At 67.9% G+C, this 55,521-nt stretch carries 53 protein-coding genes and 1 tRNA gene (2 of these 54 running past the window's edge); 36 read left to right on the top strand and 18 right to left on the bottom strand.

From position 1 onward, the window contains the following. The 6 genes from ACP7CK_RS08160 to ACP7CK_RS08135 form a co-directional block, all read left to right on the top strand. On the top strand, positions 1-241 hold the 3' portion of the coding sequence (locus tag ACP7CK_RS08160; RefSeq protein ID WP_008259598.1) for a VOC family protein. It extends 200 nt beyond the left edge of the window; the window shows 241 of its 441 coding nt (coding positions 201-441); its start codon lies off the left edge, out of view; the stop codon is at positions 239-241. After that, positions 241-852, top strand: a complete 612-nt coding sequence (locus ACP7CK_RS08155; RefSeq protein WP_230307713.1) for a DUF6655 family protein — start codon at positions 241-243, stop codon at positions 850-852. Before ACP7CK_RS08160 ends, ACP7CK_RS08155 begins: the two co-directional genes overlap by 1 nt. Positions 853-890: 38 nt before the next feature. After that, positions 891-3,806, top strand: a complete 2,916-nt coding sequence (gene polA / locus ACP7CK_RS08150; RefSeq protein WP_426025683.1) for a DNA polymerase I — start codon at positions 891-893, stop codon at positions 3,804-3,806. A 170-nt stretch (positions 3,807-3,976) separates the two neighbouring features. After that, entirely contained in the window at positions 3,977-5,359 is a 1,383-nt protein-coding gene (locus ACP7CK_RS08145; protein WP_426025682.1) for a hypothetical protein, read from the top strand. A gap of 1 nt (position 5,360) precedes the next feature. Further along, positions 5,361-6,275: a DNA adenine methylase gene (locus tag ACP7CK_RS08140; RefSeq protein ID WP_426025681.1), complete on the top strand. Its 915-nt coding sequence runs from the start codon at positions 5,361-5,363 to the stop codon at positions 6,273-6,275. Positions 6,276-6,481: 206 nt separating this feature from the next. Continuing rightward, a complete protein-coding gene (locus tag ACP7CK_RS08135; protein ID WP_426025680.1) occupies positions 6,482-8,590 on the top strand; it encodes a terminase large subunit domain-containing protein in 2,109 nt (702 codons plus the stop codon). A 26-nt stretch (positions 8,591-8,616) separates the two neighbouring features. Here ACP7CK_RS08135 and ACP7CK_RS08130 read toward each other — a convergent pair whose 3' ends face one another. Continuing rightward, the gene (locus tag ACP7CK_RS08130) at positions 8,617-9,771 is read right to left on the bottom strand and encodes a hypothetical protein (protein WP_008264326.1); all 1,155 of its coding nucleotides are present in this window, start codon (positions 9,769-9,771) and stop codon (positions 8,617-8,619) included. A 147-nt stretch (positions 9,772-9,918) separates the two neighbouring features. On the opposite strand from ACP7CK_RS08130, the gene ACP7CK_RS08125 reads away from it, so the two are divergent. Further along, positions 9,919-10,122: a twin transmembrane helix small protein gene (locus tag ACP7CK_RS08125; RefSeq protein ID WP_426025679.1), complete on the top strand. Its 204-nt coding sequence runs from the start codon at positions 9,919-9,921 to the stop codon at positions 10,120-10,122. Positions 10,123-10,125: 3 nt separating this feature from the next. Then, on the top strand, positions 10,126-10,698 hold the full coding sequence (locus ACP7CK_RS08120; RefSeq protein WP_426025678.1) for a cob(I)yrinic acid a,c-diamide adenosyltransferase: 573 nt from the start codon (positions 10,126-10,128) through the stop codon (positions 10,696-10,698). Positions 10,699-10,921: 223 nt separating this feature from the next. Here ACP7CK_RS08120 and ACP7CK_RS08115 read toward each other — a convergent pair whose 3' ends face one another. Further along, the gene (locus ACP7CK_RS08115; protein ID WP_271164898.1) at positions 10,922-11,266 is read right to left on the bottom strand and encodes a hypothetical protein; all 345 of its coding nucleotides are present in this window, start codon (positions 11,264-11,266) and stop codon (positions 10,922-10,924) included. Between the two features lie 115 nt (positions 11,267-11,381). On the opposite strand from ACP7CK_RS08115, the gene ACP7CK_RS08110 reads away from it, so the two are divergent. The 6 genes from ACP7CK_RS08110 (at position 11,382) to ACP7CK_RS08085 (ending at position 15,285) form a co-directional block, all read left to right on the top strand. Then, positions 11,382-12,146: an electron transfer flavoprotein subunit beta/FixA family protein gene (locus tag ACP7CK_RS08110; RefSeq protein ID WP_426025677.1), complete on the top strand. Its 765-nt coding sequence runs from the start codon at positions 11,382-11,384 to the stop codon at positions 12,144-12,146. 1 nt (position 12,147) lies between these two features. After that, on the top strand, positions 12,148-13,077 hold the full coding sequence (locus ACP7CK_RS08105) for an electron transfer flavoprotein subunit alpha/FixB family protein (protein WP_008261292.1): 930 nt from the start codon (positions 12,148-12,150) through the stop codon (positions 13,075-13,077). 7 nt (positions 13,078-13,084) lie between these two features. After that, positions 13,085-13,414, top strand: coding sequence for a DUF6883 domain-containing protein (locus ACP7CK_RS08100; protein ID WP_426025676.1), 330 nt, complete (start codon positions 13,085-13,087; stop codon positions 13,412-13,414). A gap of 5 nt (positions 13,415-13,419) precedes the next feature. Beyond that, entirely contained in the window at positions 13,420-13,650 is a 231-nt protein-coding gene (locus ACP7CK_RS08095) for a DUF4926 domain-containing protein (RefSeq protein WP_426025675.1), read from the top strand. After that, positions 13,589-13,948 (top strand): DUF167 domain-containing protein, encoded by a 360-nt coding sequence (locus tag ACP7CK_RS08090; protein ID WP_372704871.1) that lies wholly within the window; start codon positions 13,589-13,591, stop codon positions 13,946-13,948. The genes ACP7CK_RS08095 and ACP7CK_RS08090 overlap by 62 nt, the downstream gene beginning before the upstream one ends. A 149-nt stretch (positions 13,949-14,097) precedes the next feature. Then, positions 14,098-15,285 (top strand): alkaline phosphatase, encoded by a 1,188-nt coding sequence (locus tag ACP7CK_RS08085; RefSeq protein WP_426025674.1) that lies wholly within the window; start codon positions 14,098-14,100, stop codon positions 15,283-15,285. A gap of 18 nt (positions 15,286-15,303) precedes the next feature. On the opposite strand, the gene ACP7CK_RS08080 is transcribed toward ACP7CK_RS08085, so the two are convergent. The 3 genes from ACP7CK_RS08080 to ACP7CK_RS08070 form a co-directional block, all read right to left on the bottom strand. Then, positions 15,304-15,380, bottom strand: a tRNA-Arg gene (locus tag ACP7CK_RS08080). Positions 15,381-15,547: 167 nt separating this feature from the next. Next, complete coding sequence (locus ACP7CK_RS08075) at positions 15,548-16,351, bottom strand: SDR family oxidoreductase (protein ID WP_426025673.1); 804 nt, start codon at positions 16,349-16,351, stop codon at positions 15,548-15,550. Continuing rightward, positions 16,348-16,653 (bottom strand): 4a-hydroxytetrahydrobiopterin dehydratase, encoded by a 306-nt coding sequence (locus ACP7CK_RS08070; protein ID WP_035310370.1) that lies wholly within the window; start codon positions 16,651-16,653, stop codon positions 16,348-16,350. The genes ACP7CK_RS08075 and ACP7CK_RS08070 overlap by 4 nt, the downstream gene beginning before the upstream one ends. A 150-nt stretch (positions 16,654-16,803) precedes the next feature. Here ACP7CK_RS08070 and ACP7CK_RS08065 point away from each other — a divergent pair, with 150 nt between their 5' ends. The 4 genes from ACP7CK_RS08065 to ACP7CK_RS08050 are packed head-to-tail and all read left to right on the top strand — an operon-like array spanning position 16,804 to position 20,404. Beyond that, on the top strand, positions 16,804-17,538 hold the full coding sequence (locus tag ACP7CK_RS08065; RefSeq protein ID WP_372704867.1) for a Crp/Fnr family transcriptional regulator: 735 nt from the start codon (positions 16,804-16,806) through the stop codon (positions 17,536-17,538). A 31-nt stretch (positions 17,539-17,569) separates the two neighbouring features. Continuing rightward, a complete protein-coding gene (locus tag ACP7CK_RS08060) occupies positions 17,570-18,358 on the top strand; it encodes a class I SAM-dependent methyltransferase (RefSeq protein WP_154726980.1) in 789 nt (262 codons plus the stop codon). Further along, positions 18,346-19,923 (top strand): 2-polyprenylphenol 6-hydroxylase, encoded by a 1,578-nt coding sequence (gene ubiB, locus ACP7CK_RS08055; protein ID WP_426025672.1) that lies wholly within the window; start codon positions 18,346-18,348, stop codon positions 19,921-19,923. Before ACP7CK_RS08060 ends, ubiB begins: the two co-directional genes overlap by 13 nt. A 13-nt stretch (positions 19,924-19,936) precedes the next feature. Beyond that, complete coding sequence (locus ACP7CK_RS08050; RefSeq protein ID WP_292148794.1) at positions 19,937-20,404, top strand: hypothetical protein; 468 nt, start codon at positions 19,937-19,939, stop codon at positions 20,402-20,404. A 3-nt stretch (positions 20,405-20,407) separates the two neighbouring features. Here ACP7CK_RS08050 and arfB read toward each other — a convergent pair whose 3' ends face one another. Beyond that, on the bottom strand, positions 20,408-20,812 hold the full coding sequence (gene arfB / locus ACP7CK_RS08045; protein WP_426025671.1) for an alternative ribosome rescue aminoacyl-tRNA hydrolase ArfB: 405 nt from the start codon (positions 20,810-20,812) through the stop codon (positions 20,408-20,410). After that, on the bottom strand, positions 20,809-21,279 hold the full coding sequence (locus tag ACP7CK_RS08040; protein ID WP_154726976.1) for a YaiI/YqxD family protein: 471 nt from the start codon (positions 21,277-21,279) through the stop codon (positions 20,809-20,811). The genes arfB and ACP7CK_RS08040 overlap by 4 nt, the downstream gene beginning before the upstream one ends. Positions 21,280-21,516: 237 nt before the next feature. Between ACP7CK_RS08040 and ACP7CK_RS08035 the strand changes: the two genes are divergently transcribed. Continuing rightward, positions 21,517-21,864 carry a hypothetical protein gene (locus ACP7CK_RS08035; RefSeq protein ID WP_426025670.1) on the top strand — a complete coding sequence of 116 codons (348 nt, stop codon included), beginning with the start codon at positions 21,517-21,519 and terminating at the stop codon, positions 21,862-21,864. Positions 21,865-22,148: 284 nt separating this feature from the next. Here ACP7CK_RS08035 and ACP7CK_RS08030 read toward each other — a convergent pair whose 3' ends face one another. Continuing rightward, entirely contained in the window at positions 22,149-22,637 is a 489-nt protein-coding gene (locus ACP7CK_RS08030; RefSeq protein ID WP_154727110.1) for a hypothetical protein, read from the bottom strand. 437 nt (positions 22,638-23,074) lie between these two features. On the opposite strand from ACP7CK_RS08030, the gene ACP7CK_RS08025 reads away from it, so the two are divergent. Then, positions 23,075-24,484, top strand: coding sequence for a coniferyl aldehyde dehydrogenase (locus ACP7CK_RS08025; protein ID WP_426025669.1), 1,410 nt, complete (start codon positions 23,075-23,077; stop codon positions 24,482-24,484). A 64-nt stretch (positions 24,485-24,548) separates the two neighbouring features. Here ACP7CK_RS08025 and ACP7CK_RS08020 read toward each other — a convergent pair whose 3' ends face one another. Next, positions 24,549-25,889, bottom strand: a complete 1,341-nt coding sequence (locus ACP7CK_RS08020; RefSeq protein WP_426025668.1) for an amidohydrolase family protein — start codon at positions 25,887-25,889, stop codon at positions 24,549-24,551. After that, positions 25,889-27,361 carry an amidohydrolase gene (locus ACP7CK_RS08015; RefSeq protein WP_426025667.1) on the bottom strand — a complete coding sequence of 491 codons (1,473 nt, stop codon included), beginning with the start codon at positions 27,359-27,361 and terminating at the stop codon, positions 25,889-25,891. The genes ACP7CK_RS08020 and ACP7CK_RS08015 overlap by 1 nt, the downstream gene beginning before the upstream one ends. 365 nt (positions 27,362-27,726) lie before the next feature. On the opposite strand from ACP7CK_RS08015, the gene trmB reads away from it, so the two are divergent. From trmB to ACP7CK_RS07965, 10 genes are all read left to right on the top strand, one after another. After that, positions 27,727-28,428: a tRNA (guanosine(46)-N7)-methyltransferase TrmB gene (gene trmB, locus ACP7CK_RS08010; RefSeq protein ID WP_426025666.1), complete on the top strand. Its 702-nt coding sequence runs from the start codon at positions 27,727-27,729 to the stop codon at positions 28,426-28,428. Between the two features lie 96 nt (positions 28,429-28,524). Continuing rightward, positions 28,525-30,447, top strand: coding sequence for a methyl-accepting chemotaxis protein (locus tag ACP7CK_RS08005; protein WP_426025665.1), 1,923 nt, complete (start codon positions 28,525-28,527; stop codon positions 30,445-30,447). Between the two features lie 232 nt (positions 30,448-30,679). Beyond that, positions 30,680-32,656 (top strand): HAMP domain-containing methyl-accepting chemotaxis protein, encoded by a 1,977-nt coding sequence (locus ACP7CK_RS08000; RefSeq protein ID WP_426025664.1) that lies wholly within the window; start codon positions 30,680-30,682, stop codon positions 32,654-32,656. Between the two features lie 166 nt (positions 32,657-32,822). Next, positions 32,823-33,245: a DUF1993 domain-containing protein gene (locus tag ACP7CK_RS07995; RefSeq protein WP_426025663.1), complete on the top strand. Its 423-nt coding sequence runs from the start codon at positions 32,823-32,825 to the stop codon at positions 33,243-33,245. Between the two features lie 502 nt (positions 33,246-33,747). Beyond that, on the top strand, positions 33,748-34,347 hold the full coding sequence (gene rimP, locus ACP7CK_RS07990) for a ribosome maturation factor RimP (RefSeq protein ID WP_154727033.1): 600 nt from the start codon (positions 33,748-33,750) through the stop codon (positions 34,345-34,347). Further along, positions 34,347-36,110, top strand: coding sequence for a transcription termination factor NusA (gene nusA / locus ACP7CK_RS07985; RefSeq protein ID WP_292148810.1), 1,764 nt, complete (start codon positions 34,347-34,349; stop codon positions 36,108-36,110). The genes rimP and nusA overlap by 1 nt, the downstream gene beginning before the upstream one ends. An 18-nt stretch (positions 36,111-36,128) precedes the next feature. Beyond that, entirely contained in the window at positions 36,129-36,803 is a 675-nt protein-coding gene (locus ACP7CK_RS07980) for an RNA-binding protein (protein ID WP_008264043.1), read from the top strand. A gap of 106 nt (positions 36,804-36,909) precedes the next feature. Continuing rightward, positions 36,910-39,993 (top strand): translation initiation factor IF-2, encoded by a 3,084-nt coding sequence (gene infB / locus ACP7CK_RS07975; protein WP_426025662.1) that lies wholly within the window; start codon positions 36,910-36,912, stop codon positions 39,991-39,993. Between the two features lie 119 nt (positions 39,994-40,112). Next, the gene (locus tag ACP7CK_RS07970; protein ID WP_426025661.1) at positions 40,113-40,922 is read left to right on the top strand and encodes a helix-turn-helix domain-containing protein; all 810 of its coding nucleotides are present in this window, start codon (positions 40,113-40,115) and stop codon (positions 40,920-40,922) included. A gap of 74 nt (positions 40,923-40,996) precedes the next feature. Beyond that, positions 40,997-42,088 (top strand): serine hydrolase domain-containing protein, encoded by a 1,092-nt coding sequence (locus ACP7CK_RS07965; protein WP_426025660.1) that lies wholly within the window; start codon positions 40,997-40,999, stop codon positions 42,086-42,088. Positions 42,089-42,161: 73 nt separating this feature from the next. Here the strand turns inward: ACP7CK_RS07965 and ACP7CK_RS07960 are convergent, their stop codons facing one another. The 4 genes from ACP7CK_RS07960 to ACP7CK_RS07945 form a co-directional block, all read right to left on the bottom strand. Beyond that, positions 42,162-42,740: a CC0125/CC1285 family lipoprotein gene (locus ACP7CK_RS07960; RefSeq protein WP_292148819.1), complete on the bottom strand. Its 579-nt coding sequence runs from the start codon at positions 42,738-42,740 to the stop codon at positions 42,162-42,164. Positions 42,741-42,837: 97 nt separating this feature from the next. Then, positions 42,838-43,488: a LysE family translocator gene (locus ACP7CK_RS07955; protein WP_154725977.1), complete on the bottom strand. Its 651-nt coding sequence runs from the start codon at positions 43,486-43,488 to the stop codon at positions 42,838-42,840. A gap of 78 nt (positions 43,489-43,566) precedes the next feature. Continuing rightward, positions 43,567-44,199, bottom strand: coding sequence for a hypothetical protein (locus ACP7CK_RS07950; RefSeq protein WP_426025659.1), 633 nt, complete (start codon positions 44,197-44,199; stop codon positions 43,567-43,569). Between the two features lie 80 nt (positions 44,200-44,279). Further along, positions 44,280-44,702, bottom strand: coding sequence for a hypothetical protein (locus ACP7CK_RS07945; protein ID WP_426025658.1), 423 nt, complete (start codon positions 44,700-44,702; stop codon positions 44,280-44,282). Between the two features lie 342 nt (positions 44,703-45,044). On the opposite strand from ACP7CK_RS07945, the gene ACP7CK_RS07940 reads away from it, so the two are divergent. After that, positions 45,045-47,096 (top strand): response regulator, encoded by a 2,052-nt coding sequence (locus tag ACP7CK_RS07940; RefSeq protein ID WP_426025657.1) that lies wholly within the window; start codon positions 45,045-45,047, stop codon positions 47,094-47,096. A gap of 6 nt (positions 47,097-47,102) precedes the next feature. On the opposite strand, the gene ACP7CK_RS07935 is transcribed toward ACP7CK_RS07940, so the two are convergent. Then, positions 47,103-49,472, bottom strand: coding sequence for a TonB-dependent receptor plug domain-containing protein (locus tag ACP7CK_RS07935; RefSeq protein WP_426025656.1), 2,370 nt, complete (start codon positions 49,470-49,472; stop codon positions 47,103-47,105). Between the two features lie 824 nt (positions 49,473-50,296). On the opposite strand from ACP7CK_RS07935, the gene ACP7CK_RS07930 reads away from it, so the two are divergent. After that, positions 50,297-51,346, top strand: a complete 1,050-nt coding sequence (locus ACP7CK_RS07930) for a ribonucleotide-diphosphate reductase subunit beta (protein WP_008259844.1) — start codon at positions 50,297-50,299, stop codon at positions 51,344-51,346. Positions 51,347-51,356: 10 nt separating this feature from the next. Here the strand turns inward: ACP7CK_RS07930 and ACP7CK_RS07925 are convergent, their stop codons facing one another. Further along, on the bottom strand, positions 51,357-51,875 hold the full coding sequence (locus ACP7CK_RS07925; RefSeq protein ID WP_426025655.1) for a hypothetical protein: 519 nt from the start codon (positions 51,873-51,875) through the stop codon (positions 51,357-51,359). Between the two features lie 154 nt (positions 51,876-52,029). On the opposite strand from ACP7CK_RS07925, the gene ACP7CK_RS07920 reads away from it, so the two are divergent. After that, entirely contained in the window at positions 52,030-52,293 is a 264-nt protein-coding gene (locus tag ACP7CK_RS07920) for a hypothetical protein (RefSeq protein WP_008261527.1), read from the top strand. Between the two features lie 17 nt (positions 52,294-52,310). On the opposite strand, the gene ACP7CK_RS07915 is transcribed toward ACP7CK_RS07920, so the two are convergent. Together ACP7CK_RS07915 and ACP7CK_RS07910 are read right to left on the bottom strand one after the other, a co-directional pair. After that, entirely contained in the window at positions 52,311-53,795 is a 1,485-nt protein-coding gene (locus ACP7CK_RS07915; protein ID WP_372704849.1) for a sensor histidine kinase, read from the bottom strand. Then, on the bottom strand, positions 53,792-54,541 hold the full coding sequence (locus ACP7CK_RS07910; RefSeq protein WP_426025654.1) for a TVP38/TMEM64 family protein: 750 nt from the start codon (positions 54,539-54,541) through the stop codon (positions 53,792-53,794). Before ACP7CK_RS07910 ends, ACP7CK_RS07915 begins: the two co-directional genes overlap by 4 nt. Positions 54,542-54,667: 126 nt before the next feature. Between ACP7CK_RS07910 and rpmH the strand changes: the two genes are divergently transcribed. The 3 genes in view from rpmH to yidC are tightly spaced (at most 29 nt apart) and all read left to right on the top strand, a layout consistent with a single transcriptional unit that may run on beyond the window. Beyond that, the gene (rpmH, locus tag ACP7CK_RS07905) at positions 54,668-54,802 is read left to right on the top strand and encodes a 50S ribosomal protein L34 (protein WP_003164000.1); all 135 of its coding nucleotides are present in this window, start codon (positions 54,668-54,670) and stop codon (positions 54,800-54,802) included. 29 nt (positions 54,803-54,831) lie between these two features. Continuing rightward, on the top strand, positions 54,832-55,236 hold the full coding sequence (gene rnpA / locus ACP7CK_RS07900) for a ribonuclease P protein component (protein WP_008262129.1): 405 nt from the start codon (positions 54,832-54,834) through the stop codon (positions 55,234-55,236). Further along, positions 55,233-55,521: the 5' portion of a membrane protein insertase YidC gene (yidC, locus tag ACP7CK_RS07895; RefSeq protein ID WP_008264320.1), read on the top strand. Its footprint extends 1,511 nt past the window's final position; the window shows 289 of its 1,800 coding nt (coding positions 1-289); the start codon lies at positions 55,233-55,235; its stop codon lies off the right edge, out of view. Before rnpA ends, yidC begins: the two co-directional genes overlap by 4 nt.

Genomic DNA, 55,521 nt, shown 5'->3' with positions numbered 1-55,521 from the left:
GGATCCGGAAACCTATCAGGGCGGCCGCAACTTCGGCCATCTGGCCTACAAGGTCGATGACATCTACGCCGCCTGCCAAAGGCTGATGGATGGCGGAGTGGTGATCAATCGTCCGCCGCGCGACGGCAATATGGCCTTTGTCCGGTCGCCGGACGGTATCTCGATCGAACTGCTGCAGGAAGGCGAGCCCCTCGCCCCTGCCGAGCCCTGGGCCTCCATGGACAATACCGGAACATGGTGATGCGTCACCTCGCACTGGTATCGACGGCGGCCCTGGCGTTGTCGGCCTGCGCCTCGACCACCGAGACCTATATCGGCCGCACCGCGACCGAACAGCTGCTGATGGCGCGGGCGTCGGACAAGGCGGTGGAGGGTTTGTCCCTGCCCCTGCCGACGGCGGCGTCGATCTTCGTCGATGAGTCCTATTTCCAGGGCGAGGGCTCGCGCTACGCCATCAGCGCCATTCGCGCCGCCCTGTCCGACGCCGGATACCGCCTGGCGCGCAACAAGGACGAGTCCGACGCCGTGTTCGAGATCCGGCCGGGCGCCCTGTCGCTGGAACAGATGCGCCGCGTCTTCGGTCTTCCGGAAATGCGGATTCCCATCAACGAGACCCTGAACGTCGTCTCGCTGCCGGAACTTTCGGTCTACAGCAATCGCGACCGGGTGGGCGTCGCCGAGTTTTCCGGCTTCCTGTACGAGGCCAAGACCGGCGCTCCCCTGGGCGCGGTCCTGCCCATGATCGGCGAGTACAGGATCCGCAGTCACAAGCTGCTGATGATCGTCAGCTGGGGTCAGCAACAGGCCCAGCCGGGACGGCGCGACCCTGGATCCAGCTGGACCGAATTCTGACGGCTGACGCGGCGGCTCCGGCCGCCTATGTTCCGGCCATGACCGACGCCTCCGCTCCCCAGACCGCCCCCGAACAGGATCGCCCCCTCACCCAGGACGGCCCCGCCCTGCGGCTGTGGATGATCGACGCCTCGGCCTATATCTTCCGCGCCTATCACGCCTTGCCGCCGCTGACGCGCAAGTCCGACGGCCTGCCGGTCGGGGCGGTCCAGGGCTACTGCAACATGTTGTGGAAGCTGCTGAAGGACATGAAGGGCGCCGACGGCCCGACCCATCTGGTCGCCATTTTCGACCACTCGGACAAGACGTTCCGCAACACCCTGTATGACCAGTACAAGGCCCACCGCCCGCCGGCCCCCGAGGACCTGGTCCCGCAGTTTCCCCTGGTGCGCGAGGCGACGGCGGCCTTTGGCGTCCATTGCGTCGAACTGCCCGGCTACGAGGCCGACGACCTGATCGCCACCTATGCCTGCAAGGCCCGGGACGCCGGCGGCGAGGCGGTGATCGTGTCCTCCGACAAGGATCTGATGCAATTGATCGGCGGCGGCGTCGTCATGTGGGATCCGATGAAGGACCGGCGGCTGGCCGAGCCCGAGGTGTTCGAAAAGTTCGGCGTCGGCCCGGAGAAGATGATCGATCTTCAGGCCCTGATCGGCGACAGCGTCGACAATGTTCCCGGCGCCCCGGGCATCGGACCCAAGACGGCCGCCCAGCTGCTTGATGAATACGGCGACCTGGACGCCCTGCTGGCCCGCGCGGGCGAAATCAAACAGCCCAAGCGCCGCGAGACCCTGATCAATTTCGCAGATCAGATCCGCCTGTCGCGCGAGCTGGTCCGCCTGACCTGCGACGCCCCGGCGCCGGAGTTGATCGAGGATTTCGCCGTGCGCGATCCGGATCCAGAGGCCCTGTCGGCCTTCCTGGACAAGATGGAGTTCCGGTCGCTGCAACGTCGTGTCGGCGACGGCAAGGCCGGCCCCAGCGAGACTTCCGCCTTCGCCCCCAAGCGCGCGCCGAACCTGAGCGCCCCGGTCGCCACGCCTCGCTACGGGCAGGTGGTGGAAGGTCCCGCCGAGGCCCAGAGCTTCGACCTCGAGGCCTACGAGTGCGTCCAGACCGAAGAGGCGCTGGATCGCTGGATCGCGCGGGCAACCGAGGCGGGCGTGGTGGGTTTCGATACAGAAACCTCGTCGCTGTCGGCGACGCATGCGGGGCTGTGCGGGGTGTCGCTGGCGGTGGGGCCGAACGAGGCCTGCTACATCCCGCTGACGCATGAGCATGAGCCCCAGGCGGGCGAGGGGGGGCTGTTCGGGGAGCCGGGGGAGGCGCGGGAGCCGCTTCAGCAGCTGGACAAGGCGACAGCTCTGGCGAAGCTGAAGGGGTTATTGGAAGATCCTAGTGTATTGAAAATACTACAAAATTCCAAGTACGACCTGGCGGTCATGGCGCGGCGGGGGATCCGGGTCGCGCCCTATGACGACACCATGCTGATCTCCTACGTGCTGGAGGGCGGGCTGCACGGGCATGGGATGGACGAGCTGGCGCGGCTGCATCTGGGGCACGACCCTGTGCCGTTCAAGAGCGTGGCCGGAACGGGCAAGAGCCAGAAGTCGTTCAGGCACGTCGCCCTGAAACCCGCCACCCAGTACGCCGCCGAAGACGCCGACGTGACCTTACGCCTGTGGCGCATCCTCAAGCCCCGGCTGGCGCGCGAGGGCCTGTCCACCGTCTATGAGACCCTGGAACGCCCCCTGCCCGCCGTCCTGGCCGAGATGGAGACCGCCGGCGTCCGCATCGACCCCGACCGCCTCAAACGCCTGTCCAGCGAGTTCGGCCTGCGCATGGCCGAGCTGGAGGCCCAGGCCCACGAGATCGCCGGCCGCCCCTTCAACATCGGCTCCCCCCGCCAGATCGGCGAAATCCTGTTCGGCGAGCTGAACCTGCCCGGCGGCAAGAAGACCGCCTCCGGCCAATGGGGCACCGACGCCAGCGTGCTGGAAGACCTGGCCCACACCCACGCCCTGCCCCGCGTCCTGCTCGACTGGCGCCAGCTGTCCAAGCTGAAGGGCACCTATACCGACGCCCTGACCGCCGCCGCCGACCCCAAGACCGACCGCGTCCACACCAGCTACCAGCTGGCCGCCGCCACCACCGGCCGCCTGGCCTCCAGCGACCCCAACCTTCAGAACATCCCGATCCGCACCGAGACCGGCCGCGAAATCCGCCAGGCCTTCATCGCCGCCCCCGGCCATCTGCTGATCAGCGCCGACTACAGCCAGATCGAACTGCGCCTCTTGGCCCATATCGGCGACATCCCCGAGCTGAAACGCGCCTTCAAGGCCGGGCTCGACATCCACGCCGCCACCGCCAGCGAGATGTTCGGCGTCCCCGTCGAGGGCATGCCGTCCGAGACCCGCCGCCGCGCCAAGGCCATCAATTTCGGCATCGTCTACGGCATCAGCGCCTTTGGCCTGGCCGCCCAGCTGGGCATCGATCAGGGCGAGGCCGGCGCATACATCAAGACCTATTTCGACCGCTTCCCCGGCATCCGAACCTATATGGACAAGACCAGGGCCGAGGTCCGCCAGGCCGGCTTCGTCTCCACCGTCTTCGGCCGCCGCATCCACATCCCCGCCATCCACTCGAAATCCGGCGCCGAACGCCAGTTCGGCGAGCGCGCCGCCATCAACGCCCCGATCCAGGGCGCCGCCGCCGACATCATCCGCCGCGCCATGATCCGCATGCCCGCCGCCCTGGCCGAGGCCGGGCTGAAAACCCGCATGCTGCTGCAGGTCCACGACGAACTGGTCTTCGAAACCCCCGAGGCCGAGGCCGACCGCGCCATCACCCTCATCAAACGCGTCATGGAAACCGCCTCAGACCCGGCGGTGGCCCTGACTGTGCCCCTGGTCGTCGACGCCCGCGCCGCCCCCAACTGGGACGCCGCGCACTAGCGGCGAACCCGCCGCAGGGGTTTGACCCGAGGCTCAGCGGTTAGGGGGTGGTTGCGTAAGACAACCGCACCGAAGCTTGATCGTTGTCGGTGCCGCCTACATGCAGCAACATCGCCACCACTTGCGCGTGTTGTCGGTTGTGCGCATTAGTGCATGAAAGGGGGGAATAAATGACAATCGACAAACTCGAAGTTGAGATCGACGACTTGGTCCTTGATCTCGACAACCCGCGTACCGGCACCGTCTCGGCTCAGGCAGACGCCCTTGAGGCTATCGTGCGGCTCAACGGTACGCATTTCAAAAACATGATGCTCAGTATCAAAGACCACGGACTCGATCCTGGAGATAGTTTTTATGTCGTCGAGGAGGGGGACGATGACGGATACGTCGTCGTTGATGGAAATCGTCGCCTGGCCGCGTTGAAGGTCCTCAACAATCCAAGCCTCCTTCAGGGTACGGATTTGCCCGATGGCACAAAGAAAAGACTCGCCGAGATTGCGCAGGGGTTCACCGATCACGGCACTATAAGCTGCGTGCTTTTTCAGAGCCGGGCGGATGCCCACGACTGGATCGAGCGCCGCCATGGGAAAGGCCTAGATGGCGAGGGGCGCATAGCCTGGGGTACGCTCGAAAGCGACCGCTTCCAACGGGACCGCACAATAATAGACGTCATCACATTCGTAGAGAAAAATTCGACATTCTCAGATGCAGATTGGCAAAGAATAAAGAAGAATGTTGAGAAAACGCCGACTACATTGAAACGTTTTTTGGTGTCGAAGCCTGGTCGTCAGTTGTTGGGGTTTGTTGACCAGAGCGGCGAAAGCGGCCCGCAATTCAAACGCAACCCGAAGTTTGTGCTTCGGGTTTTGAGTCAACTTTTTAGCGATATAGATGCAGGTGATGTGAACTCGCGAACGCAGAATACTGCATCTGAGATCGCTGATTATATTGAAACTTTGCCGGACGGCTTGGGCTCCACTCCTCAACCTACTACGACGCCGCATTCCTTTTCGGAAACGCTGGTCAAAGACGGCGCGACCCGGCCTCGGCAGTCGAGTGAGAAATCTAAAGTTGACAAAACGAAGACGAAAAAGGTCAGCCCGCCCAGATCGACGCTTGCTCCGTCAAAGCAACCTTTCGCTGAGCCAGACGATGAAAAAGGAAAGCAACTTATACGAGAAGCATCGAAATTAAAGCTTAGGGAGACCCCGCTTGGGTGCGCGTTTCTCTTCCGCGCGGTGTTGGAATACGCGATAGATACAGAAATGAGAGCGTCTAACATTTCACGGGAAAATGCTGATGGAAAGCAGCTAGATCTCAGCGGGCGGTTTGATTCGGTTTACAAATACCTGAATGCAACTGCTGGAAGGGTTGCAAATAAGGGCGATTTAACAGCGATAAGGCAGACACTTACTGCTAGAAATGGTCCTGTATCATTTGGCGCGCTTAATGGCTTTGTTCACAATAGGTATCAGAAGCCATCTCCTGATGACTTGAGAACTGCGTGGGACCACGCCGTCCCGTTGCTTGTTGCCATATATGGTGCCCACTAAAATGATCGACACCGTCAAACCCGCCCCGTCGGGTCACTACTCCCCGCTTCGCTATCCAGGAGGAAAAGGCAAGCTCGCACGTTTCGTCGCCGACCTGATACGCGTGAATGGTTTGCAAGATGGCCACTACGTCGAGCCCTATGCCGGTGGTGCGGCAGTCGCGATGGAGCTTCTCCTTACGGGCATAGTCAGACGTGTCACTATAAACGATCTGAATAAGCCAGTTCACGCTTTCTGGGATTGCGTTCTAAACGACCACGAAGCGCTCATTGACCGCATTCAGTCTTTTCCCGTGGACATGGCTACAAGGGACTGGGCCAAGAAGGCGGTCGGGGATGAAACATCCAGTAAACTGGACTTGGGGTTCGCAACATTCTTCCTAAACAGGACGAATAGGTCGGGCATATTGAATGGTGGACCCATCGGCGGACGAGACCAAAGCGGGCCTTGGAAAATTGACGCGCGATACAACAAGAATGATCTAGTTTGTCGAATAACGCGGATAGCGAGAATGCGAAGTCGCATTACGTTGGAAAATAGGGATGCAGTAGAGCTTCTGAAATCTCAAGCTCCAGAGTGGAGCAGTAAGACTCTAGTTTACCTGGACCCGCCGTACTACGATAAAGGGCGTGATCTCTACTATAATTTCTATAAGCATGATGACCATGCGAACGTAGCATTCGCTACCCACAATCTGAGGGGGGTTAAATGGATTGTTTCGTACGATGATGTCGAACCTATCCACGCCCTTTATAAATCGGACGCCTGCCTACAATATACGATTGGATATAGCGCCAGGGAGCGTGGGCGCGGCGCTGAAGCAATGTTCTTCAGCCCGGACCTCATCGTCCCTGCGGTCCGAGGATCGATGATTGAAACTCGGCGCTGGGAAGGCGCCGACCCTGCAGTCGCTTAACTACGCATCGCGTGTCCGCTTGCTTCTATTCGACTGCTGATCGAGACGACCGACGATGAGTCGGCGGAGGGTCAGTAGGCGATTAGGAGCGCACCACCCGCCTTGCGCACTCAATTCCGCGAACGAATCCCTTCCGAAACAACCTACTAACCCCGCCAATCCGCGATTTGCGCGCCTGAGGTGCCGGCGGGGTTAGGCTTTTCCGCATGGGGAAGCATTTCAACAGTCGGATGGATGACGCGGCCTGGCGGGTCTGGTTCGGGCGGTGGCATGGGGGCGAGGCGGCGAAGGCGTTGCGGGCCGAGGCGGGGGTGTCGCACGACACCTGGACGGCGAACGCCAAACGGCTGGGGATGCGGATCGGCGACCTGCCGGCCGATCATCCGGCGCGGCGGTCGATCTCGGTCCTCGAGCGGCCGGACGACTGGCGGCATCCCAAAAGCAACCTGACGGCGGGGCAATGGCGCGAGGTCTGCGCCCTGCTGGAGCGGGGGGCGACCTATGCCGATATCGAGGCGCGGTTTCCGATCCGGGGCTCGACCGTGGCGGAGATGGCGAGGAAACTGGGGTTCCAGAAGGGGCAGAGGGCGCGGGCTGCAGGCGAGCCGCCGCCCGGAAACCGGCGGCCTGAGCCGGAGGCGGCGGCGGCGATCTGGGGCGTGACCATCGATCCGGCCGATCTGGAGGCGACGCGGGCCGAGTTCTGGGAGCGGATGCAGCAGGCGGGTCGCGAGGGTCAGTTCGGTGTGATGGGGCGGATCGCCCTGGCCAAGGAACAGGTCGAGCGCGTGATCGAGCGGGAGCTGAAGCGCACGCGCCCCGCGGGCGCTTCTATTCCTGGGGGCTACCGCCCTTCAGGCTGCTTGAGCCCCCAGACCACCGGTTTGCTTGAGGGCGGTCAGGGCGCTGGGGGCTTGGTCCTTCGTCCGGCGCAGAGGCCGCCGGAGGGGGCGTGGTCGACCTGGTTGTTTCTGGGCGGGCGGGGGGCGGGCAAGACTCTGGCGGGGGCGTCCTGGATCGCGGACATGGCCGAGCGGCTGGGGGCGGGCGGGCGGCTGGCGCTGATCGGGCCGACCTTGCACGGTGTGCGCGAGGTGATGATCGCCGGGCCGTCGGGGGTGATGAGCCTGCCGCGCTGGACGGGGGTTGGATCGGATGGGGCGGTGGAGTGGCGGGGGCCGGAGTATCAGCCGTCGCGGCGGCGGCTGGTGTTTCCGAACGGGGCCGAGGCCTTCGTCTTCTCGGCCGAAGACCCCGACAGCCTGCGCGGCCCCCAGTTCGCCGCCGCCTGGGCCGACGAATTCTGCGCCTGGCGCAACGGCGGGGAGACCCTGGCCCTGCTGCGGATGGGGCTGAGGTTGAGGTTGCCCAACCCGGACTCCCCAGCCGTCGATCCAAGCGCGGCGCAAGACGGGGGAGTGGGGGCTGACGGGGGTTTGGGGGCTGAAGCAGCGAGGCTCCGCGAGCCGAGCGGTAGCCCCCAAGCGAGAATTTCGAGCGGTAGCCCCCGGCTGGTGGTTACGACCACGCCGCGCCCGACACGGGCGCTCAAGGCGCTCCGCGCCGAGGCGTCATGTTTGCTCACCCATGCGACGACGCGGGACAATGGCGATCATCTGGCGCCGGGGTTTCTGGAGGGGCTGGAGCGGCTGTACGGCGGGACGCGGCGGGCGGCGCAGGAGCTGGAGGGCCAGGTGGTCGAGCCCGAGGGCGGGCTGTTCACCGCCGAGATGATGGCGGCGGCGCGGGGGGCGGCTCCGGTCTCGGTTGACGGGCGGCCGGTCTATGAGCGGGTGGTGGTGGGGCTGGACCCGACCTGTTCGCGCGGCGGCGACGCCTGCGGCATCGTGGCGGTGGGGCGGCGCGGGGAGACGGCCTGGGTGCTGGCCGACCGCTCGATGCGGGGGCTGTCGCCGCAGAAATGGGCCGAGCGGGCCATGGAGACGGCGCGGTTGTTCGGCGCCCGATGCATCGTGGGCGAGGTCAACCAGGGCGGGGACATGGTCGAGGCGGTGCTGAAGGCGGCCGGGTGCGGGGCGGACGGGGAGAACATCGGCTTTACGGCGGTGCGGGCCTCGCGCGGCAAGGCGGCGCGGGCCGAGCCGGTGGCGGCCCTGTATGAACAGGGGCGGGTGCGGCATGCGGGCGCGTTCGCGGCGCTGGAGGAGGAGCTGATGGAACTGGGCGCCGAGGAAGAGGGGGAGGCTGCCGGATCGGGGGAGGGCCATTGGGACCGGGCCGACGCCCTGGTCTGGGCCGTCACCGACCTGATGCTGGACGGCCGGGGCGAGGGGCCGCGGGTGCGGGCGCTCTAGGCCGCCCCCCCGCTAGGCCGCCCCCATTAGGCGGCCATGACGCCGATGTCGTCGGGGCTTTCGCCGCGGCCCAGAAGCCCGGTCTCGAAGTCCATGAAGATGTCCATCAGCTCCTCGACATTGGCCGGATGGGCGGCCGGGCCGAAGCGGAAACGCCAGTAGCTGACGATATGCTGGACCGCGCCCAGCTGGTCGCCCAGTTTGGCGAACATCGAGGGGGCGTCCAGCAGGAAGTCGCGGAAGGCGGTCGGCCGGCCCTCCTGGGTCAGGCGGGCGTAGGCGTCGTCATAGATGCTGAGGGTGCGGCTGACCTCGTCGCAGGTGCGGATGATGCGGCCGCGCAGGACCGCGCGGCTGCGGTCCAGATATTCGCGGGCGGGGCGGTCGATCCTGCCGCTCGGCTTGATGGTGCGCACGGCCTCGGCCACGGCGGCGACCTCGCCCAGCAGGGTGGACAGGGTCCATTTGTAATAGAGGAAGCCCTTCCAGCAGAAGACCCCCTCTTGATACTGTTCCGGCGCCAGGCGCAGGGTCAGACGCAGGGCCTCCAGCTGGTCGCCGGGCGTATTGGACAGGATCTTGGCCGCCATCCGCGCCGCCGAGTCCGAGGCCACCGCAAACGTGTCCGCCCCCAGGCTGAGGGTGACCAGGGGCTCGACCTCGCTATGGACGAAGGCCACCATCCGCTGCAGGTCGCCGTCGCTGATGGAGAAATAGCAGGGGGCCGGATCCAGTCCGCCGCGCCGCAGCTGCTCGCGCAGCAGGAAGGGGTCCAGGGACGGCAGCTTGTCGATCAGGCGCAGGGTCTCGATATCCGGGTGGGTAGGGGCCACGCCGAAGGCCTCGATCATCATCCGCTCGAAGCCGATCTGATTGACGAAGACATAGCGCCCCCCGGTCTTCAGATCCTCGTCGTCGATGGGGATGACCACCTTGGTGGCGACCTGGCGGCGGCCGGTGAAGAGATCGGTCTCGTTGCGCCGCAGCCGGTGCTTGATGATCAGGGACCGGTTCAGGGCGTGGGTGCGGAACACCGGCCGCGCGGCCCAGTCGGGATTACGCACGGCGCCGTCCGATCGGCTGTCGCCGTTTTCCTCCCACACCCGCAGAAGGTTCAGCACCCGGGCGGTTGAGGCGGAGCCCCGGAGGTGTTCGAGGTTGCGGACGGCGCGATCAGTCATGCCGCGCAGATTGCAACGCCAATCGTGACTAATGGCTTAGCTGTCGCGCAGAAAAACCGGGGGTCGGCGAATCCGTCCCCGGCTCCGGCGGGATCAGCACGGGCTCGGTCGCTGGCGTCCGACGCGCGCGGGGACTAGAACAGGGGCATGCAGATGTTCGACATCCTGGTCGTCGCCGCCATCCTCGCCGTCACGGTGACGCTGGGTCTGGGCCTCTATTCGCTGTTCCGGGGCGGGGATTACGCCCGGAGCCATTCCAACAGGCTGATGCGCTGGCGGGTCGGGCTTCAGGCCGTGGCCGTGCTGATCCTGGTCGTCGGCATGGTGTGGAAGGCGACGCAAGGGGGCTGATCCATGGTGACGTTGAACAAGATCTACACCCGCACCGGCGACGACGGACAGACCCGGCTGGCCTCGGGCGCGCCGGTGTCCAAGGCTGATCCCCGGGTCGAGGCTTACGGCGCGGTGGACGAGCTGAACGCCGTCCTGGGCGTGGCCCGGCTGAACAGCGGTCAGAACGACCGGATCGACGCCATGCTGGCCCGGATCCAGAACGAACTGTTCGATCTGGGCGCCGACCTGGCCACCCCGCTGGACCCGCCGCCCGCCTGGGAGGCGCTGCGCATCCTGGACAGCCAGGTCGAGCGGCTGGAGCAGGAAATCGACTGGATGAACGAGAGCCTGAAGCCGCTGGACAGTTTCATCCTGCCCGGCGGCTCGCCCCTGTCGGCCCATCTGCACGTGGCCCGGACCGTGTGTCGCCGCGCCGAGCGCGAGGCGGTGCGGCTGGTTGAAGCGGGCGAGGCGGTCAACGGCGCGGCGGTGCGGTATCTGAACCGGCTGTCGGACCATTTGTTCGTCGCGGGGCGGCGGGCGAATGCGAACGGGGCCAACGACGTGAAGTGGAAGCCGGGGGCGACGCGGTAGGGCTCCACCGCCCATACAGGACGAAAGAAGAGAGGGCGGCGTCACCTCTCCGCGCGCGAAGGCGCGGGGGGAGGACAGGCCGCGCTTGCGACCAGGCGGGGGCGCCTCCGGCGGTGGGGTGGCCCCCAAGAGCGTCTGGCGCCGAGTCGCCCCCTCCTGGCGTTCGCTGACGCTCTCGCCTGTCCTCCCCGTCGGCCTTCGCCGACGGGGAGGTGAAGGGTGGTCAGGTCGCCGGTCGGGCCGCCGCCAGGGCCGCTTTCTGGCGGGTGATTTCGGCGGCGCGGGCGCGGTCCTGGGCGGCGAGTTGGTCTTCGATGCGGATCAGTTCGCGGTTCTTTTCGTCCGAGGCCTGGGCGCGGGAGACGCCGTTGGGGCGGCCGGTGATCTGGGCGATGGAGATGGGCTGGGCGCAGATGCGGTTTTCCATGTCGTACCATTTGCCCGCCGCCTCGCAGCGTTCGCCCGGCGCGACCCAATAGGCCTGGACCGCGAAAACCCCCGCCACGGCGACGCCGAACAGGGCGAAGAAGATCATGGCCAGGCGGGGAAAGGTCAGGAAACGCTTCATCTCAGGATCCGTTAGGCGGGTTTTGCACGGGAGCTTGACCCCGCGTTACGTTGACAGGCCTTCGCGACCGCTCCATGTCCTGCCCCTACATTCAGGCGAATTCACGGATAGACCCATGAAGGTTCTCGTCCCCGTCAAACGGGTGATCGACTATAACGTCAAGGCCCGCGTCAAGGCTGACCAGTCCGGCGTCGATCTGGCCAACGTCAAGATGAGCATGAATCCCTTCGACGAAATCGCCGTCGAAGAGGCGGTTCGTCTGAAGGAAGGCAAGGAACATCACGCCGCCGGCACGGCGACCGAGATCGTCGTGGTCTCCATCGGCGTGACCCAGGCCCAGGAAACCATCCGCACCGCCCTGGCCATGGGCGCGGACCGGGGTCTGCTGATCCAGTCGGATGCGGACCTGGAGCCGCTGGCGGTCGCCAAGCTGCTGAAGGCGGTGGTCGAGGAAGAAAAGCCCGATCTGGTTCTGATGGGCAAACAGTCGATCGACGGCGACAACAACGCGGTGGGCCAGATGCTGGCCGCCCTGCTGGACTGGCCCCAGGCGACCTTCGCCGGGAAACTGGTGATCGAAGGCGGCAAGGCGACGGTGACGCGCGAGGTCGACGGCGGCCTGCAGACGCTCTCGGCGGACCTGCCGGCCGTGGTGACGGTGGACCTGCGGCTGAACACGCCGCGCTATGCGTCGCTGCCGAACATCATGAAGGCCAAGAAGAAGGAGATCGCCATGAAGGCGGTCGCCGACTATGGCGTCGATGTCGCCGACCGTCTGAAGGTCCTGAAGGTCACAGAGCCGCCGAAACGCTCGGCCGGCGTCAAGGTGGCCGATGCGGCCGAACTGGTTTCCAAGCTCAAGTCCGTGGGAGCGCTGTAATATGGCTGTCCTCGTCATCGCCGATCACGACGGTTCGACCGTTCGCGACACCACAAACAAGACCGTGACCGCCGCCCTCGCCCTGTCGTCCGATGTGGATGTTCTGGTCGTCGGGCAGGGCGTGCAGGCGGCCGCCGACGCCGCTTCGAAGATCGCCGGCGTCCGCAAGGTGCTGCTGGCCGAGAGCGCCGGCCTGGGCCACGGCCTGGCCGAGGCGGTGACGGACACCGTCCTGCCCCTGGCCGCCGGCTACGACGCCATCCTGACGCCCGCGACCACGGACGGGAAGAATTTCGCCCCCCGGATCGCCGCCAAGCTGGACGTCGCCCCGATCTCGGACATCATCGAGGTGGTGTCGGCCGACACCTTCGTTCGGCCGATCTACGCCGGCAACGCCCTGGAGACGGTCCAGTCGGCCGACGCCAAGAAGGTGATCACCGTGCGCCCGACGGCCTTCGCCGCCGCCGCCGAAGGCGGTTCGGCCGCCATCGAGAGCGTCACGGGCGCCGATGCCGCCAAGACCGCCTTCGTCTCCGAGGAAATGGTCAAGTCGGACCGCCCGGACCTGGGCGCCGCCAAGATCGTTGTCTCGGGCGGTCGCGCCCTGGGCTCGGCGGACGAGTTCCACGCGGTTCTGGAACCCCTGGCCGACAAACTGGGCGCCGCCATCGGCGCCTCGCGCGCGGCGGTGGATGCGGGCTATGCGCCGAACGACTATCAGGTCGGCCAGACCGGCAAGGTGGTCGCCCCGGCCCTGTACATCGCCATCGGCATCTCGGGCGCCATCCAGCACCTGGCCGGGATGAAGGACTCCAAGACCATCGTCGCCATCAACAAGGACCCGGACGCCCCGATCTTCCAGGTCGCGGACTACGGCCTGGTCGGCGACTACAAGACCGTCGTGCCGGAACTGATGGCCGCCCTGGGCTGAGGCTCGAATGAGGCTGCCAGGCGGTGGGCAGGCGGTCGTTCCGGAGGGAAAGATCGAAGCCTACTGCCTGTCGGCGGACCACCCGGAAGGCCGACACAAGGCCCGGGTCTTCGCGTCCGCCCTGGGTCTGACCCGGGCGGACGCCCCCTATCTGAAACGCCGGCTTCTGGAAGCGGCCAGGGAGGCCGAGGCCGAGCCGGTCGGGACGACGCCGTTCGGGACTCTGTACCGGGTCCGCTTCATGCTAGAGTTCCGCGGTCGCACGGCGCTGATCCGCAGCGGCTGGATCGTAGGATCGGACGGGGTTCCCCGTCTGACGACCGCGATGGTGGAGTGACGACCATGATTAAGGAACTCGACGTCGTGGCCCTTCTGGCCGATCTTCCGGATCTGGGCCTGAAGAAGGGCGAGCGCGGCACGGTCGTGATGATGTTCGACCCGGCCTGCTTCCTGGCGGAGTTCGCCGACGAGAGAGGCGTGGAACGGGCGACCCCGACCCTGAGCGCCGAAGATGTCGAAGTGGTCTGGCGCGCCGCCGATCATCGCGCCCCGGATCGACGCGCCGCCGGTTGATCCCCTGTCCCGACTTCCGATCAAGCTACAGCCCGGCGCCTCCGGCGACCGGATCGACGGCTGGGACGCAGATCCCGAAGGCCGGCCCGTGCTGAAGGTGCGGGTGCGCGCCCGGCCCGTGGACGGCGAGGCCAACGCCGCCCTGGTGAAATTCCTGGCCAAGGCCCTGGGGGTGTCGCGGTCCTCGGTCGTGCTGGAGCGGGGCGGGCAGTCGCGGCTGAAAATGGTCTCCGTCGAGGGGCTGGACGAGGCGGGGCTGAAGGCGCGGATCGACGCGGCCACAGGCGAGGCGGGCTGAACCGCCCGGAGCCGCCCGGAGCAGCCCAACCGCCCCGAACCGCATCGCCGCCGGGTCGGGGGACGGCGACTGTCACAGGTTCGCGGTAGACAGGCCGGGGCGGTTCGGGGGACGCGGGCGGCCTTGTCTGATTTGCTGGACCGACGCCCATGACCCCTGTCTCCCTCCGCCTGGTTTCCGCCCTCGCGCTTGCGATCGGTCTTTGCGCCTCGGGGGGCGCCTCGGCCCAGACGGCCCAGGCGGCGGCCCGTCCGCCGGTCGAACAGAGCCAGAGCCAGGGCCGGGCGAAGAATGTGATCCTGTTCCTGGCGGACGCCGGGGGCGTGGCCTCGGTCCATGCGGCCAGCGTGATGGCCTATGGCGAGCCGCTGAAGCTCCATATCCAGCAATGGCCGAACCTGGGGCTGAGCGAGACCTCGCCGGTCGACGCCTTCGTGTCGGATTCGGCCAACGGCATGAGCGCCATCGTGACCGGGGTGAAGACCCACAATGGGGTGATCAGCCAGGGGCCGGACGGCGAACGCGGCCGGCGCGACGGGACCCCGACGAAGACGGTGCTGGAATACGCCGAGGAGCACGGCCTGCTGACCGGGGTGGTGACCGACCGTCCGATCACCGACGCGACCCCGGCCGCGACCTACGCCCATTCGAACGACCGCGGCAAATGGGGCGAGATCTTCCCCCAGGCCTTTTCGCCGCGCTTCGGCGACGGGGTGGATGTGCTGATCGGCTCGGGCCGGACGGAGATCGCCGAACAGATGGCGGCGAACGGCGTCAGCTACGACAGCCTGGCCCAGGCGCACGACCGGCCGATCTATGCGACGCTGGAGGCGGCGCCGGCGGGGAACCGGCGGCCCGTGGTCGTGGCCGAAGAGATCGACGTGCGGGCGGCGACCCTGAGGGCGCTGGACCTGCTGCAGGCCGGGGACAAGGGCTATCTGCTGGTGGTGGAATGGGACGCCCACACCGACGATCCCCGCGAAGGCCTGCAGAACATCGCCGACCTGGACCGGCTGATCGCCGAGGTGCAGTCGCGCGTCGATCTGGACGACACCCTGATGATCTTCACCGCTGACCACTCTTTCGGCCTGCAGATCGACGGCGGGCGTCGCGGCCAGCCCCTGCTGGAAGGCTATGAGGCCTGGAAGGCGCGGGACGGCGACGAGCGCGTGGTGCGGCTGGAGAATGTCATGGTCAACCGCACCCATACGGCCGAGGAGGTTCCGGCCCTGGCCATCGGCGTCGGCGCCGAACGGGTGCGGGGCTATTTCCCCAACACCCATCTGTTCGAGGTGATGATGAAGGCCTTCGGCTGGACGCCCTCGTCCGGCGACTGAGACATTCAAGAGAGGAAGTGGCGCACCCGACAGGATTCGAACCTGTGACCCCTGCCTTCGGAGGGCAGTACTCTATCCAGCTGAGCTACGGGTGCGCATGCGGCGTGACGCCGAAAGGGCCGCTTACAGCAAGCGGCGGGCGGCCTCAATCCCGAATAAGCGGATGACGGTCGGATGACTGTCTTCCAACCGCCGTCGCCGGGCGTCCCCGGCCTCAAGCAGCACGAAGCGCGGTAGGCCCAAAAGAAAGGGCGCTTGCGCCCTATTGCGCGGTCATGCCGCCGTCGATCTTGAACTCGGACCCCGTGACGAACTTCGACTCGTCGGAGGCGAGATAGAGGACGCAGTACGCCACGTCGTCGGGTTCGCCGATCCGCTTCAGCGGGATGCCGCGGGTCAGGCGTTCGTGGGCCTTGGCCTCGTCGCCGCCGGCCAGGGCGATGAAGGGATCCAGGATCGGGGTCTTGATGAAGACCGGGTGGACCGAGTTGCAGCGCACGTTCCAGTCGGCCTTGGCGGCCTCGAGCGCCAGGGTCTTGGTGTACATCCAGACGGCGGCCTTGGTGGCGTTGTAGGCGCCCATGCCGGGGGCGGCGACCAGGCCGGCGATGGACGAGATATTGACGATCGAGGCCGGGGCGGCGGCGCGCAGGTGCGGCATGGCGTGTTTGGCGCCCAGCATGATCGAACGCAGATTGATCTCGTACTGACGCTGCCAGTTGTCGACCGTGTCCTGTTCGACGAAGGCCAGGGGGCCGCCGACGCCGGCGTTGTTGACCAGGACCGACAGGCCGCCCAGGTCGGCGACGGCGGCGGCGATGACCCGTTCCCAGTCGGCTTCGCTGGCCACGTCGTGGGCGTAGGCGAAGGCGGCGCCGGGGATTTCGGCGTTGATCCGCTTGGCCAGGGCGGCGACGCGGCCGCCGTCGATGTCGGTCAGGGCCAGGCGGGCGCCCTCGCGGGCCATCATGGCGGCCATGGCCTCGCCCAGGCCGCCGGCGGCGCCGGTGATCAGGACGGTCTTGCCGGCGACGCGGCCGGGGCGGGCGGAGGAAGCGGCGCTCACGAGATCGCTCCCATGTCGGCGGCGGCGCGGTCGATGAACCGGGCCAGGGTCACGTCCCTGTCGGTGACGCCGTCGGCGTCATGGGTGGTCAGCAACACCTCGACCCGGTCATAGACGTTCGACCATTCCGGATGGTGATCCATCTTGTCGGCCATCAGGGCGACGCGGGTCATGAAGCCGAAGGCGGCGTTGAAATCGGCGAACTTGAGACTGCGCGAAATGGCCGCCCGGTCGCCGTCATGGGGGCGCCAGGCGGGCAGGGTCTTCAGGGTTTCCGCAACGTCAAGGCGAGTGTCGGTCATGGGCTTTCCTCTTTTCTTCCGGCGTAAGGCGCCCGGCGGATCGCGGCAAGCGTGCGCAAGCGTCTCCGACGGTCGCGGAACGCATGAGCAAGCTCTGGCGTTATCGGACGTCGCGAAAGCGTCGCCGTTTCTGGCGCGGAGGAAGTGGATATGGACAATCTGTGGCTCGCCGCTCTGGACGCGGCCGACCGGAAGCGGATCGAACCTCATCTGAGCGAGCACCAGATCGCGCGCGGCCAGATGCTGTACGACGCCGGCGCGGCGGTCGATCAGGTCTGGTTCCCGCTGAAGGGGGTGGTGTCGCTGATGACCGTCCTGCCGGACGACAAGATGGTGGAGACCGCCGCCATCGGGCGCGAGGGCCTGGTGGGGGTGACCTGCGGCCCGTTCAACGCCCGCGCCGCCAGCCGCGCCATCTCCCAGCGCGACGGCGTGGCCGTCTGTTGTTCGGCCGAGGTGTTCGGCGAGGCGCTGGATGAGAGCGAAGGCCTGCGCCAGGCCCTGTCGCGTTTCACCGAAGGCCTGATGGCCCAGGTGCAGCAGGCCGCCGCCTGCAACGCCCAGCACCGGCTGGACGAGCGGCTGGCGCGCTGGCTGCTGACCCTGCACGACCGGGCCGAGGACGACCGGATCGACCTGACCCAGGCCGACATCGCCGGCATGCTGGGCGTGCGCCGCGCCACGGTCTCCGAGGTCGGGACCGTGCTGGAGGGCAAGGACCTGATCCAGCGGGGCCGGGGCTGGGTCCGGGTGCTGGACCGTGACGGGCTGGAGGAAGCGTCGTGCGGCTGTTACGGCCTGATGCGCGAGGTGATGAAGGATCTCGAACTGCCCCAGCCGCAAGCCGGGTCGGAAGCGATGCGATCAGGCTCTAGTGACGCGTGACGGGCGGCCCGCGACGCGCTAGACCGCGCGCATGACCGACGCCTCCTCCCACGGCCCGCATTCGTCGGGCGACCGTTCCTCCTTCGGCTTCCGCGACGTCGATGCGCGCGAGAAGGTCAAGATGGTGCGCGGGGTCTTCGATTCCGTCGCTTCCAGCTATGACGTCATGAATGACCTGATGAGCGTGGGCGTCCACCGCCTCTGGAAGGACGCGGCGGCGGCCAAGCTGAACCCCCGGCCCGGCGAGACCATCCTGGACGTGGCCGGCGGGACCGGCGACATGGCCCGGCGCTATTCCAAGATGGCGCGCGCGGCCCAGGAACGGCGGGGCGGCGAGGACGCCTCGGTGATCGTGCTGGACTATAACGCCGAGATGATCCTGGCCGGGGTGCACAAGGGCGGCGAGCCGGAGATGAGCTGGTCGGTCGGGGATGCGATGAACCTGCCCCTGCCGGACGCCTCGGTCGACGCCTATTCGATCAGTTTCGGCATCCGCAACGTGGCCCATATCGACAAGGCCCTGGCCGAGGCGCGGCGCGTGCTGAAGCCGGGCGGCCGGTTCCTGTGCCTGGAGTTCTCGCGCCCGACGACCGGGCCGATCCGCGCGGCCTATGACGCCTGGTCCTTCCACGCCATTCCGCGCATCGGCGGCTGGGTGGCCAAGGATCGCGACAGCTACCAGTATCTGGTCGAGAGCATCCGCCGCTTCCCGGACCAGGCGGCCTTCAAGGCCCTGATCGAGGACGCCGGCTTCAAGCGCGTGTCGGTGACCAATCTGTCGGGCGGGATCGCCGCCATCCACCACGGGTGGGCGATCTGACCCGGGTCTATCGCACGGCCCCGCCGCCCCCCGCCGCCGTGGCGGTGCAGAACCCGGTCGCGGCCTTTCTGCGCCTGCTGGGCTGGCTGTGGGTTCTGGCGCGTCATGACGCCCTGATCCCGCGCGAGGCCAATCCCCTGCTGCCCGTCTGGGCCCGACCCTTCGCCCGCGCCGTGCAGATGCTGTCCGGCCGCGACGGACGCCAGGGCCGGCCGGGCCAGAGGCTGGGCAAGGCGTTTGAGCACCTGGGGCCGGTGGCGATCAAGCTGGGCCAGGTGCTGGCCACCCGCGCCGACATCTTCGGCCTGCAGTTCGCGCGCGACCTGGGCCGGCTGAAGGACGCCCTGCCGCCCTTCCCGCTGGAAGAGGCGCGGCGCGAGATCGAGAAGTCGCTGGGCCGGCCGGTCGAGAGCCTGTTCACCGACCTGAGCCCGCCGGTCGCCGCCGCCTCCCTGGCCCAGGCGCACCGGGCGACCCTGGCCGACGGCCGGGCCGTGGCGGTCAAGGTGCTGCGGCCGGGGGTCGAGCGCCGCGTCGCCGACGGCCTGGACGCCATGCGGCTGGGCGCCGCCCTGGTGCACCGGCTGGTGCCCCTTTCGCGCCGGCTGGAGCCCCAGGCCTTCGTCGAGACCATCGCCAATTCGATGGATCTGGAGCTGGACATGCGGCTTGAGGCGGCCGCCGCCAGCGAGATGGCCGATGTCATGGCCAAGGACGGCTATATGTCCGCCCCCGCCGTGGTGTGGGACGGGGTGGGCAAGCGGGTGCTGACGCTGGAATGGGCGCAAGGGCTGCCCATGACCGATCCGGCCTTGGTCGATCTGCCCGGCCTGGACGTCGATCTGCTGGCCGACAATGTGGTGCGCGCCTTCCTGGTCCAGGCCCTGGACCACGGGGTGTTCCACGCCGACCTGCACGAGGGCAATCTGTTCGCCAGCGCCCCGGCCCATCTGACGGCCATCGACTTCGGCATCGTCGGGCGGCTGGGTCCGGCCGAGCGGCGCTATCTGGCCGAGATCCTGTGGGGCTTCATCTCGCGGGATTACGACCGGATCGCCCGGGTCCATTTCGAGGCGGGCTATGTGCCGCCGCATCATTCGGTCGAGACCTTCGCCCAGGCCCTGCGCGCCGTGGGCGAGCCGGTGATCGGCCGCGCCGCCAGCCAGGTGTCGATGGGCCGGCTGTTGGGGCAGTTGTTCGAGATCACCGCCCTGTTCGACATGCGGCTGAGGCCCGAGCTGATCCTGCTGCAGAAGACCATGGTCTCGGTCGAGGGGGTGGCCCGCCGGCTTCAACCCGACCACGACCTGTGGAAGGCCGCCCAGCCGGTGGTCGAACGCTGGATTCGCCGCGAGCTGGGCCCCCAGGCCCAGGCGCGCGACGCCCTGTTCGACATGATCGCGGCGGCGCGGGCCATCTCGCGCCTGGTGCAGGAGCCGCCGCGTCCCGCGACGGTGGTCATCGAAAAGTCGGGAACTCCCGCTTGGGTGACGGCTTCAGTCACGGTCGCGGTCATCGCGGCCCTGACGGCCCTGGGCCTTTCGCTCTGGCCCTATCTGTCCTGACCGGAGCCTTCGCATGAAGACGACCCTGATCGCCGTAGCCCTGCTTCTGGCCCCGGCCTCCGCAATCGCCCAATCCGGCGGCGCCGCAGCCGGCGCCGTGCCGAACAGTTTCGACCGGCCGGCCCAGGCGCAATCTCAACCGGCCCTGCCGGCGCCGACCGTTCCCGCCGTTGCGGCGACCGCACCCGACATCGCCCGGTCTGAAGAGGCGCTGCGCGCCGTGATCGCGGCGGCCCAGGGTCCCGGCTTCGACTATTCGGTCTTCACCGACAGCCTGGCGGCCCAGATCCGCCAGCAGGCGGATCAGGTCGCGCCGCTGGTCAAGGGCTTCGGCGCGGTCAAGACCGTCGCCTTCGAACGGCCGGAAGGCGAGGCCCATCTGTTCAAGGTGACCTTCGACAACCAGGTCACCGAATGGGTGATCGGCTTCGACGCCGACGACAAGATCGCCGCCCTGCTGTTCCGTCCGGTCGAGAGCTGAGTCCTAGTCCAGCGTCGGCCGGCCGCGTCCCGACTTGATCGAGGCGCGGCTGGTCTTGGCCTTCAGCCGTCGTTCCTTCGAGGCCTTGGTCGGCCGGGTCGGGACGCGGAAGACGGGCTTGATCGAGGCCTCGTCCACCAGGGCCTGCAACCGTTCGACGGCGTCGGCGCGGTTGCGCTCCTGGGTGCGGTGGCGGACGGCGGTGATCAGGATCACCCCCTCCAGCGTCAGCCGACTGCCGGCCAGCTTCATCAGCCGCGCCTTGACCGGCTCGGTCAGGCTGGGGGAGTTCTTCACGTCGAACCGCATCTGGACGGCGGTCGAGACCTTGTTGACGTTCTGGCCGCCCGGTCCGCCGGCGCGGTAGAAGTGGAACTCCAGCTCGTCCTCGGGAATGGTCGTCGTCATGGCTGGCTCGGGGGGGCGACCCGACGCGCCTTGACCACGGCCTGGTCCAGGGCCTGAAGAAACCGCGACCGGTCGGCGGCCGAGAACGGCGGCGGGCCCGAGGTGGCCACCCCCATGGACCGCAGATGCTCGCCCACCATCCGCCCGGCCAGGGCCGAGCCGATGGAGTCCGGGGTGAAGGCCTGTCCGTTCGACTTCAGCGCCTGGGCCCCGGCCTTCAGGCAGCGGTCGGCCAGGGGAATGTCGGCGGTGATCACCACATCGCCCAGGCCCGCCCGTTCGGCGATCCAGTCGTCGGCCACGTCCGGCCCGGCGTCCACCACCACCTGTTCGATCAGGGCCTCGCGCGGCACCTGCATCCAGCCGTTGGAGACCACATAGGTCTTCAGCCCATAGCGCCGCGCGACGCGATAGACCTCCTCCTTCACCGGGCAGGCGTCGGCGTCGATGTAGAGGGCGGTCGGCATGGGCCTGACCTAGCGCGGACGGGGGCGGGTCGTCGAGGGTGGGCTGGGCTTACAGGAAGCTGAAACAGGGCCGAAGGGGTCTAGGCGAGGGTAATCGCTTGTCACTTGGCAAGTTCATTGGAGCCGCTGATCTCAATGATTCTTTCCAGATTCATATGCGGCGTGCCTGCGGAAAAAATGAGTGGAACTGTATGCTCAACTCCGTCGCTGAGCACGACAAGCTCGGAAGCGCCGTAGATGCTGCGTCTGAGCCAAAAATGGGCCGAGTCAAAATTCAAAGGCTTCCGAAAATACGGGCTTGAGAGAATTGACCCCGATATCGACAATAATGCGCCTCGATGGCGCAAAATCTTGGCGAAAGCTAAAATCGAAATTGGCGCCGCCACCAAGGCCGCAAGCGCGGCGATAGGCCATCGATGTGCTGACCTGCTGCCCGAAGCGAGGAACTCGCTGATGGAGCCTGCGGTCCAAAAAGGCTCGATCCAGACTAACCCGATGGCCAACCACACGACGCCATATAAGCCCCAAAACTTCAAAGGCGACGCCCTCAAAATTGTACGGCGGGTTTGTAGTTTCATACCGTAGTTTGGCCCGGGCGGCTGTCCGGTGCAATGTCGAGAAGCGACGATCCGTTACGGGTCGATTGGCGAAGTCGGCGTCTGATCGGAAAGCAGACCTGGGCGGATATTCTTGTCTCCTCCCCGCCTCGCGGGGAGGGGGACCGCGAAGCGGTGGAGGGGCTCTGGACGCCGCAAAGGCGCCGGTCTTGCGGACACACCCCCTCCGTCACGGCGCGGAAGACGCGCCGCGCTGCGTCCCCCAGAGGGGGAGGAGATGGGTGTGGGCGGGCGGCAGGTCGGGGGCTGGGCTCAGCTTGGGTTGGCCATGAAGAGGGCCAGGCCGATGCTGTTCCAGACGGCGTGCGACAGGGTCGGCAGGGCGTAGGCGCGAAGCCGTCCCAGCCGTCGCGACCAACCCCAGGCGGCGTAGGCCATCACGGCGAAGGCGGCCGCCTGGCCGAGCGAGCCGGGGCTCATGCCGTGCAACAGCCAGGCGAGCGCCGCAATGATCGCGATGATGAAGGCCAGCCCGAGGCTGGGGGCGTCGTCGCGGGCGCGCCGGACCGCCCAGACGACCAGCGGCGTCTCGATCACCGCAGGCAGAAACACGGCCAGGAGAAACCCATAGGCGAACCGCGAGACCGTATCCTGGGCGGCGACCATGGCGTCCGGCGCGCCGGGGCCGGCGGTGAAACTGCCGACGACCATATTGGCCGCCGCTCGGATGAGCAGGGATAGGGCGAACAGGCCTGCGCCCAGGAGTACGGCCTGTAGCCAGGGGTTTCGGAATATCGGCATGCGTGGCCGGTTTGAATCTAGCGTCTGTCGCCTAGGCGCTGCCGCCGACGTATGTATTCGATGGTCCAGGCGAGCGTCGAAACGGCCACGACGACCAGGGCGAACAGGCCGGGGCGTCCGCCCCATTCAGCCGGAAAACTGGTCCGGAAAGTCCCTATTAGGAAGGTGGCGAGGGCCGCCCACAAGGCAAGGCTCAGTTTCGACATCGTCTGCCCTCCCGCAGTCGTCAGCGCACCATTTGGACCCAGATCGCAGCGGTCCGCAAGAGGCGCCGGTCGTGCGGACGCGCCCCCTCCGTCTCGGCGCTATGCGCCGATCCACCTCCCCCAGAGGGGGAGGAGACAGGTTGGGGATGGGGCTTGACCCCGGCCGGGGCGGGTTTGAGAAGTGGGGGCGGTCGGGCGATTGCGGCCGGCGCGGCGAAGGGTCTGGATGCGATGACACACGACGGGCTCTCGGACCGGTTCGGGCTTCAGCACGCGGCCTCGCGGGCGGAGGGGGGGCCGTCGGCCCAGGTGCGGCGCGGGCGGCTGGCGGCGCTGAAGGCCCTGGTGCTGGAGCGGCGCGAGGCCTTTGCGCGGGCCATAGATGCGGATTTCGGGGCGCGGTCGGCGATGGAGACGGGGCTGTTGGAGGTCACGCCCCTGATCCGCAGCCTGGACCATGCGCGGGGGCGTCTAGGGCGATGGATGCGCGATGAGCGGCGGCCGGTGGACCTGATGTTCCAGCCGTCGCGGGCCTGGATCCGGCATGAGCCCCTGGGCGTGGTCGGGGTGATCGCGCCGTGGAACTATCCCCTGTTGCTGGCCTTGGGGCCGACGGTGGACGCCCTGGCGGCGGGCAATCGGGTGATGATCAAGCCGTCCGAACTGACGCCCGCCTTCGGCGCCCTGCTGGAGGCCGCCGTGGCCGAGCGGTTCGATCCGGCGGTGCTGACTGTGGTCAACGGCGGGGTGGACACGGCCCAGGCCTTTTCGCGTCTGGCCTTCGACCATCTGGTCTTCACCGGATCGACGCGGGTAGGGCGCGAGGTGATGCGGGCGGCGGCGGACAATCTGACCCCGGTGACGCTGGAGCTGGGCGGCAAGTCGCCGGCGGTGGTGGCTCCCGACTATCCGCTGGACAAGGCGGCGCGGTCGATCGCCTTCGGCAAATTCCTGAACGCGGGCCAGACCTGTATCGCCCCCGACTACGCCCTGGTCCCGGCCGGTCAGGTCCGGGTCTTCGCCGAGACGGTTCTGGAGCAGGCGCGGCGGGCCTATCCGGCCCTTCAGGACAACCCCGACTACAGCGGCGTGATCAGCGAACGCCATCGGGTCCGGCTGCGCGAGGCGGTGGCGGCGGCGCGGGCGGCGGGGGCCGTGGTGCTGGAACACCCCGATGCGGGCGAGGGGGACAACGGCAAGGTCGCCCCGACCCTGGTGCTGAACCCGCCGACCGACGGCCTGCTGATGCAGGAGGAGATCTTCGGCCCGGTCCTGCCGGTGGTGGGCTATGAGAGCCTGAACCAGGCCCTGGCCTTCGTGGCCGCCCGGCCCCGGCCCCTGGCCCTGTACGGCTTCACGAACCAGGCGCGGACGCGGGACCGGATCCTGGGCTCCGGCCTGTCGGGCGGCGTGACCCTGAACGGCACCATGCTCCATATCGCCCAGAACGACCTGCCGTTCGGCGGGGTCGGCCCCAGCGGCCTGGGCGCCTATCACGGTCCTGAGGGCTTCAAACGCTTCAGCCATGCGCGGGCGGTCTATGACGTCGGGCCGGTGAACGCCTTCGAACGGCTGGGGCCGCCGTGGGGCGGGGCGGCGGGCCGGCTGGCGCGCACGGCCCTGCGGTTTCTGGCCCGGTAGGCGGAGACGAAAAAGGGCGGGCCCCTGCGGTCCCGCCCCTTCCCCTTGGGTCTTTAGGACGCCGTCAGTTGCGATAGGCCGGCGGCATCGGCGTCTGTTGACGATAACGGTCGCGCAGCAGCAGGGCGCGGCTGATCAACGGTTGTTCGACCCCGTCGATGAAGACGGCCGAGGGCTGGCTGAGCGGCTCCAGCGGATCGCCGGACCAGACCACGACGTCGGCGGCGGCGCCCGGCGCGATCTGGCCGAACTGTCCGGCCATGCCGAAGATCTTGGCCGGGTTGACCGTCAGGGCGGCGATGGCGGCGCCGTAGGGCAGGCCGTGCGAGACGGCGTTTCCGGCGTTGTAGCGGGCCTCGCGGGCGCGGTGGGTCGAACCCTCGTTGCCCTTGATGGCGATGACGACGCCGGCCGCGTTCAGGGCCGCCGCATTCTCCATCCGCGCCGCCCGCATCTCGAAATCGCTGGGCAGGTTGGAGATGGGGTTCAGCAACACGGGCACGCCCGCCGCCGCGATGTCGCCGGCGACCAGCCAGCCCTCTTCGGCGCCGTCCAGGATCAGCCTGATCCCTTCCTCGCGCGCCAGACGCAGCACCTGCTGGATGTCCGACGCCCGGTGGACGCTGACGATCAGGGGCATGGAGCCGTTGGCGACCGGGATCAGAGCTTCCAGATCCGCGCGCGACAGGCTGAGGTCGCGCAGGCCCGCCCGCTCATAGGCGGACTTGTTGCGGGCGTAGAGGCGGACCTCGGCCAAGGTCTCCTTGAACAGGACGAACTGGGCGCCGCGGGCGCCGCCGGCGATGTCGGCGCCGGCCTCGCCGAACGGGGCGACCATGGCCACGCGCGGCTTGACCAGGATGTCGGCGTCCTGACCCAGGTCGATAATGGCCGCCTGGCCCGCGAACAGACCCGGCGTCTGATAGCCGCCGTCGCCGGCGCCGGCCGTCTCGTCCTCATGCACATGGCCGCCGGAGGAGCCGGGGTGCTGGGGCACGACCACGGCGCGGGTGATGCCGCCCAGTCGCGCCACCGGCAGGGTGAAGGACCAGGGGTCCAGGCCGTAGGAGATGTCGAAGGCGGCGCTGAGGGTGTTGGCGCTGTTGCGCAGTTCGTTGGTGCCGCCGACGGCGCCGACCTCGGTCCCGGCCAGGCCGGAATCGACGGCGACGAAGCCGGGGGCGACCACCTTGCCGGTCGCGTCGATGACACGGGCGCCGGACGGGGCGGCGGCCGTTCCGACCGAGACGATCTTGCCGTCGCGGATCACGACCGTGCCGCCCTCGATGACCGAGGTCCCGGTCAGGACGCGCCCGCCGACGATGGCGACGGTGTCCTGGGCCAGGGCCGGGGCGGCGAGAGACAGGGCGGCCACGGCGCCCGCGAGGATGTGGGACAGACGCATCAGCGGGCTCCTTCGGCGACGTTGGCGGCGGTCAGGCCATAGCCCGGCTGGCCCAGCTCGAAGTCGCTGGTCGGCTGATAGGCGGGGTTGGTCCGGTCGAAGGTCAGGGCGCCGTCGATGAAGACCTGATCGGCGCGGGCGTAGATCGAGAAGGGATCGGCGCTCCAGATCACCACATCGGCGCGCTTGCCGGCCTCCAGCGAGCCGGTCTGGTCGGCGATGCCGATGGCCTTGGCGGCGTTGGAGGTGATCCAGCCGATGGCGTGTTCTTCCGAGATGTTCAGTCCGGCGCGACGACCGGCCGACAGGGCGGCGGCGGCCTCCTGATTCAACCGTTGAGTCAGTTCGGCGTCGTCGGAGTGGATGACGGCGCACGAGCCCTGTTGCGCATCCACCAGGGCGGCGTTCTCCTCGATGGCGTCCAGCGCCTCCATCTTGAAGCCCCACCAGCCGGTCCACATGGCCGCGCAGATGCCGTTCTGGGCCAGTTGCGGGGCCAGCTTGTAGGCCTCGGTGGCGTGGTGGAAGGTGGTGATCCGGTAGCCGAACTCCTTGGCCATATCGATCATCATGGCCATCTCGTCGGCGCGGTAGCAGTGGTTCTGGATCAGGATCGACCCGTCCAGCACCCCGACCAGGGTCTCGTTCTGCAGGTTGCGGGTCGGGGCCGCGCCCTCGCCGGTCTCGCGCCACTTGTCCCACTTGGCCTTGTAGTCGCGCGCGGCGATGAAGGCGGCGCGGTAGCCGGCCATATTGCCCATGCCGGTGGCCGGGCTCTGGTTGCGCGAGCCATAGACGCGCGAGGGGTTCTCGCCGCAGGCCATCTTGATCGTATAGGGGGCGTCCGGGAACTTCATGCCCTGCATGGTGATCGAGGGCGTGTTGCGGATGGTCACGCCGCGGCCGCCGAACAGATTGGCCGAGCCGGGCAGGATGTGAAGCGTGGTGACGCCGCCGGCGCGGGCGGTGTTGAAGCCCGGATCCTGGGGCCACAGCGAATGTTCGGCCCAGACCTGGGCGGTGTTCGGGCTGGTCGCCTCATTGCCGTCGCTCATGCCCTGCACCCCGGGCGACGGATAGACGCCCAGGTGGCTGTGGACGTCGATGATCCCGGGAGTGACATAGCGGCCGCGCGCCTCGATGACGCGATAGCCGGCGGGGACAAGGGTCGAGGCGTCGCCGACGGCGGCGATCCTGCCGTCGGTGACCACGACCACGCCGTTTTCGATCCTGCGGTCCGCGCCCGTCAGGACAGTCGCGCCGACCACGGCGAAATTCTCGCGCGGCAAGGGTTGATAGGTGGACGGATAGGGGTTCAGCGTGGTCGCCGGATCCAGGCCGGCGGCCAGGGTCTTGTCCTTGGACGGCGCCGCCGTTTCCGATTCCGCGCCCGTGGTGGCGCAGGCCGACAGGCCCAGCACAGCGCAGCCCATGGCCGCGAGGCTGACGCCCCGCAGATGATGTCCGATCATCAGATCCCCTTTTCCCGACGACACGCCAGCCCGACGTGTCTTGCGACCGTCATAGGAGGGTCATCCGGCGGAGGCGTCAAAAGATTTCGATGTTCTTTGAGTGGTGCGGTACGATCATCACCTCCCGTTCGCGAAGGCGAATGGGGAGGACAGACCGCGCAGCGGTCAGGAGGGGGCGAGACGGTGGCTGACGGGAGCTTCATGCGGTGGATGGCCGGGGGCGGGTGAAGGCGCGACAAGACGCGGGATAGGACGGAGTCGCCCCCTCCTGGTCGCTGGCGCGACCGGTCCTCCCCATTCGCCTTCGCGAACGGGGAGGTGAGACTCTCTGGACGCTCCGGCCTGGGACCGGTAACGGCACGCGCATGAACGACGACGAAAACCCCCATCTCGACCGGCCGCTGCGGTCGTTCGGCCGGATCAAGGCGCGGCCGATCAAGCCGCGACAGGCGGCGCTGATGGACAGCCTGCTGCCTCAGATCGCCGTGCCCGATCCCAAGGCCGGTCCGCTGGACCCGAAGGCGATGATGCCCGAGGCGGTCGAGGTCTGGCTGGAGATCGGGTTCGGCGGCGGGGAGCATATGGCGGCCCAGGCGGCGACGCGGCCCGACGCCCTGGTGATCGGCTGCGAGCCCTTCCTGAACGGGGTGGCCTCCGCCCTGCGCCATGTCGAGGAAGGCGGGCTGAAGAATGTGCGCATCCACGCCGACGACGCGCGCGACCTGGTCGACGCCCTGCCGGACGCCTCGGTCGACCGGGTGCTGATCCTGTTCCCCGACCCCTGGCACAAGGCGCGGCACAACAAGCGCCGCCTGTTGCAGGACGAGACGGCCCAGGCCTTCGCCCGCATCCTGAAGCCCGGCGGGACGCTGCGGTTCGTGACCGACTGGCGCGACTACGCCGAATGGACGCTGGAGCGGCTGGAGCGGACGCCCGGGCTGGAGCGGATCGGCGCGCCGGATCAGGACTGGTTCGTTCCTCCGGCGGACCACGTCGTCACCCGTTATGAAGAGAAGCGGCTGGGGGATACGGCGCCGATTTTCCTGGAATACCGCAAGAAATCCTGACCTTACGGCATACGCATTTTTACTTATTCGGCTTATAGACGGGTGTTTAACGAACTTTGTTAGGGATGGTCTCAAATAGTATTGGGGGATGGGACCATGAAGACGCTGACGATCGGCGGGCGGATCAATCTCCTCGCTCTTGTGACCATGGCGGGCCTGTTGCTCGTGACCGGTCTTTCCCTGATGCGGCTGGATGCGGTGATGCGCGACGAGATCGCCGACCGCACGAAGAAGGGCGTCGAGATCGCCCACAGCGTGGTCGCCTATTATCAGGGCGAGGAGGCGGCCGGCCGGTTGACGCGCGATCAGGCCCAGACCGCCGCCAAGGCCGCTGTCGGGGCCATGCGTTACGGCGCCGACGACTATTTCTGGATCAACGACATGCATCCCACCATGGTGATGCACCCGATGAAGCCGGCGCTGAACGGCAAGGACGTGAGCGAGAACAAGGACGCCGACGGCGTGCTGATGTTCAAGGAATTCGTCGCCGTGGTTCAGAAGGACGGCGAGGGCTTCGTCAACTATCAGTGGGCCAAGCCGAACCAGGACGGGGCCTCGCCCAAGATCTCCTATGTGAAGGGCTTCGCCCCCTGGGGCTGGGTGATCGGCTCGGGCGTCTATACCGACCAGATCGCGGCGGCCGTGGGCAAGGCGGCCCTGGCCCTGGGCTCCATGGCCTTGCTGGTGCTGCTGGCGGTCGGGGCGACGGGCTGGTTCATCGGCCGGTCCGTGTCGGCCCCGGTGGTGGCGCTGGAGCGGCGCATGCGCGGCCTGGCCGAGGGCGACAAGACCTCTGACATTCCCGGCGTCAAGCGCGGCGACGAGATCGGCAAGATGGCCTCGGCCCTGGCGATCTTCCGAGACGCCGCCATCGAAAAGGACCGGCTGGAGGCCGAGACCCTGTCGCAACGCTCGATGAGCGAACAGGAGCGCGCCGCGCGCGAGGCCGAGAAGGCGCGCGAGGCCGAGGCCGACCGCGTCGCCATCGCAGCCCTGGGGAAGGGGCTCTCGGCCATGGCCGACGGCGACCTGACCTATCGGATCGAGGCCGAGTTCGCGCCCAAGGCGGCGCAGTTGAAGTCGGACTTCAACGCCGCCATCGCCCAGCTGCAGCAGGCCGTCGCGGTGGTGGTGGCCAATATCGCCGGCATCCGCTCGGGCGCCGGCGAGATCTCGCAGGCCGCCGACGACCTGTCGCGCCGCACCGAACAGCAGGCGGCGGGGCTGGAAGAGACGGCGGCGGCCCTGGATGAAATCACGGCCACGGTCAACAAGACCGCCTCGGGCGCCCGCCAGGCTTCCGACGTGGTTCAGGCGGCCAAGGGCGACGCCGAGACCTCGGGCGTCATCGTCCGCGACGCCGTCTCGGCCATGCAGGCCATCGAGGGCTCCTCCGAACAGATCAGCCAGATCATCGGCGTCATCGACGAGATCGCCTTCCAGACCAATCTGCTGGCCCTGAACGCCGGCGTGGAAGCGGCGCGCGCCGGCGAAGCCGGTCGCGGCTTTGCGGTCGTGGCCTCCGAAGTCCGGGCCCTGGCCCAGCGGTCGGCCGAGGCGGCGAAAGAAATCAAGACCCTGATCTCGACCTCGACCCACCAGGTCGGTTCGGGCGTGAAACTGGTCGGTCAGACCGGCGAGGCCCTGCAGCGGATCGTGGATCGGGTGGCCGAGATCGACGGCCTGGTGTCGGAAATCGCCGCCTCGGCCCAGGAACAGGCCATCGGCCTGGCCGAGGTCAATACGGCCGTGAACCAGATGGACCAGGTGACGCAGCAAAACGCCGCGATGGTCGAACAGTCGACCGCCGCCAGCCATTCGCTGTCGCAGGAAGCCCAGTCTCTGCAAGCCTCGGTGGCCCAGTTCAAGGTCGGGACGAGCGGCGCCACGCCGGTCGCCGCGCCGACGCCGGCCCGCGCGGCGCCGGCCCGCCAATTGGTTCAGGCGCTGAAGACCGTCGGTCGCGGCGGCGCGGCGCCCAAGCCTCAGGCCGAGTCCGAAGGTTGGGAAGAGTTCTGACGTCGTAGGCGCAGGCCGCCGCTGAGGGAGCGGCGGTATATGTAGTTTGCCCTAACGCCCCGTTTACGATTCGTCCCGATCCGGGACGCCACAGTCGCACAGGTTTCAGGTTTCACCCCTGTGTCGCTTCTGGGGACTGGAGTGTCCGTTCTTCCGGGGCCGCAAGCCCAGCGGAGCGCCTGAAGCCAGGGTTCAAGACCCTTGAATCCTGTCCGTGCTTTGGCGCCTGGAGATGGCCTTGAACAAGATCCTGTCCGATACGAAGATCGCCGTGAAGATCATCGTGCCCCTGATCCTGCTGGCCCTGGTGGGGCTGGGGGGCGCCGCCTACAGCGCCTGGACGATGAAGAAGATCGACGCCGACTACAGCCGGCTGGTCGATGTGGAGAACGTCGCCCTGGTGAGGATGATCCGGGTCAACCGGACCCTTCAGGGCCTCGGCTACGACACCTATAAGGTTTTCGTCTATGACGGCGCCTCGGCCGAGGCGCGTCAGGCGGCCGATCAGGCGAAGGAAAAAATCGAGGCGATCGAGACCTTGCTGCAAGAGGCGGAAGCCACTGCGCCGCACTGGAAAGACGAGATGGAGGCTTTCCACGGCTCCCTGAACGAAGTCCGCACCCTGGCCGCGCGGTCCGTCGAGCTCGGCCTGGCCAATGACGCGGTGGCGGGGCGTCCCGTGCTGACCGAGATGGACGCCAGGATGGCGGATCTGATCCCGAAATTGACCGCCTTCACCAACGCCAAGGTCGAACTGACCGCCGAGGAATCGGCGCGGGCGTCGCAAAAGGTCGATGCGGCGGCGCTGACCACCCTGATCGCCATCGCGGTGGCGACCATCGCCGCCCTGGCCGCCGGCCTTGTCGTGGCGCGGTCCATCGTCGGCGCCCTGTCGGGCATGGGCGACCGGATGGGGCGGCTGTCGGCCGGCGACACCACGATCGACGTGCCCCACGCCCAACGCAAGGACGAACTGGGCAAGATGGGCGTCGCCCTGATCGCCTTCCGCGACGCCGCCATCGAGAAGATGCAGCTGGAGGCCGAGGGCGCGGCCCTGCGCAACCAGTCGGACGAGGAGCGGGCCCGCAACCAGCGCGCGGCGGACGCCCTGGCCCGCGAACAGGCGACCGTGGTCGCGGCCCTGGGCGAAGGCCTGGAACACCTGACGCGCGGCGACCTGACCTACAGCATCACTCATGATTTCCCCGGCGACTACGCCAAGCTGAAGACCGACTTCAACACCGCCATCGCCCAGCTGCAGCAGGCCATGGGCGTGGTCCTGGGCAATGTGGCCGGAATCCGCTCGGGCGCCGGCGAGATTTCGCAGGCCGCCGACGACCTGTCGCGTCGCACCGAACAGCAGGCGGCTTCGCTGGAGGAAACCGCCGCCGCTCTGGACGAGATCACGGCCACGGTGAACAAGACCGCCTCGGGCGCGCGCCAGGCCTCGGACGTGGTCCAGTCGGCCAAGGGCGACGCCGAAACCTCGGGCGTCATCGTCCGCGACGCCGTCTCGGCCATGCACGCGATCGAGGGGTCTTCGGCGCAGATCAACCAGATCATCGGCGTCATCGACGAAATCGCCTTCCAGACCAATCTGCTGGCCCTGAACGCCGGGGTCGAGGCGGCCCGCGCGGGCGAGGCCGGTCGCGGCTTTGCGGTGGTGGCGTCGGAAGTGCGGGCCCTGGCCCAGCGTTCGGCCGAGGCGGCCAAGGAGATCAAGACCCTGATCTCGGCCTCGACCCATCAGGTCGGTTCGGGCGTGAAACTGGTCGGTCAGACCGGCGAGGCCCTGCAACGGATCGTGGACCGGGTGGCCGAGATCGACGGCCTGGTGTCGGAGATCGCGGCCTCGGCCCAGGAGCAGGCCGTCGGCCTGGCCCAGGTCAATACCGCCGTGAACCAGATGGACCAGGTCACCCAGCAGAACGCCGCCATGGTCGAGCAGTCGACCGCCGCCAGCCATTCGCTGGCCCAGGAGGCCGAGACCCTGCAGGCCTCGGTGGCCCAGTTCAAGGTCGGCGAAACCGCGTCGGCCCTCGCCCCCGCGCCCGCGCCCCGCGCGGCGTCGAGGCCCGGCGCCCCGGCTCCCGCCCGTTCGAACCATATGGTCGCCGCCCTGAAGACTCTCGGTCGCGGCGGCGCGGCGCTGAAGGTCGAGGCCGCACCCCAGGCCGCACCTGCTTCGGAGGGCTGGGAAGAATTCTAGGGCCGGAAGTGGAACGGGGGCTGGCGCCGCGGCGATGAACCGCCCAGCTATGGCCGCCTCACCAAAGCCCTGGCCGGATCCCTGGAATGACCCTCTCGATCTACGACGTCGCCTCGCCCATCCTCGTGCGCGGCCTGACCAACCTGTCCGGCTTTTTGGAAAGGCCTTGGCGGAGGGGTTTGACGAAGCCGCCCTGATCCAGGCCCGGCTTCACGAGGACATGCGCCCCCTGGCCGCCCAGGTTCAGCTGGCGTCAGACTCGGCCAAGGGCGCCGTGGCGCGGCTGGCCGGCGTCGACAACCCGGCCATGGCCGACACGGAGACGAGTTTCGCGGAATTGAAGGACCGGATCGCCCGCACCCTCGCCTTCATCGAGAGCGTGGACCCCGCCGCCTTCGCCGGGGCCGAGACCCGGCCGGTGACGCTGAAGACGCCCAGCCGCGAGATGAATTTCGACGGCCTGGGCTATCTGACCAGCTTCGTCCTGCCGAACTTCCATTTCCACGTCACGACCGCCTACGCCATCCTGCGCAAGGAAGGCGTGCCGTTGAGCAAGATGGATTATCTGGGGCGGCTGGCCTTGATTTGACTACTCACGAAAGCTCACAGGCCATCTAGGAGAGAAAAGCCATGAGTGGAAAATCACTCGCCACCGATGCGACGCTCGAAACAGTGTGGGGCAGTCTGCGGGCGCCGGACAGCTTTATAGCCGATGTTATGATGTCCATGTCCCGCTTAAGATCTCGTGGCGAAGACGTCGTGGTGAGGATTGGCGTCACAGGTACTGGTTATCAACCCAACTATAGAGTTGAGGATGACCGCCGCGAGGAGCCGAGCGTCGCTTACAACGGCGCAAACCATCAGCCATTTCCAGACGACGAACAGCTCCCGACTCATCAGACATGGAGTTCAAGAACCATGGGATACGGGCAACTGGCGCAGCTTCGGAAAGACCGTCGGGGATAAACGGCACTTTCCTTATCGAGCCGAACCGCCTATATGGCGCTCCACATCGTTAGACCGGCGTCCAACGGCGTCGTTCCAAGCGGCGGCCCGGACGGACCGCCGCTTTTGTTTTGGATATTCGCCGCTTGCGCGCAAGAACCGCCCAGGACCGCCAACTGCTCGAGCTGATCGACCCCATTGCGGAGTCGCTCGGTCTCGAGATCGTGCGCGTCCGCCTGATGACCGGCTCCAAGCGCCAGCGTCTGCAGATCATGGCCGAGCGCCCGTCCGACCACGACATCTCGGTCGAACAATGCGCCAAGCTGAGCCGCGCCGTGTCGGAGGTGTTCGACGCCGCCGACCCCATCGCCGGCGAATATATGCTGGAGGTCTCGTCGCCCGGCATCGACCGGCCCCTGACCCGTCCGCTCGACTTCGACCTGTTCGAGGGCGAGGAGGCGCGGCTGGAGACGGACCGGATGATCGAGGGCAGGAAGCGCTTCAAGGGCGTGCTGGCCGGCTATGAGGACGGCAATGTCCTGATCGACCTGGACGGCGAGGAAGAGACCGCCCTGATCCCCTTCGACTGGTTGAGCGATGCGAAACTGGTCCTGACCGACGCCCTGATGAAACGGGGCGCCGCCATCCGCGCCGCGCGCGGCGAACCTGAAGACGACGGCCTGCCCGAAGGGGAAGCCGCCGAAGACACAACCGACACCACGACCCCTTCTGAGGACAACGCCTGATGGCCGTCACCGGTATTTCCGCCAACCGCCTCGAACTGCTGCAGATCGCCGAGGCCGTGGCCCGCGAAAAGAACATCGAACGCGAAGTCGTCATCGAGGCGATTGAAGAAGCGATCCAGAAGGGCGCCAAGTCGCGTTACGGCGCCCACCACGACATCCGCGCCAAGATCGACCACAAGACCGGCGAACTGGCCCTGACCCGTCACGTCACCATCGTCGAGGACGACTGGCAGCCGGAAGACGAGCTGGAAGAGTTCAACGACAGCGCCATGGTGCGCCTGAAGGACGCCCTGAAGCGCGACCCGGAAGCCGTGGTCGGCAAGGAATATGTCGAGACCCTGCCGCCGTTCGAGTTCGGCCGCGTCCAGACCCAGATGGCCCGCCAGGTCGTGACCGGAAAGGTCCGCGAGGCCGAGCGCGCCAACCAGTATGAAGAGTTCAAGGATCGCGTCGGCGAGATCGTCAACGGCACGGTCAAGCGCGTCGAATACGGCAACACCATCGTCGACCTGGGCCGGGGCGAGGGCGTCATGCGCCGCGACCAGTCCATCCCGCGCGAAGTGTTCAACATCGGCGACCGGATCCGCACCTACATCTACGACGTCCGGCCCGAGGCCAAGGGCCCGCAGGTCATGCTGTCGCGCGCCCATCCGGGGTTCATGGCCAAGCTGTTCGCTCAGGAAGTGCCGGAAGTCTATGACGGCGTGATCGAGATCCGCGCCGCGGCCCGTGACTCGGGCTCGCGCGCCAAGATGGCCGTCCTGTCGAACGACAGCTCGATCGACCCGGTCGGCGCCTGCGTCGGCATGCGCGGCTCGCGCGTTCAGGCGGTCGTCGCCGAACTGCAGGGCGAGAAGATCGACATCATCCAGTGGAACCCGGACGAGCCCACCTTCATCGTCAACGCCCTGGCCCCGGCCGAAGTCTCCAAGGTCGTGCTCGACGAAGAAGCCGGCCGCGTGGAAGTCGTGGTGCCCGACGAACAGCTGTCGCTGGCCATCGGCCGTCGCGGCCAGAACGTGCGCCTGGCCAGCCAGCTGACCGGCTGGCAGATCGACATCATCACCGAGTCCCAGGATTCCGAGCGTCGCCAGCGCGAGTTCAGCGAGCGCACCGGCCTGTTCCAGGAAGCCCTGGATGTGGACGAGGTCATCGCCCAGCTGCTGGTCACCGAAGGCTTCGCCACGATCGAAGACCTGGCCTATGTCGATCCGTATGAAGTCTCGGAGATCGAAGGCTTCGACGAGGAGACCGCCGAGGAGCTGCAGGCCCGCGCCCGCGACTTCCTGGACCGCAAGGCCGCCGAGCTGGACGCCAAGCGCGTCGAACTGGGCGTCGAGGACGGCGTGCTGCAGGTGCCGGGCGTGACCCTGGCCATGGCCGTCGCCCTGGGCGAAGGCGGGGTCAAGACCGTCGAGGACCTGGCAGACCTGGCCACCGACGAGATCCGCGGCGGCTACGAAGTGAAGAACGGCGAACGGGTCAAGGTCCCGGGCGTGCTGGAAAGCTTCAACCTGGCCCAGGAAGACGCCGAAATGCTGATCCTCCAGGCCCGTGTGGCCGCCGGCTGGATCGACGCCTCGGAACTGCCGCAGCCCGCGCCGGAAGAGGAAGAGGAAGAATTCGCCGACGGCGAATACGACCCGGATCAGGTGTTCGGCGACGCGCCGGCTGAAACCGAAGCCGACGCCGACGGTTCAGACGCAACTGCCGACGATGCGGAGGTCCTCGCCGAGGACTCTTCCGAACCGTCGAACGCGTGATGGGAGACCTGGCCACATATGAGCTTGCGCGACGCAACGATTGATCGGGAACGCCGGGACCTCGTCTCTCACGAGGTCATGGACGAATCTCGCCTGATCCGTTTCGTCGCCGGGCCCGATGGCCAGGTGGTTCCCGACCTGGGCAGGAAACTGCCCGGCCGCGGCCTGTGGGTCGAAGCCAGCCGCACGTCGATCGAGACGGCGGTCAAGAAGAACGGCTTCACCCGCGCCGCCAAGATGAAGCTGACCGCCCCGGCCGACCTGGCCGATATCGTCGAACGGCTGCTGTTCCGGCGCTGTCTCGATCAGCTGGGTCTTGCCCGGCGCGAAGGCGTGCTTATCTCTGGCTTCGAAAAGTCCGCCGCCAATCTGCGGGCCGGCAAGGTCGCCTGGGTGATCGAGGCCGCCGACGGCTCGGCCGACGGGCGTGGCAAAATCCTCGCCCTGGCCCGCCATCAGACCGCGAAAGTCTGCGGCGCGTTCACTGTGGACGATTTGAGTTTGGCCCTTGGGCTGGAAAATGCGATACACGCCGTCCTGCTTGCGGGCGGAAGGGCCGAGCGTTGGACCATGGAGGTCGAACGACTGGCTGGATTTCGGCCGCTTCGCCCCGCTCACTGGGATATTCCCAGGGACGGGGACGGATCGGCGGGAGCAACCCCGACTGACCTTGATAAAGGTGGGGCGAGCTGAGGATTTTGGCGGCCGAGGGCCTGTCTCCAAGGGCGGAGACGGGCTCACGGTCGTTCATGTGCATTGAGACGACGGCGGGATTTTCCGCCCCTAGTAAAGCGACCGGATGAGCGACGAAAACGACAAGACCAACCAAGGCCAGGGTTCGGGCCAAGGTGCGAGCCAGGGCAATCAGGGCGGCACGCCGTCCCAGACGGGGCCGCGCGCCCCGCTGAGCCTGAAGCCGCGCGTTGTGGGATCGGTCCCGACCGGGACCGTCAAGCAGAGCTTCAGCCACGGGCGGTCCAAGACGGTGGTGGTCGAGACCAAGCGTCGACCTGGCGCCGGCGGGCCGCAACGCCCGCAGGGCTTCGACGTGGCGCGTCCGCAGCAGTCGTCGTCGCAGAACCGCCCGCAGGGTCAGCGCACGTCGCAACCCGTCGGCGGCGCCCTGTCGCCTGAGGAGCAGGAAGCCCGTCGTCGCGCCATCGCCGTCGCGACCCAGGCCAACGCCGAGCGTGAACGCGCCGCCGTCGCCGAGAAGGCCGCGCGTGAAGCCGCCGAACGCGAACGCGCCGCCGCCACGGAACGCGCCGCCCAGGCGGCGCGCGACGAGGCCGCCGCCGCTCAGGCCGCCGCCGAAGCCGCCCGCGCCCAGGCCGCCAAGCTGACGGCCGCCGCGCCTCAGCCGGCCAAGCCCGCGCCCAAACCCGCTGCGCCCGTCGCCGCAGCCCCGACGCCGGCTCCGGTCGCCCCGACGCCTGCCACGACGCCTGCGCCGACGGCTGCCGCGACCCCGGCGCCCGCCGCTCCGGCCCGTCCGGCGGCTCCGGCCCGTCCGGTGGTCAACTTCGGCCAGCGCGTGCCCAAGCCCGGCAATCCGCAGCGCGCGGCCCCCGAGCGTCCCGCCTTCGGCGGTCGTTCGGCCCGTGAACAGGCGATGGGCGGCGGCGAACGGTCCTATACGGATCGCCCGCAGACCGATCGTCCGCAAGCCGACCGTCCCCAGGGCGCCCGCCCGGGTCCCGGCGGCGCAGGTCGTCCGCAAGGCGCCAAGCCGGCAGAGCCGGTCCGCTATTCGGCCCTGAACCCGCGTCCCGCCCCCGGCGCCGCTCGTCCCGGCGGCTCGCGCACCGGTCCTGGCGGTCGTCCGACCCCCAACGCCCCTCCGGCCCAGGCCGAAGTGGCCCGCCCCAGCCGCGCCCCCGGCGCCGGCTTCGGCCGTCCGGTCGGCCGTGACGATGATCGCGAGAAGCGTTTCTCCGACGCCGGCAAGGCGGTCAGCCGCACCCGCGGCGAGCCGAAGCGCCGCGAAGGCCGCATGACCATCCAGTCCGTGGTCGGCGACGGCGACGCCGCCGAGCGCATGCGCTCGCTGGCCTCGGTCCGCCGCGCCCGCGAACGCGAGAAGGAAAAGCGCAAGGGCGGATCGACCGATGCGCCGAACCGTCCGCGCGAAGTGGTCATCCCTGACATCATCACCGTGCAGGAGCTGTCCAACCGGATGGCCGTGCGCGGCGTCGACATCATCAAGTTCCTGATGAAACAGGGCCTGATGATGAAGATCAACGACGTGATCGACTCCGACACCGCCGAACTGGTGGCCGAAGAGTTCGGCATGGCGGTCAAGCGCGTCTCTGAATCCGACATCGAATTCGGCTTCCTGGGCGACGCCGACGACGCGGAAGCGGCCGATGTCCGCGCCCCCGTCGTGGCCATCATGGGCCACGTCGACCACGGCAAGACCTCGCTGCTGGACGCCCTGCGCACCACCGACGTCGCGGGCGGCGAAGCCGGCGGCATCACCCAGCATATCGGCGCCTATCAGGTGCGCCTGGACGACGGCCAGAAGGTCACCTTCCTGGACACCCCGGGCCACGCCGCCTTCTCGGCCATGCGGGCGCGCGGCGCCAATGTGACCGACATCGTGGTGCTGGTCGTGGCCGCCGACGACGGCGTCATGCCGCAGACCATCGAGGCCATCCAGCACGCCAAGGCGGCCGGCGCCCCGCTGATCGTCGCGGTCAACAAGATGGATAAGCCGGGGGCGACGTCTCAGAAGGTCGTCAACGAACTGCTGCAGCACGAAGTCATCGCCGAAAACCTGGGCGGCGACACCCAGATCATCGAGGTCTCGGCCAAGGAGCGGATGAACCTCGACGGCCTGCTGGAAGCCATCCTGGTCCAGGCCGAGGTCATGGACCTGCGCGCCAACGCCGATCGCTCGGCCGAGGGCGTGGTCATCGAGGCCAAGCTGGACAAGGGCCGCGGCCCCGTCGGCACCGTCCTGGTCAAGCGCGGCACGCTGAAGCGCGGCGACATCGTCGTGGCCGGCGGATCGTGGGGCAAGGTTCGCGCCCTGCTGAACGAACGCAACGAGCAGCTGACCGAAGCCGGTCCGTCCGTCCCGGTCGAGATCCTCGGCCTGGACGAGGCCCCGTCTCCGGGCGACGTCTTCGCCGTGGTGGAATCCGAAGCCCGCGCCCGCGAGCTGACCGAATACCGCCAGCGGGTGAAGCGCGAAAAGGCCCAGGTCTCGGGCGGTTCCGTGTCGCTGGTCGACATGATGTCCCGCCTGCAGTCCAAGAAGGTCTCGGAACTGCCGGTCGTCATCAAGGCGGACGTGCAGGGTTCGGCCGAAGCCATCGTCAGCTCGCTGGACAAGATGAGCACCGACGAGGTGCGCGCCCGCACCGTCTATTCCGGCGCCGGCGGCATCACCGAGAGCGACGTCAACCTGGCCAAGTCGGCCGGCGCGCCGATCCTCGGCTTCAACGTCCGTGCGTCGAAACAGGCGCGTGATCTGGCCGAGCGCGAGGGCGTCGAGATCCGCTACTATTCGATCATCTACGACCTGCTGGACGATATCAAAGGCGTGCTGTCCGGCATGCTGGCGCCGCTGCAACGGGAAACCTTCCTGGGCAACGCCGCCGTGCTGCAGGTGTTCGACATCTCCAAGATCGGCAAGATCGCCGGTTGCCGGGTGTCGGAAGGCGTGGTCCGCAAGGGCGCCCGCGTCCGCATCATCCGCGACGATGTGGTGGTTCTGGAGCTGGGCGTGCTCAACACGCTCAAACGCTTCAAGGACGAGGTCAACGAAGTCACGGCCGGCCAGGAATGCGGCATGCAGTTCCAGGGCTTCCAGGACATCAAGGAAGGCGACTACATCGAGTGCTTCACGGTCGAAGAGATCAAGCGCACCCTGGACTAGTCCGGGGTCGTCAGCACCGACAGAGACAGGCCCGGAACCCAGGTTCCGGGCCTTTTTCTTTGCGTCAGTCCCGCGCATGATGCCAAGCGTGGCGGGAGAGGCCGCGCGGGGATCGGTTCATGGCCAGACCACATCTGTCGTCGGGCGACTTCTTCGGCGCCGCCTCGCGGACGGTCGAGGCCGGGGGATTTCGCGTCGGCCTGTGGATCGCCGACCGTCCGCCCGAGAGCGTCGTGTTTCACGCCCATGACGACGCCCATTTCATCCTGGCGCTCGACGACGGCTATTGCAGCCTGGCGCATGACCCCCTGACGCCCAGGGGCGCCGCCTTCGGCCCCGGCGCCCTGGTGTGGAATCCGCCGGGCGTCGAACATCGCGACTGTTTCACCGAGGCCGGCGGCCGCTTCCTGTCCATCAGTTTCGATCCCCCGAAAAGCGCCGGGCGCGGCGACCCCATGCGGTTGCGCGGCGCCCTGGCCGAAGGCGCGGCGCGACGTCTGATCGGGGTGGCCGGCCGGTTCGCGGCCGGAGACGCGGTCGTGATGGAGGGGCTGACCCTGGATCTGGCGGCGACGGTGCTGACCCCCGGCGACCTGAACGAGGATCCGGCGCCGGAGTGGCTGCTGCGGGCCCATGAGGTTCTGCACGACCTGGCCGATCAGCCGGGGCTGGAGGTGGCGACCGTGGCCCGCATCGTCGGGGTCCACGCCGTCTCGCTGGCGCGTCGCTATCGTCGCCATTTCGGCCGCTCGCCGGCGGCCGCCATTCGCCAGGCGCGGGCCGATCGCGCCGCCGGACGACTGGCGCGGGGCGTGGACCTGGCCGAACTGGCCGCGCTGGGGGGCTATGCCGACCAGAGCCATCTGACCCGCGAGTTCGGGCATATCTACGGCCTGACGCCCGGCCGCTATCGCGCCCTGTTCGCCTGAGCCGGTTTCACCTGTTCAAGACCCGGCGCGCGCATCCTGCCACACCTCGGGTCTCGCCTCTCTCAAGGATTGTCATGCGTTCTCTGCTTGTCGCGGCCCTCGGGCTCGCTCTCGTCTCGTCCCCCGTCGCGGCCGATCCGGCCTGGCCCGTCGCCGCGCCTGAAAGCCAGGGGGTCTCGGCCGAGGGGCTGGCGGCCATGGACGCCGCCGTCCGCGCCGGGACCTTCCAGAAGATCACCAGCGTCCTGATCGCCCGCCACGGCCGGCTGGTGCACGAGGTCTATTTCGATGACGCGGGCCGTGAGAGCCGACGCAACACCCGCTCCGTGACCAAGACCGTCACCGCCATGCTGGTCGGCGCCGCCGTCGCCCGAGGCGACATCGCCAGCGTCGACGCCCCGATCCTGCCCTTCGTCGCCGACCATGGGCCGTTCGACAATCCCGACCCGCGCAAGGCCGCGATCACGGTCGAGGACCTGCTGACCATGAGCTCGCTGCTGGAATGCGACGACGACAATTCCTTCTCGCGCGGCAACGAGGAGCGGATGTATCTGATCGAGGATTGGGTCAAGTTCGCCCTGGACCTGCCGATCCGGGGCTTTCCCGCCTGGATTCCGAAACCGGCGGACCAGCCCTATGGCCGGGCCTTCAGCTATTGCACCGCCGGCGTGACCACCCTGGGCGCCGTGGTCCAGGCGGCGACGGGCGAACCGCTTCAGGCCTTTGCGCGCGACGCCCTGTTCGGCCCGCTGGGGATCGAGGGCGAGCAGTGGCAGACCTCGCCCACGGGTCTGGCCCAGGGCGGCGGCGGCCTGGGCCTGCGCAGCCGCGACCTGCTGACCCTGGGCCAGCTGTTGCTGAACCAGGGCCGTTGGGACGGGCGCCAAGTCCTGCCGGAGGCCTTTGCGAAGGCCATGACCGCCCCGCATTCCACCGTCGATCCCGAACGGGGCGACTATGGCTATCTGGTCTGGCTGCCGACCTATCAGGTCGGGGGAAGGCCGCATCCGGCCTGGGCGATGGCGGGGACCGGCGGCAACAAGGTGGTGATCGTGCCTGACCTCGACGCCGTCGTGGTGGTGACGACCGAGAACTACAATGTCCGCAATCCGCACGGCCTGGCCGACGCCCTGATCGCCGGCCACGCCCTGGCGGCCATGAAATAGTCGGGCGCGCCCTGAAACGACAAAGGCCCGGAACCGCAGTTCCGGGCCTTTCCTTTTTGCGCTCGTCTGCGCCTCAGCGCACCGGCGGCCGGGTGACGCGCGAGGACAGGTTCTGGATCACTTCGCGGGCGTCGAAGGCGTTGGGGTCGCCGGCGGGCTTGGGTCCGCGGCCCATGATGATCTCGGCGTTGGCTTCGTAGCGGTCGATCTGACGCGTGTCGAAGTCGTTGCTCCAGCTGTCCCAGGGGCTCCAGAAACCGCCGCGGTAATAGCGCCAGGACGGACCCCAGTAGGGGCCGTAGAAGCTGTTGTAGCGGCTGTAGAAGGGGTCCGGCGTGGTGACGTAGCGGGTGTCGCGGTCGGTGGCGCGGTTCACGGTGGCGAACCAGTCATAGCCGCTCTCGACCGTCAGTTCGGCCGAACGGAGCAGCAGGGACATCTCGACCTGTTCGCGCGAGGTCACCGAGTTTCCGGCGAAGCTGACGCGATAGCGGTTGTTCTCGACCCGCTGTTCGGCATAGCCGCCGCGTTCGCCGTTGAAGCCGGCGGGTTGATAGGGGGTGGCGGTGGCGCAGGCGGCCAGGGCCAGTCCCGCGACAGCCGTCATCGCCAGGGCTCTGAGCGCCGGCGTCTTTCTGGATAGGGCTTTCATGAATCGACTCCTTGATCACCCATTCGGGCGCGCTGGCGGCTGAACGGCGCATGAACGGCCATGTTCCCCACCAATCTAGGACGAAGCCGGGCTGCGTCTAGAGCCGCAATACGATCAGTACGGCCGCCGTCAGCAAAAGGACGCCGACGAACAGGCCGAAACCGCGCCGGAACCGGGGTTGCTGCATCCGTTGCGACAAGGCGGCGCCCGACAGGGCGTAGGCGCTCATCGACATCATATCCATGCCGATGACGGCCAGGGCGAACAGGGCCAGCTGCGGCGCGACAGGCCGTTCGACGTCCAGAAACGGCGGCAGGACGGCGGTGAAGAACAGGATGGCCTTGGGATTGGCGATCTGGACCGCGAACCCGTCGATGAAGGCGCTGCGGCCCTTGCGGACCGCGACGGCGTGATCGGGCTGCTGGGGATCGGTCGGGGCGGTGTTCTGCATGGCGCCGCGCAGGGCCTTGACGCCCAGCCAGGCGACATAGAGGGCGCCCCCTATGGCGATCAGGTGGAAGGCGTCGGGGAAGGCCTTGACCAGGGCGCCCAGGCCCAGGGCGGCGGCGGCGAACCAGACCAGGGTGGCGCAGTTCATGCCCACCACCCCGACCAGGGCCGAGGCCCGGCCCTTTTCCACCCCGGTGGCGACCGCGAACAGATTGGCGGGGCCGGGGGTGATGGCCATCACCACCATGACGCCCAGGAAGGTCGAATAGAGGTGCGGATCGACGGGCAGGGCGGACATGCGGCGCGATGTCGCTGTAATGGCGGCGGCGGTCAAGGCCGGGCGACGCCTTCATCAGACGCGGACCGCGAAACCGGGTCAGGTCGCCGGCGGCTGGGGGGCTTGCGGCGGTTCAGGCGGCGCGATGGGCGCCACATCCTCCGCCTCTTCCTCCGCGACCACGGTGTCCGCCGCCTGGTCCATCGCGTACTGGGCGATCAGACCATAGGTCACCATCTGTTCGGGATCGGGATTGGTCCAGGCGCTGTTGCGGGCGATGCCGGTTCCGGCGGCGACGCCCTGTTGCATCCCCTCTTCCATCGCGCGTTTGACCTCGGGGTCGTTCAGGGCGTCTTCGACCAGGGCGTCGACGTCGATGTCCTTCAACGCCTCGGCGGCCAGTTCGGACGCGTGTCGGGTGGCTTCGGCGGTGAAGGCGGCGACGTCCGGCGCATAGTCGGACCAGAGGGCGGCGATGCTCTGGCCGCGGGCGCTCTCGCTCAGATTCGGGTCTTCGGAAATGGCCTCGGCCCGTTTGCCGAAAGCCTCCATCCGCGCCTCAAAGGCGTCGGCGGCGGCTTCCAGCCGCGCTTCGGCGGAGTCGGGGTCGTGAGCCACGCCCCGGACCGGCGCCGCCTGGGACGCCGCATTCTGGGACGCCGCATTCTGGGCGAGCGCCGAGGAGAGGGGCAGAAGGGCCAGGGCGGCCGTCAGGCTGAGCGCGCGGATCATGGGAGCTTCCCCGTTGGTGACCCGTGCAAACTCCGCCCAAGGCCGCCCCGCCTCAAGTGAAATCGCGGTAAGACGCGGCGCTACTGCGGCGCAGGGGCGGTCTTCGCGGCGATCTCGGCGCGGACCATGGCCGGAACGGACTTGATCCGCTCCACAGCCGCAGCGACCTGTTCGGCCGGCGCGCCCTGGGCGAGGGCGAAGGTCTGAACCTCGGCGGCGAAGGACGCGGCCTCCGAATCGTAACGCGCCTGGATGGCCGCGAGGTCGGTCGCGGCCCTGGCCTTGTCCGCCTGGGTCGCGGCGGCCTCCATCTCGGCGGACATGGCCTCCATGCTCTTGCCGAAGGCCTCGGCGCGGGCCTCGAAGGCGGCCTCGTCGGGACTGCCGGCTTCCTCATCCGGCGCTGCGGCGGGCGCGGCCTGCTGCGCGACGGCCGGAGACGCCAGGACAGGCGCAGCCAAGGTCAGGACGGCGATGGCCGCGACGGAAGACAGTAGACGCATGATCTGGACGCTCCGAAGGCGGCAGGTCGCCGCACAATTGTTCCGACAAGGGCGCCGGCAAGCCGTCCCGCGCCAGACCCAGAACACGATAAGGCTTGCCGACGCCAAACTGCAACTGGGGAAAGAGCGGGCGGATCTCTGAAAACGCCTGAACCTTGGCCGTTACTTGTTGATATCCTCCGGGTGCGCAATTCTACCTAGATTTTAAACAATGGAATTCTAAGGGCTTTGGCCCAGCCTGCTAATATGGGTCGGAGCAGATCGAGTCTGGGGCGTGGGCGCTGGCGGTTTTTCCGCCATGACGCCGGTCGGGAGGCAGGTCCGCCGCCCTGGCTCTACGTATTGCTGTTCATCGCCAGTCAGTTGCTGGGCCAGTGGAGCATCGCGGCCCTGCACGCCACCGTGATGTGGCCCGCCAACGCCGTGCTGCTGGCGGCGGTGCTGCAATTACGCCGGGACAAGGCCCTGGGGGTCATGGTCGGCTGCGTCCTGATCAATCTGGCGAGCAATATCATCCGGGGCGACATCCTCCTGTTCGCGGTGACCAATGTCGCCCTGAACCTGCTGCAGGTGGGGATCGCGACCCTGCTGGCGCGTCGCCTTTGCGGGGCGGCCCTCGATATGCGGCGTCCGCTTCGCCTGTTCCGGTTCGCCGTCGGGGCAGCGGTTCCGGCCGTCGCCGTGACCACCCTGCTGGCGGGCCTGATCGCGGTCATCGCCGGGCGGCCGCCGCTGGAAAGTCTGGACTTCCGCATGCGCCACCTGTTCGACATGGAGCTGCTGGCGATGATGATCGTCGCGCCGACCCTGTTGCTGGTCGCGCGCAATCACCGCTTCCGCAAGGACGCCCTGGCGTCGCGCTCCGAGTTCGTCATTCTGATGAGCCTGGTGGCCGTTGCAGCCCTGTGGGCCTTCGGTCAGAATCAGGCGCCCATTCTGTTCATCATCTTCCCGCCGTTGATCCTGCTGGCCTTCCGCCTGTCTCCGCCGTGGACGGCGGGGGCGGTGATCCTGGTCTCGGTCATCGGGGCCGGCGCCACCGTCACCGGCCATGGCCCCGTGATTCTGACCCGGCTGGCCTTCGACCCGGCTCTGGAGGGGGTTCCCGCCGTCATGCGGCAGATGAACGTGCTTCATCTGTTTCTCCTGGCCGTGGTGATCACGGCCCTGCCGATCACCGCCCTGTCCACCGAACGGCGTCGCCTTGTCGCCCGCCTGAACGTCCGCACCGAAGCCGCCTTGGCCGCCTTGAAACGCGCTGAACGGGCGGACGCGGCCAAGTCCCGGTTCCTGGCCATGATGAGCCACGAGATGCGCACGCCCCTGACCGGGATCACCGGCTATGCGGATCTGCTGTCGCGACATCCCGAACTGGACGCCGAGGGCCGACGTCAGGTCGAGGCCGTGCATCAGTGCGGCGAGGCCATGCTGCGCCTGATCGAGGATTTGCTGGAGGTGTCGAACGGCTGTTCTGCGCTCGACCTGAAGCCGGAGGACCTTTCCACCCTGATCGACGAGGCCGTCGGGCCGGCGCGCGAATGGGCCGCCGTCCGGGGCCTGAACTTCGCTGTAGGCTTCGCTCCCGGTACGGAGGGGCTGGTCCTGACCGACGGGCGACGCCTGCGTCAGATTCTGCACCACCTGGGCAGCAACGCCGTGAAGTTCACCGGAAAGGGCGGGGTGCGCATCGGGGTGGAGCGGGTGGGCGACCGACTGCGTTTCGCGATCAATGACACCGGTTGCGGCATGACCGAGGAGGTTCTCGCCGGAATCTTCAGCCTGTTCGAACAGGCGGACGCCACCACCAGCCGCGCCCATGAGGGGGCCGGCGTCGGTCTGGCTCTGGCCAAGAACCACATCGACCGGCTGGGCGGAACCGTGACCGTCGAAAGCACGCCCCACAGGGGGACGACATTCACGGTGGAAATCCCGGCCAAGGCCGTGGCGGCTGCGGCCGCCCCTGCGGTCGAGACGCCGCCGCTGGAGGCGCGACGCATGCGGGTTCTGGTCGTCGATGACCATCCCGCCAACCGCGATCTGCTGCGGATCATGCTGCAGGCCGTCGACTGCGAGACCGCCGAGGCCTGCGACGGGCGCGAGGCGGTCGAGGCCGTGCGGACGGGCGATTTCGACCTGGTGCTGATGGACATCCGCATGCCGGTGATGGACGGCGTCGCCGCCACCCGGGCCATACGCGCGCTGGAGGGGCCGGCGGCCGGAACCGCCATCCTGGCCGTGACCGCCGAGGCCATGCCGGAGGACGTGGCGCGCTGCCTGTCCGCCGGCATGGACGCTCATGTGGCCAAGCCCGTCACCCAGGCCCGTCTCTATGCGGCCATGGACCAGGCCATGGACGCCGCCGAACACCGGATCGACGACGTCCGAGCTGCATAAAGCCGCCTACCAGGTCAGGTTGACCCGCGCATAGACGAACCGCCCGTTGAAGCCGAACGGCGAGTTGTAGGGATAGCCCAGCACCCCGTTCGAGTTCAGCGAGGCCGGGGTCGCCTCCGGATATTCGTCGAAGACATTGTCCGCCCCGACCGCCAGCCCGACCCGGTCGGTCAGCTGATACCGGCCCTCCAGATCGATCACCGTCTTCTCGCCGGTGCGATAGTCGTTGGCCGCGACCGACCCCGGTTGCAGCACGTCGCCGTAATAGGTGGCCCGCAGGCTGGCGCCCCACTTCTGCAGCCGCCAGTCGGCGCCGGCCGAGACCTTCACGTCCGGCGTGCCCTCTTCGATGGTCAGGATGCGCTGGCGGCCGAACAGGCGGGGCGCCAGGTCGGTGTCCAGCGAGACGTCGTTGAAGTTGGCGGCCACGGTGAAGTCGAAATCGCCGACGGTCTCGGTCGGCAGGCGATAGCGACCCACCACGTCCACCCCTTCCGTCGTGGTCGAGACCCCGTTCAGGAAGAAGCGCGCCGCCTGGACCCCCAGCGGGGTCAGCAGGGCGGGGTCGCGGATCAGCTCGGACAGGACGATCTGGTCCTCGATCTCGATCTTGTAGGCGTCCACCGTCAGGTCGAAGGCCCCCAGCCGCACCACGGCGCCCAGCGAATAATTGGTCGAGGTCTCGGGCTTCAGCGGCTTGCCGCCCAGGGCCGTCCCCACCGCGCTGACCGACGGGAAGGTGCCGGTCTCCACCACCGCCCCGTCCTGGATCACCGACGAGGTCGAGGTGAAATAGGACTGTTGCAGCGACGGGGCGCGGAAGCCGGTCGAGACCGAGCCGCGCAGGGCGAAGTTGGGCGTGAAGTCATACCGGCCCGACAGCTTGCCCGTCTGGGTGTCGCCGAAGTCGGAATAGTCCTCGAACCGCACGGCGCCGGCGAGCGTCAGCTTGTCGGTGATCGGCAGTTCGATATCGGCATAGGCGGCGAAATTGTCGCGATCGACGTCCACTGCGTTCGACGGCTGGAAGCCGGGGAAGCCCTGGGCCCCGCCCGACAGGGCCGTGTTCGACCCCAGCGGCCCGCGGTTGTAGCTTTCCGGCTGGCCCGCCTCGATCTGATAATTCTCCCAGCGCTGCTCCAGACCCCAGGCCAGGTTCAGCGGCCCGCCCGCCAGGCCGGCCTCGAACTGCCGGCTGAAGTCGGCGCCCAGGACCAGCTGGTCATAGATCAGGCTGCCGGAATCGAAACTGGTCAGCGACGCCGCCCCATAGGTCGAGTTCAGCGAATCCTCGGTGCGGAAATCGAGCGCGTTGCGGCCATAGACCAGGCTGACGTCGGCGTCCCATCCGGCGATGACGCCGCGCAGGCCGCCGGCCAGCGACGCGTCCTGCGAATTGACCGCCACCTTGGGCAGGAAGCCGTTCGGATAGACGCTCGTGACGTTGTTGACGTTGTCCGACAGGCGCGGGAAGGCGGCGCCGGAGCTGTCGCGGTCCTGATAACCGGCCCAGCCATAGGCCTCCCAACCATTGCCCAGCCCCTTGCCGGCGTTGGCGAAGACGGTCCACTGCTCGACGTCCGGATCGCCGAACCGGGCGGTGACGGCGCCGTTTGCGGCGGCGCGGGGATCATAGTCCGAGCGGTTGGTCGACTCGCGGTTCAGATATTCCGCCGACAGGGTCAGGAAGCCGTCGTCGCCCAGGGCGAACCCCTGCCAGGCCGAGGCGGTCGTCGTGGCGCCGTCCTCCTCGTCGCGCTCGCCGCGCGCAGTCTTCACCGTGGTCAGATACTGGCCATAGGTGACGCTGGCGCCGCCGCCGCTGGAGGCCTCCTTCAGCCGCAGGTTCACCACCCCGGCGATGGCGTCCGAGCCGTACTGGGCCGAGGCCCCGTCGCGCAGCACCTCGACCCGGTCCAGGGCCGCGGTCGGAATGGCGTTCAGATCCACGGCGGCCGAGCCGCGGCCGACGACGCCGTTGGTGTTGACCAGGGCCGAGGCGTGGCGGCGCGTGCCGTTGACCAGGACCAGGGTCTGGTCGGGCGACAGGCCGCGCAGGGTCGCCGGGCGGATGGAGTCGCTGCCGTCGTTGGCCGAGGGGCGCGGGAAGGTCAGGGACGGCACCGACTGGGCCAGGGCCGTGGCGAACTCGGTCGTGCCCCGGTTCTGCAGGCTCTGGGCCGTGACCACATCGACCGGCGCCAGGGTGTCGAGACGCGAGCGATTGGCCACGCGGGTGCCGGTGACGACGATCTCGTCCACGGTCGCGGCCTCATCCGGGGCCTCTTGAGCGAAGGCGGGCGCGGCGCTCAGCAGGGCGACGGCGGAGACGGTGGCGAGAAGCGCCGGCGAGGCGGCTCGGAAGGCGGTGCGCATTGAGAGATTTCCTGATGATTGTGTCTTGGCGCACACGGGCGCGCGGAACCGGCGTCTTCGACGTCCGGCCTAGGGGGGTGGATGTGACGGATCGGGCGGCTTCAGCCGCTACATCGTCCGCCGCGCCGATAAGGGCCGGCCTGTGTCAGGACTTTGGACATCGTCGTCTCCGACCGCGCGGTCAGGGGGAGCGCCTCGCGGTCATGGCCATATCAGGGCGAAGATGCGGCGGGTCAATGCGCGGGAGGGGCCATGTTTCCTGTGAGTAGAGCGCAGAAAATCTACAGGCCGGATGACGAACGGTATGGGCCGGCGTCGCCTCTCAACGGACCTTCCCCCGCTTGCGGGGGAAGTGTCAGCTCGTCGAGCGAAGCGAAACGGCTGACGATGGGGTAAGTCTTCCTGTTCAAACAGGACTCCCCTCTCCGACCCTGGTCCGCTGCGCAGACGCCGGGCCACCTCTCCCGCAAGCGGGAGAGGGTCTGGTTGCGACTCCGACGGTGGTGATGACCGGGTCCGCTTCACAACCCGAGTCGCCCCCTCCTGGCGTTCGCTGACGCTCCCGCCTGTCCTCCCCGTCGGCCTTCGCCGACGGGAGGTGAGCGTGAGCGCGACTGTTTTTACGACACGCCGCTGCATTCGCCGGCATTGGACGGTCGGCGGACCATCCCCAGGGCCGTCCCCAGTTTCCTCAATCCAAACCACAAGATGTAGCGGGTAGGACAATTTGTGATCACCAAATAGGTGATTTCCGACTTGGCGCCGGGCACGCCGAGTCGCATGGTGAGCCCCTCTCCGGAATCGCTCTTTTCAGGTCCAGTTCGATGAACGCCACCACCCCGATCATCCGCGCCGACCGCGCCGGTCTTCTGACCCCCTCCGCCGCCTACAAGCCGTTCCGCTATCCGTGGGCGTTCGACATGTGGAAGAAGCAGCAGCAGGTCCACTGGATGCCGGAAGAGGTGCCGCTGGGCGAGGACGTCAAGGACTGGGCCTCGACCCTGAACGACAATGAACGCAACCTGCTGACCCAGATCTTCCGCTTCTTCACCCAGGCGGACATCGAGGTTCAGGACAACTACATGGAACGCTACGGTCGGGTGTTCAAACCGACCGAGATCAAGATGATGCTGGCCGCCTTCGGCAATATGGAGACCATCCATATCGCGGCCTACGCCCTGCTGCTCGAGACCATCGGCATGCCCGAGAGCGAATTCGGCGCCTTCATGGAATACGAGGCCATGCGGGACAAGCACGACTATATGGGCCAGTTCGGCGTGGATTCAGACGCCGACATCTGCCGGACGCTCGCCATGTTCGGCGGCTTCTCGGAAGGGGTTCAGCTGTTCGCCAGCTTCGCCATGCTGATGAACTTCCCGCGCCAGAACAAGATGAAGGGCATGGGCCAGATCGTGTCCTGGTCGGTGCGCGACGAGAGCCTGCACTGCGAGGGCATCATCAAGCTGTACCACGCCTTCAACAAGGAGACGGGGGCCGTCACCAAGGCCGTGGCCGACGACATCGTCGACTGCTGCAAGACCGTGGTGAACATGGAGGACAGGTTCATCGACCTGGCCTTCGAAATGGGCTCGGTCCAGGGCATGACGCCCGAGGACATCAAGCAGTATATCCGCTTCATCGCCGACTGGCGCCTGCGCCAGTTGAAGCTGCCGGAAGTCTATGGGGTCAAGGAAAACCCGCTGCCCTGGCTGCAGTCCCTGCTGTCGGGCGTCGAACACGCCAACTTCTTCGAGGCGCGCGCCACCGAATATTCGAAGGCCGCGACGCAGGGCAATTGGCACGGTTCGGACGGCGTCTGGACCGAGTTCGACCGGATGATGGCCCGCCGCGACATGAGCCTGGTCGCGGGCTGAGCCCTGTTGGCTACGGCTGCGGCCTGACCCAGGCGGGTCGGGCCGTGCAGGCCTCGCGGAAGCCCGACTGGCACAGCCGCACCTGTTCGCGCCAGGCCGCATAGTCGCGGTCGTACTGGTCCTGGGCCGCGCGGGTCGCCTCGGCGGCGGCTCGCGCCTGTTCCTCGGCTTGACGCACCTCGATCTGATGACGGGCCACGGCGGCGTCATAGTCCAGCCGGGCGGCCTCGTCCGCCTTGTCGGCCAGGGCGTTCTGGGCGGCGATCTCGTCGTTCAGCGCTCGGGTGAGACGCAATTCTTCCTCGGTCTGTCGGGAATCCTCAGCCCGGTGGTAGGCTTCGCCCTTCGCCCGCAGCAGCGCCTCGCGCGCGGCGGGGTCATGGGGGTCGGGCAGGGCGCGCTGATCGCGATAGGGGTCCGGCGCGCTATAGGGATCCGGGGTCGTCTGCGGCGCCGTCCGGGCCTGAGTCGCGCCGGTCAGGGCGATCGTCGCCAGCAGGGCGCCGAACAGGGATATTCGGATGGTCATGCAGCTATCCTTCGCTCAAGGCTCGTCGCCCGACCTTCGCCGTAACGGCGTCGATCCGCAATAACGCAGTCGTGACGAAAAGGTGGCGCGCGGCGCCGCTTCACGTCATGGTCGCGGTCGTTCCGATCGCCCAGCCCGACACCGAGCAGACCTCATGATCCTAAGCACCTCGTCCGGAGACTATCCGATCCCCGCCGACGTCGCGCGTCAACTGCCGAACGTACCCGCCCTGCCCGATCCGGCCGCGCCGAACGCGCGGCTGCAGATCGAGGATTTCCGCCACTGGCTGGACGCCTCGCCCGAGCACGCCATCGACTATGAGCGGCTGCGGCGCTGGCATCTGGTGCAGGATGAACTGGCGGCCCAGGCCAAGGCGGCGAACCGCGCCTTCATCGTCTCGGACGACGGTCTGGAATAGGCGCCGGATCTGAAGCTCTAGGCCGGCAGGCGCAGCTCGAACACCGCCCCGCTTCCCTCATTGGCGCCTTCGCCGGGGACCAGCCTCAGGTCGCCGCCGTGCAGGGCCGCCAGTTCGCGCGATATGGTCAGGCCCAGGCCCGATCCGTCCGAACTCTTGGAACTGACGAAGGGTTCGAACAGGCGCTCGGCCAGACGCGGCGGAATACCCGGCCCGTCATCGGCGATGCGAACCACGCAGACCCCGTCCTCGCCGAAGGCGCTGACGGTGACGGCCCCCCGGCCGCGCCGCTCCGGCGGACGTCCCCCGTCGGCCTCGATGGCCTGGCGGGCGTTGCGCATCAGATTGACCAGTATGCGATAGAGCTGGTCCGGGTCGGCCTCGACCGCGAACCGGGCGGGCAGTTGCTTGACCAGCCGCACGCCGTCCGGCTCCAGCCCCGCGTCCTCGGCCGCCACAGTCAGGGCCTTGGTCAGGACCACGCGGGTCTTCTGGGGCGCCGGCTCCTCGCTGCGGCCATACTCCAGCACATTGCGCGACAAACCGGCGGCGCGGCTCAGCGCCCGCTCCAGCCGGGGCAGGGCCTTGGCCACCTGGGGGTCGGCCGAGGTGGCCAGCCGCTCCGAGGCCATCTGGGCCGAGGTCAGCATGTTGCGCAGGTCGTGGTTGATCTTGGCCACCGCCTCGCCCAGGGCGACCAGACGGGCGCGCGAGCGCAGGGACTGACGCACCTCCTCCTGCATCCGCGACAGTTCGCGCTCGACCCGGCCGATCTCGTCATGCCGGTCGGAGGGGGGCTCGGCCTCGCTTTCGGGATCGGCGGCGAACCGCTCCATCGACCGGGTGACGCGCCGCAGGGGGCGCAGCACCAGCAGGGCCAGGCCGCCATACAGCAGGGCGCCCGCCGTCACCGACACCAGCAGCGACACAAGAAGACTGTTCAGCAGGAAGGATTTCAGTTCCAGCTTCAACGGCTGGGCCGGGGTGACGATCTCGATGAAGTCGCCCGAGCGATAGCGCGGCTTGGCCTGGACCCGCAGCGACCGGTCCGGATGGCCGAACAGGGTGCGCCAGGGGTCGGTCAGCCGCGCCCAGCTGTTCTGCTGGCGCAGGTCGATCAGTTCGGGGGCCCGCGGCAGATTGGGGGCCTGGAGCAGCAGCCGCCGCACCCCCTGTTCCGTCAGGGCCACGGCCTGGACGCCGCCGATCCGCATCAGCTCGGCCGCCGTGTCGTCCTCGACCGCGCTATAGGGCAGGGCCTCGACCCCGACCGAGGCCAGTTCGGCCGCCTGCAGCCGGTCACGCAGCCAGCGTTCGTGGAAGGCGGCCAGGTTGGGCCCCATGATCAGGGCCTCGACCGCCAGGGTGAAGGCCACGGTCAGCAGCAGCAGCCGCGCCGACAGGCCGTCGGGGGCCCGGGGCCGCAAACGCTCGCGCCAGGTCTCCACCGCCTCGGGCGACAGTTTCAGCACCGCCGCCGCCTTGTCGAACAGGGGGCTCATGTCGGGGCGGTCTCCGCACGTCGGGCGCGGACCATCTGGATCAGTTTGATGCTGATGGGCAACAGCAGGGACAGGAAGGCCACCCCCATCAGCGGCCAGAAGAACTGGTGAAGCAGCATCGGCAGGTCCGGGCGCACCCCGGCCCGCAGCAGGCCGCCCAGTTGCGATCCGATCCAGGTGTAGATGAAGGTCGACGGCAGCAGGCCGATGAAGGTGGCGATCACATAGGGCCGCAGCGGCACGGCCATCATGCCCGCCGTGGCGTTGACCAGGACGAAGGGCACGCTGGGGATCACGCGCAGGGTGAACAGGGTGGTGAAGGCGTTGCGGTCGATGCCCTTGGCCACCCGATCCATGAAGCCGGCGTCGGCCTCGAACTTGGCGCGCAGCCAGGTGCCGATCGAGGTGCGATAGACGGAATAGATGACGACCGAGCCTATGGTGGCCCCGCTCGCCTGGGCCAGGGCGCCCACATAGGGGCCGAACATCATCCCGCCCAGCAGGGTCAGGAAGACCGGGCCGGGAATGGTCGAGGCGGTGGCCACGGCGTAGACGGCGACGAAGGCGGCCAGGGCGATCCACCAATGGGCCTGGGCATAGGCCCGAAGGTTCAGCCCGTGCTCGCGGATCAGATCCATCGACAGATAGCGGTTCCAGCCCAGGGCGAAGAAAACGACCACCAGGCCGGCGATGACCGCCAGCGGCGCCAACCGCAGGGCCCAGTCCTTCGCCGTTCGTTTCGCCATACGCTCGTCATTCCCGAATTGCCGACCGAGCGTTGACTCGCGCGGTCATGCGACTTATACGCCCGCCCTTCCTGCGACGGACGCCTCTTGCCCCGTCGCCCAACCTTTTAACGTCAGGAGCCGACCGTGAAGCGGACCTATCAGCCGTCGCGACTCGTGCGCAAGCGCCGTCACGGCTTCCGCAGCCGGATGGCCACCAAGAACGGCCAGAAGATTGTTGCGCGCCGTCGCGCCAAGGGCCGCAAGCGCCTGACGGCGTAAGCGGCTCTCGCGTCCGGAGCCAAGGACGCATGAGCGACCCTTTACAGATCAAACGTCTGTTGCGGCGGCCCCAGTTCCTGGCGGCCGCCAAAGGCGTTTCCGAGGCGCGCGGCGGCGTGGTGATCCAGAGGCTGGAACGCGGCGACGGATCGCCGCATATCGGCGTGGGGTTCACCGCCACCCGCAAGATCGGCGGCGCCGTGGTGCGCAACCGCGCCAAACGCCGTCTGCGCGAGGCGGCGCGGGCCATGTTGCCCGTTCATGGCCTGCCCGGGAGCGACTATGTCTTCATCGCCCGCATGGGCACGACCGAGCGCGCGTGGGACCGTCTGCTTGACGACGTGAAATCGACGCTTACAAGGCTGGCGACACCGAAGGCTGATCGGCCTTCGCCCGCCCGCGCCCCCTCCGGCCAGGACCGCCCGAATCCATGACAAACGAGAACTCGCGCAACACGATCATCTTCATCGTGTGCTCGGCCCTGATCCTGGGGGTCTACTGGTTCGCCGTGCTGCGGCCGCAGGCCGAGCGCCGCGCCGTCCAGCAGCAAGCCCAGGCTGAACAGTCCCAGACGGCCGAGAACGCCGCCCGCACGGCGCTGAGCCCGCAGGGGCCGACCTTCGTGACCGACCGCAGCCAGGCGCTGAGCACGGCCGCGCGCGTGCCGATCCAGTCGGGCACGTTGAAGGGGTCGCTGTCCTTGCAGGGCGGCCGCATCG

This window comes from Brevundimonas sp. TSRC1-1 (genome assembly GCF_049898245.1).
GTDB classification, from domain to species: Bacteria; Pseudomonadota; Alphaproteobacteria; order Caulobacterales; family Caulobacteraceae; genus Brevundimonas; species Brevundimonas mediterranea_A.
The sequence above is the reverse complement of the archived record's forward strand: the minus strand, read 5'-3'. Positions and strand labels throughout refer to the sequence as shown.

Bases quoted from the DNA above. Each gene is read 5' to 3' on its own strand.
- ACP7CK_RS08155 (WP_230307713.1), top strand. From the start codon at position 241: ATGCGTCACCTCGCACTGGTATCGACGGCGGCCCTGGCGTTGTCGGCC.
- polA (WP_426025683.1), top strand. From the start codon at position 891: ATGACCGACGCCTCCGCTCCCCAGACCGCCCCCGAACAGGATCGCCCC.
- ACP7CK_RS08145 (WP_426025682.1), top strand. From the start codon at position 3,977: ATGACAATCGACAAACTCGAAGTTGAGATCGACGACTTGGTCCTTGAT.
- ACP7CK_RS08140 (WP_426025681.1), top strand. From the start codon at position 5,361: ATGATCGACACCGTCAAACCCGCCCCGTCGGGTCACTACTCCCCGCTT.
- ACP7CK_RS08135 (WP_426025680.1), top strand. From the start codon at position 6,482: ATGGGGAAGCATTTCAACAGTCGGATGGATGACGCGGCCTGGCGGGTC.
- ACP7CK_RS08130 (WP_008264326.1), bottom strand. From the start codon at position 9,771: ATGACTGATCGCGCCGTCCGCAACCTCGAACACCTCCGGGGCTCCGCC.
- ACP7CK_RS08125 (WP_426025679.1), top strand. From the start codon at position 9,919: ATGCAGATGTTCGACATCCTGGTCGTCGCCGCCATCCTCGCCGTCACG.
- ACP7CK_RS08120 (WP_426025678.1), top strand. From the start codon at position 10,126: ATGGTGACGTTGAACAAGATCTACACCCGCACCGGCGACGACGGACAG.
- ACP7CK_RS08115 (WP_271164898.1), bottom strand. From the start codon at position 11,266: ATGAAGCGTTTCCTGACCTTTCCCCGCCTGGCCATGATCTTCTTCGCC.
- ACP7CK_RS08110 (WP_426025677.1), top strand. From the start codon at position 11,382: ATGAAGGTTCTCGTCCCCGTCAAACGGGTGATCGACTATAACGTCAAG.
- ACP7CK_RS08105 (WP_008261292.1), top strand. From the start codon at position 12,148: ATGGCTGTCCTCGTCATCGCCGATCACGACGGTTCGACCGTTCGCGAC.
- ACP7CK_RS08100 (WP_426025676.1), top strand. From the start codon at position 13,085: ATGAGGCTGCCAGGCGGTGGGCAGGCGGTCGTTCCGGAGGGAAAGATC.
- ACP7CK_RS08095 (WP_426025675.1), top strand. From the start codon at position 13,420: ATGATTAAGGAACTCGACGTCGTGGCCCTTCTGGCCGATCTTCCGGAT.
- ACP7CK_RS08090 (WP_372704871.1), top strand. From the start codon at position 13,589: ATGTCGAAGTGGTCTGGCGCGCCGCCGATCATCGCGCCCCGGATCGAC.
- ACP7CK_RS08085 (WP_426025674.1), top strand. From the start codon at position 14,098: ATGACCCCTGTCTCCCTCCGCCTGGTTTCCGCCCTCGCGCTTGCGATC.
- ACP7CK_RS08070 (WP_035310370.1), bottom strand. From the start codon at position 16,653: ATGACCGACACTCGCCTTGACGTTGCGGAAACCCTGAAGACCCTGCCC.
- ACP7CK_RS08065 (WP_372704867.1), top strand. From the start codon at position 16,804: ATGGACAATCTGTGGCTCGCCGCTCTGGACGCGGCCGACCGGAAGCGG.
- ACP7CK_RS08060 (WP_154726980.1), top strand. From the start codon at position 17,570: ATGACCGACGCCTCCTCCCACGGCCCGCATTCGTCGGGCGACCGTTCC.
- ACP7CK_RS08050 (WP_292148794.1), top strand. From the start codon at position 19,937: ATGAAGACGACCCTGATCGCCGTAGCCCTGCTTCTGGCCCCGGCCTCC.
- arfB (WP_426025671.1), bottom strand. From the start codon at position 20,812: ATGACGACGACCATTCCCGAGGACGAGCTGGAGTTCCACTTCTACCGC.
- ACP7CK_RS08040 (WP_154726976.1), bottom strand. From the start codon at position 21,279: ATGCCGACCGCCCTCTACATCGACGCCGACGCCTGCCCGGTGAAGGAG.
- ACP7CK_RS08035 (WP_426025670.1), top strand. From the start codon at position 21,517: ATGCTGCGTCTGAGCCAAAAATGGGCCGAGTCAAAATTCAAAGGCTTC.
- ACP7CK_RS08030 (WP_154727110.1), bottom strand. From the start codon at position 22,637: ATGCCGATATTCCGAAACCCCTGGCTACAGGCCGTACTCCTGGGCGCA.
- ACP7CK_RS08025 (WP_426025669.1), top strand. From the start codon at position 23,075: ATGACACACGACGGGCTCTCGGACCGGTTCGGGCTTCAGCACGCGGCC.
- ACP7CK_RS08020 (WP_426025668.1), bottom strand. From the start codon at position 25,889: ATGCGTCTGTCCCACATCCTCGCGGGCGCCGTGGCCGCCCTGTCTCTC.
- ACP7CK_RS08015 (WP_426025667.1), bottom strand. From the start codon at position 27,361: ATGATCGGACATCATCTGCGGGGCGTCAGCCTCGCGGCCATGGGCTGC.
- trmB (WP_426025666.1), top strand. From the start codon at position 27,727: ATGAACGACGACGAAAACCCCCATCTCGACCGGCCGCTGCGGTCGTTC.
- ACP7CK_RS08005 (WP_426025665.1), top strand. From the start codon at position 28,525: ATGAAGACGCTGACGATCGGCGGGCGGATCAATCTCCTCGCTCTTGTG.
- ACP7CK_RS08000 (WP_426025664.1), top strand. From the start codon at position 30,680: ATGGCCTTGAACAAGATCCTGTCCGATACGAAGATCGCCGTGAAGATC.
- nusA (WP_292148810.1), top strand. From the start codon at position 34,347: ATGGCCGTCACCGGTATTTCCGCCAACCGCCTCGAACTGCTGCAGATC.
- ACP7CK_RS07980 (WP_008264043.1), top strand. From the start codon at position 36,129: ATGAGCTTGCGCGACGCAACGATTGATCGGGAACGCCGGGACCTCGTC.
- infB (WP_426025662.1), top strand. From the start codon at position 36,910: ATGAGCGACGAAAACGACAAGACCAACCAAGGCCAGGGTTCGGGCCAA.
- ACP7CK_RS07970 (WP_426025661.1), top strand. From the start codon at position 40,113: ATGGCCAGACCACATCTGTCGTCGGGCGACTTCTTCGGCGCCGCCTCG.
- ACP7CK_RS07965 (WP_426025660.1), top strand. From the start codon at position 40,997: ATGCGTTCTCTGCTTGTCGCGGCCCTCGGGCTCGCTCTCGTCTCGTCC.
- ACP7CK_RS07960 (WP_292148819.1), bottom strand. From the start codon at position 42,740: ATGAAAGCCCTATCCAGAAAGACGCCGGCGCTCAGAGCCCTGGCGATG.
- ACP7CK_RS07955 (WP_154725977.1), bottom strand. From the start codon at position 43,488: ATGTCCGCCCTGCCCGTCGATCCGCACCTCTATTCGACCTTCCTGGGC.
- ACP7CK_RS07950 (WP_426025659.1), bottom strand. From the start codon at position 44,199: ATGATCCGCGCGCTCAGCCTGACGGCCGCCCTGGCCCTTCTGCCCCTC.
- ACP7CK_RS07945 (WP_426025658.1), bottom strand. From the start codon at position 44,702: ATGCGTCTACTGTCTTCCGTCGCGGCCATCGCCGTCCTGACCTTGGCT.
- ACP7CK_RS07935 (WP_426025656.1), bottom strand. From the start codon at position 49,472: ATGCGCACCGCCTTCCGAGCCGCCTCGCCGGCGCTTCTCGCCACCGTC.
- ACP7CK_RS07930 (WP_008259844.1), top strand. From the start codon at position 50,297: ATGAACGCCACCACCCCGATCATCCGCGCCGACCGCGCCGGTCTTCTG.
- ACP7CK_RS07925 (WP_426025655.1), bottom strand. From the start codon at position 51,875: ATGACCATCCGAATATCCCTGTTCGGCGCCCTGCTGGCGACGATCGCC.
- ACP7CK_RS07920 (WP_008261527.1), top strand. From the start codon at position 52,030: ATGATCCTAAGCACCTCGTCCGGAGACTATCCGATCCCCGCCGACGTC.
- ACP7CK_RS07915 (WP_372704849.1), bottom strand. From the start codon at position 53,795: ATGAGCCCCCTGTTCGACAAGGCGGCGGCGGTGCTGAAACTGTCGCCC.
- ACP7CK_RS07910 (WP_426025654.1), bottom strand. From the start codon at position 54,541: ATGGCGAAACGAACGGCGAAGGACTGGGCCCTGCGGTTGGCGCCGCTG.
- rnpA (WP_008262129.1), top strand. From the start codon at position 54,832: ATGAGCGACCCTTTACAGATCAAACGTCTGTTGCGGCGGCCCCAGTTC.